Origin of the sequence: Nonomuraea sp. NPDC050404 (assembly GCF_040655495.1) — a bacterium.
Taxonomy (GTDB): domain Bacteria; phylum Actinomycetota; class Actinomycetes; order Streptosporangiales; family Streptosporangiaceae; genus Nonomuraea.
This window is the reverse complement of the sequence record NZ_JBFAKB010000054.1, coordinates 1-45,377: the sequence shown is the minus strand read 5'-3', so window position 1 is coordinate 45,377 and position 45,377 is coordinate 1. Positions and strand designations below refer to the sequence as shown.

The window sequence follows — 45,377 nt, the reverse complement described above, 5'->3', positions numbered from 1 at the left end:
ACGATCCCGGCGAAAGCCAGGACCGCCACGAGCCCGCCAGGCCGCGCCGGCGCGGCCTGGCGGGGATCGGCGGGTCTGGCAAGGGTCTGGGACACGGGAAAGCCTCCATCGAACAACACTGCGTAAACCATGTGATTGAATATATTAAAGCATGCGATTGAAAGTGGGCGCGCCCCTGTGACTCGCCCCTGGTAACCGGTGTCCGGAACAAGACACAGATCGAAGGAAAGGGCCGACATTCATGACGAGCACACTGCACTCAGCGGGCGAGATCCCGGAGTTCCCGATGGCGCGGGAGGCCCGCTGCCCGTTCGATCCCGCGCCCGGCCTGTACGCCCAGCGCGAGCAGGGCCCGCTGACCAGGGTCCGGCTCTGGGACGGCAGCACCCCGTGGCTGGTCACCGGCTTCGCCGAGCAGCGCGCGGTGCTGGCCGACCCGAGGGTGAGCGCCGATCTCAGCCGTCCCGGCTACCCGGCCACCGTGCCCTTGCCGCCCGGCGGCGTGAAGCGCAGCTTCATCGGCATGGACGACCCGGAACACGCCCGGCTGCGCCGGATGGTGACCGCCCCGTTCGCCATCAAGCGCATCGAGGCCATGCGCCCGTCCGTGCAGAAGATCGTGGACGGCCTGATCGACGACCTGCTGGCCGGTCCGAATCCGGTGGATCTGGTCCAGGCGTTCGCCCTGCCGGTGCCGTCGCTGGTGATCTGCGAACTGCTCGGAGTCCCGTACGCCGACCACGATTTCTTCCAGGAGACCAGCAAGACCATCATCACCAGGACCGCGACGGCCGAGCAGCGGCAGGCCGGCCACCAGGCGCTGCACGCCTACCTGGACGACCTGGTCGGCGAGAAGCTCGCCAACCCCGGCGACGACCTGCTGTCCGGGCTGGTGGAGCGGGTCACGGCCGGGGAACTGACCCGGCAGGAGGCCGCCCGGATGGGCGCGTTGATGCTGATCGCCGGGCACGAGACCACCGCCAACATGATCGCCCTGGGCACCCTCACGCTGCTGCGGCATCCCGACCAGCTCGCCCTGCTGCGTGACGCCGACGACCCGAAGCTCATCGCCTCCGCCGTGGAGGAACTGCTGCGCTACCTCAACATCGTGCACAATGGGCGGTTGCGCGTCGCGACCGAGGATCTCGAAGTGGCCGGCCAGGTCGTGCGTGCCGGCGAAGGGCTGATCTTGGTGAACGAGATGGGCAACCGGGACCCGCGGGCCTTCCCCGACCCGGACCGGCTCGACCTCCGGCGCGACGCCCGCCGCCACGTGGCATTCGGCTTCGGCGTGCACCAGTGCCTGGGGCAGCCGCTGGCCCGCATGGAGCTGCAGGTCGTCTACGGCACCCTCTACCGCCGCATCCCGGCCCTGGAGCTGGTCACCAGCCTGGATCAGGTCCCGTTCAAGTTCGACGGAATGGTGTACGGCGTGCACGAACTCCCCGTCACCTGGTGACGAGCTCGCGCTCGACCGGGTCGGTCGGGATTCAACCAAGGAGGGATCATGACCATGAACGAGGTCCGCACCGCCGCCGGCGTGGTACGCGGACGCACCGAGGACGGCCTGACCGTCTTCCGCGGCATCCCGTACGCCGAACCCCCGATCGGCGAGGCCCGCTTCCAGGCACCGCGACCCGTGCGCCGCTGGGACGGGGTCCGGGAGGCGTACGCGTTCGGCCCGCCCGCGCCGCAGGACGCCGCCATGGCCGGCCGAATCGGGGGAGAGCCCTTCAAGGACATGGGCGATGACTGGCTGACGGTCAACGTGTGGACGCCCGAGCCGGACCCGGCCGCTCGCCGCCCGGTCATGGTGTGGATCCACGGCGGCGCCTACAAGCACGGCTTCTCCGGCAGCCCCGGCTACGACGCCCGGCACATCGCCCGCGACGGCGACGTGGTCTTCGTGTCGCTGAACTACCGGCTCGGCGTCGAGGGTTTCGCCCGCATCGAGGGCGCGCCAGCCAACCGGGCCCTGCTCGATCAGGTGGCCGCCCTGGAGTGGGTGCGGGAGAACATCACGGCGTTCGGCGGCGACCCCGGCCGGGTGACCGTGCTCGGCGACTCGGCCGGCGCCGGATCCATCGCGGCGCTGATGGTCATGCCGCGAGCGGCGGGGCTGTTCCGCCGCGCCGTCGGGCAGAGCCTGCCGGGCACGTACCTCTCCGACGCCCTGGCCCGCGACGTCGCCACGGCCATCGCCGCCGAGGCGGGCCTGCGCCTGGCGGCCGCGGACCTGTCCGGCGTGCACCCGCGGGAACTGCCGGAACTCGGGCACGCGATGGAATCGAAGATGAGGCGGTTCGAGGACCGCTGGGGCGCGTTCGCCCACACGCTCACCGCCTTCTCACCCGTCGTGGACGGCGAGGTGCTGCCCCGGGCGCCCTGGCAGGCGCTGGCGGACGGCGCGGGACGGGACGTGGAGCTGATCATCGGCCACACCCGCGACGAGTACCGCTTGTTCCTGCTCTTCGCCGGCGAACTCGGCAAGATCAGCGAGGAGCAGGCCGGGGAGGCGCTGCGCCGGTTCGGCCCCGATGAGCGGGCCTACCGCACGGCGTTCCCCGGCGCGTCCGCCGAGGACCTGTACGAACGCGTGCAGAGCGACTGGCTGTTCCGCATGCCGACGCTGCACCTGGCCGAGGCGCAGGCCGCCGGGGGCGGCCGGGCCCACCTGTACGAGCTGACCTGGCAGTCACCGGGCAGCGGCGGCGCCCTGCGCGCCTGCCACGGACTGGACGGCCCGCTGCTGTTCGGCACCTACGACGCCCACCTCGGCCCGGCCGCCATCGGCGGCGAAGGCGTCGCCGAGGCCCGCGAGCTGACGGCTCAGATCCGCACCGCCTGGACGTCCTTCGCGACCTCGGGAGACCCGGGCTGGCCCGCCTACGACACCCGGCAGCGGCTGACCCGGGTCTTCGACACCTCGCCGTCGATCACCGCCTACCCGGAGGAGACCTCACGCCGCCTGTGGCAGGACCACACCTTCGAGGCGCTTGCCCTGCTGCCCGGCTGAGCGACGAGGCCGGGCGGGAGCAACGGCCCCCGCCCGGCCGGCGGTGCCGGGCGACGTCGCGGGGTGGTCAAGAGGCGACGCCCGCCCGGGAGGGTCAGGCGCGGGGGCGGGCCGGGCCGGTCGTGCCACGGAGTGAGACGGGCGGGGCGAGCAGGAGCCGTCGGTACGGCGTGTCAGGGTCGGCGATGCGCTGGATCAGCAGCTCGACGGCGCGGGCCCCCATCTCGTCGGCCGGGACGTCGGCGGCGGTGAGCGGCGGATGCACACTCTCGGCCCAGTGTCGCGCCGCCACACCGGCGATGGAGAAGTCGCCGGGCACGCTCAGCCCCGCCTCCGCCAGCCCACGGTACAGACCGGCGACGGCGGCCTCGTTGATGGTGGCGATGGCGGTCAGCTCCGGGTGCTCGGCGAGGAGCCGCCGGAGGCAGGACTGCCCCGCCTGGGCGTCGTCGGCGCAGCAGACCCGCACTCCCCGCAGGCCGCGCTCGGCCACGGCGCGGTCGAAACCGGCCTCGGCGCGGTGGCCGGGGCCGTATCCGGCCGCGACCAGTTCGGCGTTGCGGTTGACCAGCGCCAGGTGCCGGTGGCCGAGATCGGCCAGATGGTGCACGCACTTGGCGATGAGCGTCTCGTAGTCGACGTCCACCCAGGACATCTCCTCCGGGCGGCGGGTACGGCCGATGCCGACGAACGGCACGCCGCTGTTCGACAGCCGGGCGACGCGGTCGTCGTCCAGCCGGATCTCCATCAGGATGACGCCGTCCACGCGCCGGCCGGTGACCACCCGTTCGAAGGAGCGGTCGTGCTCCCCGCCCGACGGTGACAGCAGGACGTCCAGGTCGGCGCGGGCGGCGGCGTCGACCACGCTGGCCACGAAGCCGAGCTGCATGTCGGTCAGGCGCCGCGCGGCCGGCGGTATGACCAGGCCGATCGTGCGGGTGCGGCCCTCCTTCAGCGCTCTGGCCGAGGCGTTGGGCCGGTAGTCCAGCTCGTCGATGACCGCCTGGATGCGGCGCTTGGTCTCCTCCGACACCGGGCGCTTGCCGGTGAGGGCGTAGGAGACGGTGCTGCGTGACACGCCCGCCCGCTTGGCGATCTCTCCGATGTTCACCGTGCTCCTCGTCCGTGCTGCCGATCGCGGTCCATCGTAATTCGCATCGGTTCTTGCGGCGGCAGGCAGAGCGGCCAGGGCCGGCGAGGTGCCGCACCGCGCGCAACGGCTCCGCATCCTTGCCCTTCCGTTCATTGACGCGGGCGGGAGAGCGGGCCTATGTTGCGGTCGAACCGATTCGACGAATCGATTCGACAGTGGTGTGACATCGGTGGGAAGCAGCCGCGCAACGCCAGTCAGCGGAGGTCAGCTCAATGAGATCAGCGGCAAGGAGCCGGCGTGCGGCCGGTGCGAGTCTGGCGGCCGTGGCCGCCCTGGGCGGGCTGGTGGCCTGCTCATCGACGTCCGGTGGCGGCGACGCCGGGCGGGGCACGGGTGGTGGAACGTACACGATCTGGGACCCGTACCCGCAGTACGACCGAGCCTCGGACTGGGTGAAGCTGTTGGACAGGTGCGGCGCCGACGCGGGGGTCAAGGTCGAGCGCACCGGTTACGACACCAGCGACCTGACCAACAAGGCGCTGCTGGCGGCGCAGCAGGGCAACTCGCCGGACGTGCTCATCGTGGACAACCCGGTGGTCTCGACGCTGGCCGAGGCCGGCGTGCTGACGACGACCGAGGAGAACAGGCTCGACGTGTCCGCGATCGCGCCGAACCTGCTGGCCGCCGGGCAGAGCGGCGGCAAGACCTACGGCGTGCCGATCGGCGCCAACACCCTGGCCCTGTACTACAACAAGGACGTCCTGAAGCAGGCCGGGGTGGACATCGCCTCGGTCAAGGACTGGACGTCGCTGACGGCGGCGCTGGAGAAGGTGAAGGCGAAGGGGAAGAAGGGCATCACGTTCTCGGCGATCGGCACCGAGGAGGGCAGCTTCCAGTTCCTGCCCTGGTTCTGGGGCTCCGGCGCGAGCCTAACCAAGCTCGACTCCCCGCAGGGCGTCTCCGCGGTGGCGTTGTGGAGCGACTGGCTGAAGAAGGGCTACGCCCCCAACTCCGTCATCAACAACACCCAGACCACGAGCTGGCAGGAGTTCGCCACCGGCGACTTCGCCTTCGCCGAGAACGGCACCTGGCAACTCGCCAACGCCGGGAAGACCGGCTTCGCGTACGGCATCATTCCCGTTCCCGGCAAGAGCGGCGGCACCGCGCCCGCGCCGACCGGCGGCGAGTTCGTCAGCATCCCGGTGCAGTCCGACACCGGCCGCCACGCCACCTCCCGGAAGCTGGTCACCTGTCTGACCAGCACCGGCAACTCGCTCACCACCACCACGACCCTGTCCTACATCGCCCCGACCGAGGCCGTGCAGGCCAAGCAGGTGGCGGCCACCCCCGGCCTGCGGGTGTGGGTGGAGGCGGTCAAGGCGGCCAAGGGCCGCACCAGCGACGACCTGGGCACGAGGTATCCGAGGATCTCCGAGCCGATGTGGGGCGCGGTGCAGGCGGCGCTGAGCGGCTCGAAGTCCCCGCAGGACGCCATGGCCGCGGCGCAGTCCGCCGCGGCCCAGTAACGGCATGAGCGACACCACCCGTAGAGTGGTGCGGTCCGCCACGGCACCGGGCCGTACCCGATCCACGCAGTGGGCGGCCTGGGCGTTCCTCGCCCCCGTCGTGCTCTACCTGCTGCTCTTCTACGCCTACCCGCTGTTCCGCAACGTCGAGCTGAGCCTGCGCACCTACACGGTGCGCTCCTTCGTCCAGGGTGGCGCGCCCTTCGCGGGGTTCGGTAACTACGCCAAGGTCTTCGGCGACGCCACCTTCGGGCCCGCGCTGTGGCACACCGTGGTCTTCACGCTGGTGTCGTTGGTCTTCCAGTTCGGCTTCGGGCTCGCGCTGGCGTTGTTCTTCGTCAGGAACTTCCGGCTGTCGGCCACGTTGCGGGCGCTGTTCCTGGTGCCGTGGCTGCTGCCGCTGATCGTGTCGGGCTCGACCTGGTCGTGGATGTTCAACAGCGACTCCGGCGTGGTCAACGCCGCGCTGAACTGGCTCGGGATCGGGCCGGTGAACTGGCTGACCTCGCCGGACTGGGCGTTGTGGTCGGTGATCATCGCCAACATCTGGATCGGCATCCCGTTCAACCTGGTGGTGCTGTACTCCGGGTTGCGGGCGATCCCCGCGGCCGTGTACGAGGCCGCCGCGCTCGACGGGGCGAACGGCCGGCAGCGGTTCTGGAAGGTGACGTTCCCGCTGCTGCGCCCGGTGTCGGCGATCACGCTGCTGCTCGGCCTCGTCTACACGCTCAAGGTGTTCGACATCATCTGGATCATGACCAAGGGCGGGCCCGGCGGCGCGTCCACGACGTTCGCGACCTGGTCCTACCGGCTCGGGTTCGGCAACCTGGTCCCCTCCTTCGGGCCGGGCGCGGCCGTGGGCAACCTGCTCATCGTGACGGCCCTGGTCTTCGGGCTCATCTACATCCGCAGGCAGGCGGTGTCATGAGGCCGCTCAAGACCGCGATCGGGCTGGTGCTGACCGCCGTCATGTTGTTCCCGGTCTACTGGATGATCAACGTGTCCTTCACCCGGGACACCGACATGCGCAAGAGCCCGCCCAGCTTCTTCCCGGTCAACGCCACCCTGGACGGCTACCGGGCGGTGCTCGACCAGCAGCTCCCTTACCTGGGCGTGAGCCTGGTGGTCGGGCTGGGCACGGTGGCGCTGACCCTGGCGGTCGCGGCGCCGGCCGCGTACTCGCTGGCCAAGCTGCGCCCGCGCGGCGGCGGAGCGCTCAGCTTCGTGCTCCTGGTCGCGCAGATGATCCCCGGGATCATCATGGCGATGGGCTTCTACGCCATCTTCCTCAACCTCGGCCTGCTCAACACCCTGCCCGGCCTCATCGTCGCCGACTCCACGCTCGCCGTGCCGTTCGCGGTGCTCATCCTGACCACGTTCATGTCCGGCATCCCCGAAGAACTGCTGCAGGCCGCCCGCACCGACGGCGCCGGGGTCGTGCGGACGTTCCTGTCGATCGTGCTGCCCGTCTCCCGCAACGCGCTCATCACGGTGTCGTTGTTCGCGTTCCTGTGGGCGTGGTCGGACTTCGTCTTCGCCTCCACCCTCGACCAGGGCGGCGATTATCAGCCGATCACCCTCGGCATCTACCACTACATCGGCAACAACAACCAGGAGTGGAACGCCATCATGGCCACCGCCGTGATCGCCTCCGTCCCCGCCACCGTCCTGCTGGTGATCGCCCAGCGTTACGTCGCCGCCGGCGTCACCGCCGGAGCCGTCAAAGACTGAGAAGGGACCCTCATTTCATGACCGCCGCCGCTTCCGGCCCGGTGTTCTCCCTGCGCGACATCCCGTTCAGCCATCGCGGATCCTGGTTCGGCTTCTCGCCCGTCGTGGCGGAGAAGACCTACGCCGAGCACGTGCACCTGGTCTCCCACCAGAGCGGCATGCACCCGATCCTGCGGCTGATCCCCACGGCCACCGCCGCGATCACGGCCATCCCGCACCGGCTCACCTGGGCGGGCGGGCGCGGCCGCGTCGACCTGGCCTACGAGAACGCCGACACGGTACGCGTGCGCGGCCGCGGCCTCGGGCTCCGCCTGCTGGCCGCCGACGCGGTGCTGACGCCGTTCAGCGGCCCGTACCTCTATGAGGATCCCGTGGACGGATCGTTCGTCTTCACCGTCTACCAGACCGGACGCCGCTACCGGATCACCCTCCTGGCCGGGCGGGCGGAACAACTCGGCACGCAGGCGCTCGGCACGGCCGAACGCGGGCTCGTCCTCGACGGCGACTGGGAGCTCGCCATCGAGGAGTACGAGACCGCCCGCGCCCCCTACCCGCCCACCGGCACCTTCGAGCAGGTGGCCAAGGCCGCGCGGGCGGACTTCGAGGCGTTCACCGAGGCGGTCGCGCCCTGGCGCAGCGAGCGGACGCCCGCCGCCGAACTGGCCGCCTACGTGTTGTGGTCGGCCACCGTGCGCCCGGCGGGGTTCGTCACCCGGCCCGCCGTGCTCATGTCCAAGCACTGGATGGACAAGGTGTGGAGCTGGGACCACTGCTTCAACGCCCTCGCCCTCGCCGACGGCCTGCCCGAGCTGGCCCGGGACCAGTACCGCCTGCCCTTCGACCACCAGGACGCCGCCGGAGCGCTGCCCGACTCGGTCACCCATTCGGAGATCCTGCACAACTTCGTCAAGCCGCCCATCCATGGCTGGGCGCTGCGCGGCCTGCCGCCGGACCCGGACGCGTACCCGCTGCTGGCACGCTGGACCGCCTTCTGGCTGGAGGCCCGCCGCGCCCCCGGCCGCGAGCTGCCGCACTACCAGCACGGCAACGACAGCGGCTGGGACAACGCCACCACCTTCGACCCCGAACGCGTCGTCGAGACCGCCGACCTGGCCGCCTTCCTCATCCTCCAGATGCGCGAACTGGCCCGGCTCGCCCCGGACGCCGGGTGGAGCGAGCGGGCCGACCGGATGCGCGAGGCGCTGCTCGCCGAGTTGTGGGACGGCGAGCGGTTCGTCGCCCGCGGCGTGCTCTCCGGCCGCACCTGGAGCAGCTCCAGCCTGCTCGACCTCATGCCGATCGTGCTGGGGCAGGAGCTGCCTGAGCCGATCCGGGCGGCTCTGGCCGCCCGGATCGAGCGGCACCTGACCGCCTTCGGCCTCGCGACCGAACGGCCCGGCTCACCGCACTACCTCGACGACGGGTACTGGCGCGGCCCCATCTGGGCGCCCTCGACCGTCCTGATCGAGGACGGGCTGCGCCGCGCCGGATACCAGGACCTGGCCGACGAGATCAGCGCCCGCTTCCTCATGTTGTGCGAGAAGTCCGGGTTCGCCGAGAACTTCGACGCACACACCGGAGAGGGGCTGCGCGACCGCGCCTACACCTGGACGGCGAGCGCCTACCTGATCCTCGCCGCCGCCTGCGAACGGCGAACCGTCATCGGCCCCACAACCGCCACGTCTGGTTGAGCGGACTCGCCTGGCCCGCCGGGATGCACGTCCACTGATGGATGGGCGCGCGGGGCGCGGTCGAGATGGTGCTCACGTCAACGCACTTGCCGCTGTGCCGGGCGATGAGCTGGAAGTCATGGGGGTCGTTGCCCCCGTAGGTGACCTTGCGCAGCGCGAACTGCTGGTTCTGCGCCCCGCTGCCACACGTCCACTGGCGCACCGGGGCGCCGTCGGCCGTCGAGCTCCCGCCCACCTCCAGGCACTTCCCGCTCTGCTGGTTGACCAGCGTGTAGGTGCCCGCCACGCCGGCGACCGGCCGGAAGTTCCACAACTGCTGGTCGCCGCCCTCGCACGAGAACTGCTGCTGCACGTTGCCGTCGGCGCTGCTCAGGCCGGTGTTGTCCAGGCACTGCTGGGAGTGCTGGGCGACGGCGACGGACGGGAAACCGCCGTCGGACGGCGGCAGCAGGGTGATGGTGAACGTCTCGTCGGCGTTGCCGTGCGGCAGGTTCAGCGTGGCGCCGTTGCCGGACAGCGTCAGGACCGTGTTCTGGATGGTGACCGGCCCTTGCACCGCCCCGCCCGCGTTGTACGGGATGCGCTGCACGATCGCCCGGACCTGGTTGTTCTGCACGATGCCGCTGGTGGTGTCGAGCCGCCGGAGGCCGACGGCGATGTTTCCCGTCGTCCCGCCGCCGCCCACCAGCACCTTGGCGGTCCCGGTCGTCTTGGTAGCGAAGGCGTCGTACGCCGGGCTCGGGGTCACCGACACGATCTGACCGGTCTGGGAGGCGTAGAAGCGGTAGACCCACCATTCGCCCTTGGGCAGGTGCCGGCCCGCGGAGTTCCGTACGAGCAGGTTGCCCAGGTCGTTGTGCAGGTTGCCGGCGCTGGCCCAGTTCGCGCGCAGCCCGTCGGCGCCGGCCCGCTCCAGCCGGGCGATGTACCAGGCTCCGTCGCCCGGGTTCTGCTCGTTCCCGGCCCCGTACTCGTTGATCTGGTACGGGCGCGGGTGCGGAATGCCGCGCGAGTCGAGCGTGGTGTTCGCGGCGGCCACGTTGGCCACGGGTCGCCGGGCAGGGAGTGCCAGCTGACGATGTCGGGGATCACGTTGTTCGCCCGGGCGAAGTCGAGGTAGGCGTTCCAGAAGGCGTGCGTGGTGGAGGGCACGCAGGCGCAGCTCGGGCCGACGATCAGCTGGCCGGGGAAAGCGGCGCGGATGCGCTGGTAGCTGCGCCGCCACAACTCGAGGTACTGGGCCTGCGGGCGGTTCCAGAACAGGGAGAGGTTCGGCTCGTTCCAGATGTCCCACTGCACCGTGATCCCGGCGGCCCGCACGTCGTTGATCAGGCGGGTGAGGAAGGCGTCGTAGTCGGACCAGTTGCCGTTGTCACCGGGGAAGCGCGAGATCGGGTATCCGTCGGCTCCCCACAGGTCGTGCGGCAGGATGATGAACTGGCCGCCAAGCGCGATCGTCCGGCGGGCCTGGGCCAGCGTCGCGTTCCACCTGCGGTCGTAGGAGCCCGACACCCAGCCGCCGGGCGAGCCGAGCTGCGCGCCGCCGGCCCGCATGTACCGGAACCTCACGTCGCGGAAGAAGTGGTCCGCCGGTCCCGATCCGTTCTCCGTCATGCCGTAGATCCAGCCGGACGCGCGGTAGGTCGGCGCGCCGCCGCTCACTCCACCGAAGTCGACGCTGATGGCTTCGTCCCCGGCCTGTGCCGGCGCCGGAACGGCCGTGAGGAAGATGGCGATGAGCATCGCGGCCAGGACCTGCGCTGATCGTCTGATGGGCGGTCGTTGGGTGATCGTCATCGTGCGTGGCTCCTTGGGGGAGTCGCGGCCCCACGCAGGAGAGATCGCAGTCTCCTGCGAGAGATTGCGCCGATTGGTGACCCAGACATTGGCGAATCGATTCCGCCGATTGGCATGACGTCGTTGTCCCGCCTCGGAAGCCTGGCTGCTGAGCGTGGTCCAAGCTGTCAGCGAATCGATTCGATCGGATCGTAGATCTGCTCCCGCAGGCTGTCAATGGCGGGTGTCCTGCACCGATCAGGTCAGTTCTTCGGGATCGTCGGCGCCGGTGTAGACGAATGAGTGGAGGGCGAGCTCGCCGTCGGAGCAGGAGATGCCGATCACGCGGCCGGTGAAGCCGCCCGCGACCTCGGTGGAGACGTAGCGGCCGTCGAGCCGTCCGAGTTCGGTGAAGCCGCCGGGTCCGGGCCCGCTCCTGCCCGCCGGCGGTGAGCAGCCAGGCGTCGCCGGTCTGGCGCAGCGCCCGGCCGGGCCAGCGACCGGCGCCCACCCAGGACGGCGGCAACGGTCCCGAGGGCGTCACTTCCTCGGTGACGGCGGGGGAGAGCGGGGGCTCGATCGGGTCGGCCGGGTGCGGCCAGCCGCCGGTCCAGGCGATGCGGGAGGCGAAGGTCTCGCGGCCCAGGATGCCACTTGGCGGTGCCGATGCCGCCGAGGGCGCGGACGCCGAGGTAGAGCGCGGCCCAGCCGCCATCGTGGGTCTGGACCAGGTCGGCGTGGCCGACGTTCTGCACGGCGGCGTCGATGCCGCGCGCGGTGAGCAGCGGGTTGTGCGGGCACGGCTCGAACGGGCCGGACGGTGCGGGGCCACGGGCGATGGTGGCTGGGCACGCCGGGGGCGTACTCGAAGCTGGAGCAGGCCAGGTAGTAGGCGTCGCCGGCGCGGCACACGCTGGGGTCGGGGTGGAAACCGGGGATGACCGGGCGGGTCGGCAGTCGCATCGGGTGTCTCCGCAGTTGGTGGTGACCATCGAGAGGGCGGTTAGTCGGCGAGCGCTTGCCCGCGGCGCAGGTCGAGCGTCTCCTCGACCCGCCTGGCGTCGCGCGGATAGGTGCGGTACAGGAACGAGAACACAACGAGGACTGGCAGCACATCCAGGACAACCTGGCCCCGCCCCACCGGCGCGACGGCGTCTACTCCGCCATCGCGACCGAGCCGTACCTGCGCCGCGACGACCACCCCTCGATGTTGTGCGCGCTCGGCGTCGTCCCCGCGACGCCGCTCATCGACCCGGCCGTCATGGCGGCCACGCTGCTGGACGTCCTCGGCGACTGGCAGTGGGAGACCGCCTGGGGCTGGGACTTCCCGGCGATGGCCATGACCGCCACCCGCCTCGGCCGCCCCGGCCTGGCCGTGGACGCCCTGCTGATGGAGACCGGCAAGAACACGTTCCTGCCCACGGGCCAGGTCCCGCAGTTCGGCAGCCTGCTGCCGCTCTACCTGTCCGCGAACGGCGGCCTGCTCGCCGCGGTCTCCCTGATGGTGGCCGGCTGGGACGGCTCGGACACCGACTGCCCGGGGTTCCCGAAGGATGGCAGCTGGGTCGTCCGCCACGAAGGCTTCACACCCTGGCCGTGATCTCGGGAGGTGTCGTGCGGGAAAGGGCCGTCCGATGCCGCGTCCGGGGTAAGGGTGTTACCTGCCTCGCTTCGCCTGTCTTGCATACCCTGAGGTCATGGGCCAGCATGATCACCGCGCGGAGGTCCGCGAGTTTCTCAGCTCGCGGCGGGCGCGCATCACGCCCGAGCAGGCAGGGCTGCTCGCCTACGGCGGCAACCGCCGGGTGAAGGGACTGCGGCGCGAAGAGGTCGCGATGCTCGCCGGCGTCTCCATCGACTACTACGTGCGCATGGAGCGGGGAAACCTGTCCGGCGCCTCCGACAACGTGCTGGACGCCCTGGCGCGCGCTCTGCAGTTGGACGAGGCCGAGCGCGAGCACCTGTTCGCCCTGGCGCGGGCCGCCGGGCCGGGAACGCAGCGTCGCCGCACGCCGACCAGCGTGCGGCCCGCGGTTCAGCAGGTGCTGGACGCGATCGGTGACGCGCCGGCCTGGGTGCGCAACGGACGCCACGACATTGTCGCGATGAACCGTCTGGGGCGTGCCCTGTACGCGCCCGTCCTGGCCGATCCGCGCCGTCCGGCGAACACCACCCGGTTCGTCTATCTGGACCCGGCGGCCCGGGAGTTCTTCGTCGACTGGGACCGCGTCGCCAACGACGCCGCCGCGATGTTGCGGCTGGAGGCGGGCCGCGATCCGCATGACCGGGGGCTGATCGAGCTGGTCGGTGAGTTGTCGACGCGCAGTGAGGTCTTCCGGCAGCGCTGGGCCTCCCACGACGTGCAGTACCACCGCAGCGGCCGCAAACGGCTGCGCCACCCGGTGGTCGGGCAGCTCGATCTGGACTACGAGTCGATGGAGCTGCCGTCCGAGCCCGGCCTGACCCTCAACGTCTACACCGCCGCCCACGGCACTCCTACCGCCGACGCGTTGAAGCTGCTGGCGAGCTGGGCGGCCACCCAGGACTTGGCCGAGGTGCGGCAAGCAGACCCCGATCAGACCTGATCCACGCCCCTGCGTCAGCGCCGATGCCAGTTCGGCCACCCGCTCGACGGGGAGCGGGTGGTGCGGCGGACCCTCCGTGGGGGGTTCTGCCATTACCTGTAACGGCAGGACCTGCCGCACGACCGCGAAAGCTCATTAGATGGAGGTTGACCAGGGAGAACCCTGGCATCAGCGCCAAGCGGCGGGAGATGGCGGCACCACGGATTTACCGGGAATCGACCCGGAGCGGAGATGACGATCGGTTCGCTTCGGGTAGATCCGGCGACGCGTACGACGTCCCTGACACCACCGGGGCCCGAACCGGGGACGCTGGCCCCGGCCGCGCATCGGCACGCGGCCGCCAACGGCCGGGGACCACCATTCCGCAACGACGAAAGACACCATTGTGCGAGCAACTCTGATCTACGGCGCCGGTGACGTACGGGTGGAGCACGTGCCCGACCCGGTGCTGCGCGAGCCCACCGACGCGATCGTGCGCGTGCTGCGCTCATGCGTGTGCGGCAGCGACCTGTGGCCCTACAAGTCCCGCCCGGCCACCGAGCAGGGCGAGCGCATCGGGCACGAGTTCCTCGGCGTCGTCGAGGACACCGGCTCCGAGGCGGGCGGGCTGCGCCGCGGCGACGTCGTGGTGGCGCCGTTCGTGTGGGCGGACAACACCTGCGACTTCTGCCGCGAGGGCCTGCAGACCTCCTGCCGGCACGGCGGCCAGTGGGGCGCGGCAGGCGTGGACGGCGGTCAGGGCGAGGCGGTACGCGTTCCGCAGGCCGCCGGCACGCTGGTCAAGCTTCCGGTGGGGGAGGACCCGGCGTTGCTGGCGTCCCTGCTGACCCTCTCGGACGTGTTCCCGACCGGCCACCACTGCGCGGTCACCGCCGGGGTTGGCCGGGGCAGCAGCGTGACGGTGATCGGTGACGGCGCGGTCGGGCTGATGGCGGTGTTGTCGGCCAGGCGGCTCGGCGCGGAGCAGATCATCCTCATGGGACGGCACAAGGAGCGCACCGAGCTGGGCCGCGCCTTCGGCGCCACCGACGTCGTCGCCGAACGCGGTGACGAGGGCGTCGAACGGGTACGGGAGCTGACCGGCGGCGACGGCACCCGCGCGGTGCTGGAGTGCGTCGGCACCGAGCAGGCCATCGTCACGGCGTTCGCGGTGGCCCGCGACGGCGGCACCGTCAGCCGGGTCGGCGCGCCCCAGTACGAGAAGGTACCGATGGGTTTCGGGGAGTTCTTCCGCAACCTCACCCTGACCGGCGGCGTCGCCCCGGCCCGCGCCTACATCGAGGAACTGCTGCCCGAGATCCTGGACGGCACCCTGGAGCCCGGCCGCGTCTTCGACCGCACCGTCCCCCTGGACGAGGTCCCGGATGGCTATCGAGCGATGAACGACCGTACCGCGCTGAAGGTTCTCATCAACCCCGAAAGGTGATCATGAAGCACATCACGCTGGGCGATCTGGACGTCTCCCGCATCGGGCTGGGCTGCATGGGCATGTCCCACGGCTTCACCGGCTCCGGCAGCGACGACGCCGAGTCCATCCGTACCATCCACCGCGCCCTCGACCTGGGCGTCACCTTCCTGGACACCGCCGAGATCTACGGCCCGTACGTCAACGAGGAACTGCTCGGCAAGGCTCTCAAGGGCCGCCGCGACCAGGCGGTCATCGCCACCAAGTACGGGCTGGTCTCGCACGCCGGCGACGGGCGCTGGAACCTCGACAGCAGCCCCGGCAACATCCGCATCGCCGTCGAGGGCTCGCTCAGGCGCCTGGGCACCGACCACATCGACCTGTACTACCAGCACCGGGTGGACCCGAAGGTGCCGATCGAGGACACCATCGGCGCGGTGGCCGAACTCGTCGAGCAGGGCAAGGTCCGCCACATCGGCCTGTCGGAGGCGTGGCTGGACACCATCCGCCGCGCCCACGCCGTCCATCCGATCGCCGCGCTGCAGTCGGAGTACTCGTTGTGGACCCGCGACCAGGACGAGGCGCTGCCGCTGCTGCGCGAGCTGGGCATCGGCCTGGTCGCCTACTCCCCGCTCGGCAAGGGGTTCCTGACCGGCCAGATCCGCTCGGAGAGCGACTTCGGCCCGGACGACTTCCGGGCCACCAACCCGCGCTTCACCGGTGAGAACTTCCGCCGCAACCTGGCCCTGGCCGACGAGGTGCAGGCCATCGCCGACGAGGCCGGGGTCACACCGGCGCAGGTCGCGATCGCCTGGGTGCTGAGCAAGGGCGACATCGCGCCCATTCCGGGCACCAGGCGCGTCTCGCGGCTGGAGGAGAACGCCGCCGCCGACGCCGTCGAACTGACCGCCGAGCAACTCGCCAAGCTCGACAGCCTGCCCCCGGCCGCCGGTGGGCACCACAACGAAGCCCAGATGCAGATGATCGAACGCTGACCCGCACGACAAGCTCCGCCAGGGCTTGGAATCGGGTGGGCCTCTCTCAGATAAGATCGGGTCTGCCCAAGGCCTCATATATCGGTACGTTCTAGCGAAGGCGGCGCCGTGACCGAGACCGTGCCACTGCGGGGGCGGCGTCGCGAGCAGGCGGAGCTGGACTCGCTGCTGGAACGCGCCCGCGCCGGCCACAGTGGCGCGCTGACGGTCACCGGAGGGGCCGGCGTCGGCAAGACCGCGCTTCTGAACCATATGGCGGCGCGCGCCGCAACGTGTCAGCCCGGTGGCGTCCGGATCGAGCGCATCGTCGCCTCCCAGTCCGAGATGGAGCTGGCCTACGCCGGGCTGCACCAGTTGTGCGGGCACATGATGGGCTCCGCCGGGCACCTGCCCGCCCCACAGCGCGAGGCGATCGAGGCGGCGTTCGGCCTGCGCCAGGATTCCGCGCCCAGCCCGTTCCTCGTCGGGCTCGCCCTGCTCGGATTGCTCACCGAAGCCGCGGGCGACGGGGCGCTCCTGTGCGTCGTCGACGACGCGCAGTGGCTCGATGACGCGTCGGCGCGCGCCGTGGCGTTCGCCGCCCGGCGTCTCGACGCCGAGGGGGTCGCCATCGTGCTCGCCATGCGCACGGTCAGTGAGGCGTTCGCCGGGCTGCGGTCGATGGTCGTCACCGGGCTGGGTCACGACGACTCACGTGAGCTCCTGCGCCTCGCGGCCCCCGGCGGCCTCGACCCGCGGGTTCGCGACCAGCTGATCGCGGAGGCACGCGGCAACCCCCTCGCACTGCGGGAACTGCCCCGGATGCTGAGCCCCGCCGAGATCGCCGGCGGGTTCGCCCTCACCGGCTCCATGTCGCTGGAGAACCGCATCGAGCAGAGCCTGATCGCGCAGCTCGAACCGCTGCCCGCCTCGACACGCCTGCTCCTGCTCCTGGCGGCCGCCGACCCGACGGGCGATCCCGTGTTGTTGTGGCGTGCGAGCGCGGCGCTGGCGCTGGGCCCGGAGGACTTCGACGCCGCCAGGAACGCCGATGCGCTCGCGATCGGGACCCGGGTCGGCTTTCGCCACCCGCTGGTGCGTTCCGCGGTCTACCGGGCGGCGACCGCGGAGGACCGGCGGCGCGTCCACGCGGCGTTGGCCGACGTCACCAGCGCCGACCACGACCCGGATCGCCGGGCCTGGCATCGGGCCAGCGCGACGCTGCACCCGGATGAAGAGGTCGCCGCGGACCTCGAACGGTCCGCGGCGCGTGCCCGGTCGCGTGGCGGCGCGGCCGCGGCGGGCGCGTTCCTGGAGCGGGCGGCGGTGCTGACGCCCATGCCTGCCCGCCGCGGACAGCGCCTGATGGCGGCCGCCGAGGCCAAGCACGACGCGGGTGCGCCCGAGTCCGCCATGCGCCTGCTCGACTCCGTCCACGACCTGCCCCTCACCACGTTGCAGAAGGCTCTCGCCGCCCGGCTACGTGCCCGCGCGCAATACGCGCTCCGGCGTGACAGCGGCGGTCCGCAACTCCTCCTTGCCGCCGCCCAGGGCCTCGACGGGCTCGACCCGGCGCTCGCCAGAGACACCTACATCGAAGCGCTGGCCGCGGCGATCTACGGCGGCCGGCTGGGTGAGACCGGGCAGGTGGCCGAGGTCGCGAACGCGATCCTGGGAGCGACCGCCGCCGAGGAGTCCGGCCGTGCACGGGACCTGATCCTGCGCGGCCAGGCGCTGCTCGCCGCCAAAGGGCAGGAGGCCGCGGTCGCGACCCTCCGCCGGGCGCAGCGCGCGTTTCTGGATCAGGCCCCTGACGCGCTCGAACTGCACTGGATGTGGTTCGCCTCCCGCGCCGCGCAGGACCTGTGGGATGCCGGGGCGCTGCGTGCGCTCGCCGATCGGCAGGTCGAGCTCGCCCGCGCCGCAGGCGTCGTGACGGTGCTGCCGATCGCCCTGAGCCTGCAGATGCTGGCACAGACGATTGAGGGCGACCTGGACGCGGCCGAGGCCTCCTGCGACGAGATCGACGCCATCAAGGAGGTCACCGGCCACCCGCTGCCGCAGTACGGGCGGCTCTTCCTCGCGGCCTACCGGGGGCAGGCCGAGGAGACGGAGCGCTGGGCGACCCGGATTCGAGCCGACGCCCACGCGCGGGGCGAGGGTTACGCGCTGAGCGCGGTCAACTTCTCCGAGGCCATCCTCTACAACGGGCTGGGGCGCTTCGCCGAGGCGGTGGAGTCCGGCCGTCGCGAGCTGCCGTACACGCACGAGCTGAACCATGCGATGCGCACGCTGCTCGAACTCATCGAGGCCGCCACGCACACCGGCGAGCGCGAGCTCGCCGAGCAGGCGTTCGAGCAACTGGCGAGCGTCACGCGGCCGGTGGGGACCAACTGGGCCCTGGCCGTGCTGGCGATGGCGCGGGCGCAGCTGTGTGCGGGCGAGGAGGCTCAGAGCCTGTACCTGGAGGCGATCGAGCGACACCGGGCCGAACGGATCCCGATCTTGGAGGGGCGCTGCCGCCTGCTGTACGGGGAGGAGCTGATCCGCCGGCGCAGGCTCGCCGACGCACGTGAGCAACTCGAAGCCGCGCACTCGATCTTGATGCGCTGTGGCATGAACGGCTTCGCCGGGCGCGCCGCACGCGAGCTGAGGGCGTGCGGTGGGTCCCGCCACGTGCACGCGCACGAGGGTGCCGCGCAGCTGACCAAGCAGGAGTTCAACGTGGCGCACCTGGCGCGCGAAGGACTCACCAACCGCGACATCGGTGCGCGGCTGTTCATCAGCGCGCGCACCGCCGAGTACCACCTGGGCAAGGTCTTCACGAAGCTCGGCATCAAAGGGCGTGCCGAACTGAGGACCGCCCTCGCCGAGATCGATCCGGCGGTACAGGACGGTTAGAGCCGCGCCCGGAAACGCGATCACCGGGCCGGCGCGTCGGATGCCGACACTCCGTCACGCTTCCGTTCGCAGGTGCCGAGGCGGAATGTCACAAAGGGGCCTGCCGTGCTGTCTTGATTCGTGACCGCGTTCGTCGATGAGCTCAGGGAGCACCATGCACACGCCAGAGAACCGGATCGCCACGTCCGTACTGGTCATCGGAACGGGAGGGGCAGGACTGCGAGCGGCCATCGAACTCGCCGAGCACGGCGTGGACGTCCTTGCGGTCGGCAAACGACCCAAAGCGGACCCGCACACCACGCTCGCGGCCGGTGGCATCAACGCGGCGCTCGCCACGATGGATCCGGAGGACACCTGGCAGCAGCACGCGGCCGACACCCTCAAGGAGAGCTATCTGCTGGCCGATCCCGAGATCGTGCGCATCGTCACGGAGGGTGCCGAGCGTGGCATCGCGGACCTCGTACGGTACGGCATGCCGTTCGACCGCGAGCCGGACGGACGGATCTCCCAGCGCTTCTTCGGCGCCCACACCCACCGGCGCACCGCCTACGCCGGTGACTACACCGGGCTGGAGATCCAGCGCACGCTGATCAATCAGGCCGCCCGGCTCGAGGTCCCGATCCTCGACACCGTGTACATCACCCGGATCCTCGTCCATGACAATGCGGTCTTCGGCGCGTACGGGTTCGACCTGGTCGACGGCACCAGCTATGTCATTCACGCGGACGCGGTGATCCTCGCGGCAGGCGGTCACACCCGGATCTGGCGGCGCACCTCGTCCAGGCGTGACGAGAACATCGGCGACTCCTTCCGCCTGGCCACCCTCGCGGGCTGCCGCATACGCGACCCCGAGCTGGTGCAGTTCCACCCCTCCGGCCTCATCGCGCCGGAGAACGCGGCCGGCACGCTCGTCTCCGAGGCGGCCCGGGGCGAGGGAGGCATCCTGCGCAACGGGCTGGGCGAACGCTTCATGGCGCGTTACGACCCGGAGCGGATGGAGCTCTCAACGCGCGATCGGGTCGCGCTGGCCGCCTACACGGAGATCAAGGAGGGGCGGGGAACCCCGAGCGGCGGCGTCTGGCTGGACGTTTCGCATCTGCCCCATGACACGATCATGAAGAAGCTGCCGCGTGTCTATCAGACGCTCATGGAGCTGCAACTGCTCGACATCACCAGGGATCCGATCGAGGTCGCGCCGACGGCGCACTACTCGATGGGCGGCGTCTGGGTGCGGCCCGAGGACCATGGCACGGACGTCGACGGGCTCTACGCCATCGGAGAGGCGTCCAGCGGCCTGCACGGCGCCAATCGCCTGGGTGGCAACTCCCTGATCGAACTCCTCGTCTACGGCCGCATCACCGGGCAGGCGGCGGCGCGGTACTCCGCCGATCTTGGCGCCCAGCGCCGCTCGGCCGAGGCGCTCGACGCGGCACGGATGGAGGTGGAGGAGATCCTCGCCACCGACGGTCGCGAGAACGTGCGGTCGTTGCAGCGGGCCGTCCGCGACATCATGACCGAGCACGCGGGCGTCGTGCGCGACGAGGGCGGCCTGCGTAAGGGGCTGGCCGAGCTGGCCGCGGTCGAGGCGCGTGTCCACGACCTGGGCGTGCACCCGGACATCGCCGGCTTCCAGGACCTGGCGCACGCCTTCGACCTGAAGTCCGCCGTGCTCGCCGGGCGCGCGACGATGGAGGCGGCGCTGGAACGCCGCGAGACCCGGGGTTGCCACAACCGCTCCGACTACCCGCGGCTCGATCCCGCCCTGCGCGTCAACTTCGTGTGGTCAGGACCCGGATCGGTGGAGCGGGAGGACATCCCGCCGATCCCCGCCGAGATCGCGGCGCTCATGCGCGAGGTTTCGGCCGACGGAAAACTCGTCGAGTAGCGAAGTCGCGGTAATTGTCACGCGGCCGGGCGCTGCCTTGTCTTAGCCGGTGAGGGGCCGACGTTTGACGGAAGGGCTTCGAGGACACGTGCCGGGTGCACCAACCCCGATCATGCCGGCTGCCGAGACGATGACGTGGGGAACGGATATGCACACGCAGACCCTGGAAGAGGCGGCGTCCGCCTTCGTCGAGCTACGCCCGCGGCTGTTCGGCATCGCCTACCGGCTGCTCGGCAGCGCCACCGAGGCCGAGGACGTCGTTCAGGAAGTCTGGCTGCGCTGGCAGAAGACCGATCGCGACACGATCGAGAACCCGCCGGCCTTCCTGGCTCTGGTCGCCACCCGGCTGGCCATCAACGTCGCCCAGTCCGCCCGGGTCAGGCGCGAGTCGTACATCGGTCCCTGGCTGCCGGAACCGGTGGACACCAGCCTCGACCCCACCGTGGGCGCCGAACGCGGCGAGGCGCTCGAACTGGCCTTCCTGCTGCTGCTCGAACGCCTCAACCCGACCGAGCGGGCCGCCTACGTGCTGCGCGAAGCCTTCGACTACCCCAATGAGCAGATCGCGCAGATCCTGCGGCTCAGCTCAGCCAACGTCCGTCAGATCGTGTGCCGCGCCCGCAAGCGCCTGACCGGTGTCCGGCGCGAGCCCATCGACAGGGCCGAGCACCGCCGCCTGCTCCAGGTCTTCCTGCACGCCGCCCAGACAGGGAACATCGGCGCGCTGGAAGGTCTCTTCGCGACCGACGTGGTCAGCTCCTCCGACGGCGGCGGACTCAGAGGCGCCGCGCGATACCCCCTGGTGGGGGGCAACCGGGTGGCGAGATTCCTGGCGGCGTTCGCGCCACGGTTCTGGCCGGGCACCGACCTCACCTGGGTCGAGATGAACGGGCTCGCCGGCGTGCTGGTTCCGCGCGGCCGCAGCGGCGTCACGCTGCTCACCGTCGAAGCCTCGCGGGAGGGGATCCATCACGTCATGTGGATCGTCAACCCGGCCAAACTGGCGGCGTTCGAACGGTCCCGCCACCGTCTCTAGCAGCCATTGTCACAACGCCTCCGGCTGGCCGGTCATAACTGCCATCAGTTAAGGAGGCGGGCCATGGCCGAGACGGGTGCCGGATCGTTGGCGGAGATGCTCGACGAGCGGCAACATCTGCTCGAGATCGCCCAGTGGATGTTCGGCTCCGAGCTCGCGGCCGAATACGTGCTGGAGGAGACCTACCGGCGGTGGTACGCCCTGGACGATGCCGAACGCGCCGGGATCGCGGTGCCGCGCGGCTGGCTGACGCGTACCGTGGGGAGCATCTGCCTGGCCCTGCTGGCCGACCCGGAACACGTCCCCAGCCGCCCGAGCCGCCCGCCCGACCCTGTCACCGACCTGCCGGTACGCCCGGCCGGCCCCGGCCGGGAGCTGCTCGACCGGCATGACCGGATCGCCCGGAGATTCGCCGCGGCCTGCCAGTCCGGTGACACGGCGGCGCTGCGGGCGGTCCTGGCCCCCGACGCGATCGTCGTGAGCGACGGCGGCGGAAAGGTGCGCGCCCCCGTACGGCCGGTCCACGGCGCGGACGCCGCCGCCACATTCGTCGCGACGCTGCTGATCGGCCAGCCGGGCGCCGAGGTGGCTCTCGCCTCCGTCAACGGCCGGACCGGCCTGGTGCTGCGCCGGGCGGGCAGGGCCGTGGCCGTGGTCAGCGTGAGCGTCGCCATGGCGGAGGTCACCGCCGTGTGGATCATCCTCAATCCCGACAAACTCCATCGATGGCACTGAAAGGCGTACCGGTGAGCGACCCCATCCTGTCCACGAACCACGACTACAGCGGCACGGTGTTCAAGCCGCTCTACAGCACGAGGGTGACCCTGACGGGCGGCACCGTCTCCCACGGGCGCGCTTCCGGCCTGGCCCGCTCCGCCGACGGCTTCCTGCTGGAGCTGCGGATGCCCGAGGAACTGGGCGGCGACAACGTCAGCCCGAATCCCGAGCAGCTCTTTGCCGCCGGGTACGCCGCGTGCTTCCACGGCGCGCTGAGCCTGCTGGCCAGGCGGCACCTCCTGGACCCGGAGCCGATCTCGGTCGAGGCGACGGTCTCCTTCGGGCGCGATCCCGCTGACGGCGGCTACCAGCTCAGCGCCGACCTCGTGGTGAGCTGGCCGGGAGTGGATCGCCAGGTGGCCGGCCCGCTGCTGGAGCAGGCGACCGCGTTGTGCCCGTACGCGAAGATGACCCGCCAGGGTATTCCGGCCAGCATCGTCCTGGCCGCTGACCCCGGCTGACCCGGGCGGTACGGATCGGAGCACATCGCACGAACGCCCGAGATCGGCGCAGGATCTTCACCGGCGAATTTCATGTATCCGAGTGATGTCCGGCAAGCCCGTTCGGCGTTTGCTGAGGTCTCTTGCTGACGCTCACCTTTCAGTGGAGACACGATGCTGTCCACCTGCGGAACTCTCGTTCACAACCGAGCGGGCGAGTCGGCGTTCGTCACCGTGCGCCCCCGTCTCTTCGCCATCGCCTACCGCTACCTCCAGGATGTGGGCGAGGCGGAGGACGTCGTTCAGGAGACGTGGTTGCGGTGGGACCGCGCCGACCGCTCGGTCGTGGCCAACCCGCCCGCGTTCCTCGCCACGACCGCCACCAGGCTCGCCATCAACGTCGCCCGCTCGGCCTGGCGCCGCCGCGAGACGTCCGTGGGGCCCGTGCTCCTGGAGGAGTTGGGACACGGCGGCGCGGGCCTGGAGACGGCGGCGGAGCGGTACGAGGCGGTCGACCTGACGGTCCGGCTGCTGCTGGAGAAGTTGTCGCCCGCCGAGCGCGCGGCCTACCTGCTCCGCAAGGCCTTCGACTACCCCTACCAGCGCATCTCCGAGCTGCTGGGCCTGGGCGTGGTCCACACGCGGCAGCTCGTACGGCGAGCGCACACCCGCCTGGCGGAGGATCGGTGCAGACCGGTGGACACCATCACACACCAGCGCCTCGTCCGGGCGTTCCTGATCGCGGCGCACACCGGTGAGCTCGACGGGCTCGAAAAGCTCCTGGTCGCCGGCCTCCCCCTGAGGAGGAGCGCGTGACCTGTCAGGCCGTCTGGCGCGCACGCAGGAGGCGGCGCTCCGCGGGCGTGGTGCCACCCCACATGCCGTCCGGTTCCCCCGTCCGCACCGCCCAGTCGAGGCAGGCCGGTCGAACCGGGCATGCCCGGCAGATGCTCCGTGCCTCGTCGTCGGCTCGTCCCGGCCGATCGTCCCAGGTGATCGGGAAGAACAGCTCGGGATCGGCATCCCTGCAGGCGGCGCGGGCCATCCATCGCGAGGGGGATCGCGGACCGCGATGCCGGCGGGTCTGGTGGATCGTCATGCTCGCCGCCTGGAAGGTGTCGCCCGGGGCAGTGACTGCCGAGATACGTCCATGACGCTCACCAACGTCTTTGGCGTCGCCATGCTCAGGAGCCGAGGTGGCATCGACATCTCCCGCCCGGACGAGAACGGGCACGTGTTCCGTGCCGGCGGTTCCCGGCAAACGCATGCTCATGGTGATTTCCTTTGCTCATAGGCCGGACGAACGGTCAGGGGCTTGGCCCGCCAGCTATGACCTGGTAGCCCTGAGGGCTGTGACAGGCCGGGCGCGGTTCACGTGATCCCTGGGGTCGGCCCCCTGCCTGGTTAGGGATCAAGACCAGGTACTCCCCGATGCGACCGCGGACGCCCCCGCGCGAGTGTGTTCCTCATCGGCGACGAACGTCCGCCGGCAGGCCGAACGGAGGAGTCATGGCACTCGAGAAGACGAAGAGCATGCTCTTTGGCGACGAGCGACGCACCCCCGCGCCGCCGCCCGGGGACCTTCCGCTGCGGGGGCGCGAGCCCGAATGGAGGTCGCTGCGGGAGCGGCTGGCCGCGCTGGCCGGCGGAGCAGGCGGTGTGGTGACGGTCGAGGGGCCGCCGGGCTCGGGGAAGACCCGGCTATTGGCGGAGATCCGGGCACACGCCGTCCACGCGGGGCTGGCCTCCAGGCACGGGGCGGGCACCCGCGACGGCCGCACGGTTGCCTTCGGGCCACTGCTGGAGGCGCTGCGCGCGGGTCGCCGTACGGCCGACTTGACGCCCGAGGGGATCCGGGCCGAGTTGGCCCGCAGCGCCGCGAGGGGGCCGTTGGTGATCTGTCTCGACGACGTGCAGTGGTGCGACCCCGAGACGATCGGCGCGCCGGCCATGCTCGCGGACCGCCCGGCGATCACGCCGGTGTTGTGGGTACTGGCGGTGGGGTCCGTCCCCGCGGGCGGGCCCGGCTCGGTGCTGCCGCTGCGGCGGATGCGCGAAGGCGCCGACAGCCGGATCGTCCTGCGCCCGATGCCCGAACACGCCGTCACCGCTCTGGCAGCCGACCTGCTCCAAGCCGAGCCCGGAGAGACGGTGATGCGGCTGGTACGGCGCGCGGAGGGCGTGCCGCGGCTGGTCGTCGAGCTGCTTCGGGGGATGCGGGAAGAGGGGCTCATCACGATCCGGGACGGTGTCGCCTCGACGGCCGCGGAGAGCCTGCCCCGTCGGCTCCTCGCCACGGTCCGGGACGGGCTCGATCAGCTGTCCCCGGCCGCCCGGCGGGGCCTGCAGATCGCCGCCGTACTCGGTCGGGACTTCACCGCCGATGACGTGAGCGGGCTCACCGGAGCCGCGACGGACGAGGTCGCCGCTCTGACGAGGGAGGCGGTCAGCGCCGGAATCCTGTCACGCAGGGGCACCCTCCTGAGCTTCCGGCAGGACCTGGTCCGGCAGGCGATCCGCGAGGCCCTCCCCGCGGCGTTGCGCCGCTACCTGCGGCGGCGGGCGGTCAACGTCCGCCTGGCCCAGGGGGAAAGCGCTGTGGACGTCGCCGCCGTACTCGCCGAGACCGCGTCGCCGGGTGATCTCCAGGCCGCCGGCCTGCTGCGCGAGGCGGCGACGCACCTGGCCGTAACCGCGCCTTCCGTGGCGGTGGCATGGAACCGCCGGGCGCTGGAGCTGGCGAGGCCGGCCGGGTCCCGCACCACCGTGAGCGTCGATGAGACGGTGGACCTCCTGGGCGAGAAGGGCCGGTACGCCGAAGCCAGGGCGCTGGCCGACACGGCGTTGGAAGGGATTCTCACGCCGGAGGCCGAGGGGCGGTTGCGGTTGAGCGTGGCGCGCCTCGCGAGCCATACGTCGTTCGTCGAGGCGGCCCGCGAGTGCCGGATCGGCCTGTCGCTGCCGGATCTCCCGGCCCCGCTGCGCGCCCGGCTGTCGGCCGTTCAAGCACTGCATCTCGCGCAGGCGGGGGATGTTCGAGCACTGCATCTCGCGCAGGCGGGGGATGTTCGAGCACTGCATCTCGCGCAGGCCGGAGATACCGTACAGGCCGCAGCCGCAGCCCGGTCCGTGGAGAACCCCGATGGCGAGGCCGCGGCCACCGCGCTGGCCGCGCTCTCCAGAGCGGAACTGGCCTCGCTGAGCCTGAGCGCCGCCGTCGAACACCAGGACCGGGCCGATTCCCTGGCCGCCCGCTCCCGTACCCGGCACCTGCCGTGGGAGCTGGAGGACTGCGGGCGGGCATTCCTCCTCCTCGCGTCGGGGCAGGTGCGGGCGGCGCTGCGCGACACCGACGAGGCCCTCCGTGCGGCCCGCAGGAACGGACACACCGCCGCGGCACTCCTGTGGTCGATGAGCCGGTCGCGGATCCTGCTCGACGCGGGCCGCCTCGCCGCCGGCCGCGCCGAGGCCGACGCCGCCCTCGCGGCCGGCCTCGGGCCGAGTCAGGGAGACTTCGCCGACCTCACGGCCCGATACGTGCTCGGCCGGGCGGCGATGCACCGGGGGGACCGGGAGGGCATCCGGCGATGCGCGGCCGATGGAGCGCGGATGATGGAGACCGCGGCGCCTTCCGTGCGCCGCACCGGGGCGTGGCTGGCCGCGCTGGCGGCCGACGCCATGGGCGACACCGCCCGCCGCGCCGAACTGATCGAGCGCGTCGGCGACGGCCCACGCCTGCCGGGCCTGCTGCCCGGAGCGCCACCCGACCCCGCCGACCTGGTCGTGCTCGCCCGGCTCGCGCTGCGTGCCGGACATCCGGGACTCGCGGTGGCCGCCGCGGAGCGGGCAGAAGGACTGGGGCTCGGCTCCCCCTTCCTCCGAGGCGTCGCGGCCCACGCACGCGGGATCGTGGACGACGACCCCGACCTCCTGCTGCATGCCGTCAAGCTCTTGGCGGACACCGAACGACCGCTGGTCCACGCCTCGGCGGCCGAGGACGCGGGCCGGGCCCTCGGCGCCTCCGGCGATCCCACCGCGGCGGACCTCCTGGACACCGCGCTCGAACTCTACGAGGGGGCGCACGCATCGCGTGACGCGGGCCGCGTACGCAGACGGCTCCGCCTGCTCGGCGTGCACCGGTCACCGGACAGGGCGAAGAGCGGCCGGTGGGGGTTGACGGCGTCCGAGGTGGAGGTGGCCCTGCTGGTGGCCCAGGGAGGGACCAACCGGCAGGTTGCCGAGCAGCTGTCCCTTTCGAGACACACGGTCAACACGCACCTGAGGCACATCTTCACCAAGTGGGGCATCAGGTCGCGGGTGGACCTGGCCCGCCTCGTGCTGGCGCACGGAGCCGCATGACCTCCTGCCCGCACGCCGGGGGTGTCGCCTAGGGACCGGGGCCAGGCACTCCCTGAAGCGATGAAGGCAGCGCCCCGGTCACAGTGGGGGAGCCGGCGCCTGCTGCGGCGCGGCACGGAATGCCGATGGGAGAGGCGATGCGGCTGAGGAGCGACGCCGGAAGGGAGCCCGGGCTGCGCGGGCGCGATGCGGAGATGGCCGGCCTGACCGGGTGGATATCGCAGGCGCGGGAAGGGCATGGAGGCATCGTCCTCGTCGAGGGGGCGCCCGGAGACGGCAAGAGCCGCCTCGCGCGGGAGGCGCGGGCGATCGCTGAGGCCCGGTCCATCCGCGTGCTCAGCGCGACCGGCGAGCACCACCGGCAGAAGGTTCCGTTCGACGTGCTCCTAAGGGCCCTGAGCTCCGGCGGGCAACCCGTCGCGGAGGCAGCCGATCTCCGTACGCAGGCCATACCAGCAGAACAACGGTTGATCCGGGCGCTGCAGGACCGGATGAGGCCTGCCGCGCGGGACCGGCCGCTGCTCGTCAGCATCGACGACCTGCAGTGGTGCGACAGCGGGACGCTCCTGGCACTGAGCGCCCTGCCGGCCGGATTGTCCGCGCAGGCGATCCTGTGGCTGGTCACCGTCCGCACCGGTTCACCCGCCGCCGAGGTACGGGCCACCGTTTCCAGGCTCGCCGGCATCGGAGCCCGCACGATCCGCCTCGGCCCGCTGCCGGATGACGCGGTCGCCGGGATCGCCGCGGACCTGCTCGGCGCCGAGCCCTGCGCCGACATTCTCCGCCTGCCGGCGCAGGCCGGGGGCCGGCCGCTGCCGGTGACCGAGACCGTCCGCGGGCTGCCGGGCGAGGGCACCGTCATGCGGGTGGACGGCGTCGCGCATCTGGCCGCCCGGCATTCACCGACTCCCTTCTACGGCTCCGCCCAACGCCTCCTGAGGCACCTGTCGCCGGTCGCCCGGGAGGTGCTGCGGCTCGCGTCGGTGCTCGGCCGCGAACTGGACGCCGCCCGGCTCGCCGACCTCAGCGGGCGGCACCCGGCCGAACTCGTCGGGGCCCTCCAGGAAGCCGTCGATGCCGGTCTCGTCGAGCCGACCGACCCCCTCACCTTCGGGCACGACAACATCCGCGAAGCCATCCGGGCATCGGTGCCCGAGCCGCACCGCCAGGCGACGCGCAAGCGGGCCGCCGCGCTGAGCCTGGCGCAGGGTACGCCGATCGCCCAGGTGGCCATGGAAATGGCGGAGGGCGCCGAGCCCGGCGACCACGAGCTCGTCGCGCTGCTGCGCAGGACCCTGCCCGAACTCGCCCATGTCGCACCCGACACAGCTGTGGCGGTCGCACGCAAGACCGTGGCCCTTGCCGTCCCGGCCGGCTCCGAAGCACGCGCGGAAGCGGTCGCGGACGCCCTCCCTCTGCTCGCGCGTGTCGGCCGCGGCGCAGAGGGCCGGGTGCTCGCCGAATCGGTCCTGGAAGAACCGTTGCCCGCGGTCGTGGAAGCGCGGGTACGGCTGGGCGCGGCGCTGTCGGCGCAGCAAGGCTCCTTCACCGAAGTGTTGCGGCACAGCAGCGCCGGAACCGGGCTGGACGGCGTGCCGGACGGCCTGCGCGCTCCGCTGCTCGCCCTGCGATGCCTCGCCACCCTGCTGACCGGCGACGCCCCCGAGGCCGAGCGGCTGCTCACGCCCACCACCGAGGCCGTTCTGCGGGCCGGGAACCGGACGGCCCTGGCGCTGCTTCGCACCGCCGAGTCCGTGGCCCGGGTCCACCGGTTCGATTTCACCACGGCAGAGCACCTGGCCGCCGAGGCCGTCACCACCGTGCAGGACCCCTCCGCGCTGTACGTCCCCGCCGTTTGGCAGGCGTCGCTGTACGGTCTGACCGGCAAGGTGCGGGAAGGGTTGCGGGCGACGGCCGACGGCGTGGCGGCGGCGCGGCGCCCCGGCCATGCCCAGGGCCTGAACCTCTGGCTGGCCGTCCGCGCTCGCCTGCTCCTGGCCGCGGGACGGCTGGCCGAGGCCCGGGAGGAAGCCGAGGCCGCGCTCCTGATGGTGGGGGAGTCGGGCGCCGGCGATACCGTTTCCTTTGAGGCGATTTCCGTGATCGGGCGCGTCGGGGTGCTGACGGCTGATCCCGTGGCCCGGCGGCGCGCGGCCGTACACGCCGAGCGCCTGCCGGCGACGGAGATCGGGCCGATGCGTGCGGCGAGCGCGCGCCTGGCGGCGCGGATCGCCGACGGAGCGGGTGACCTGCGCCGGGTTCGAGCCCTGCTGGAGGACGGCGCGCTCGTCCGGGGAACGCCGACATGGTCCGCGGACCCGGCGGAGGACCCGGCCCTCGTACGCATGGCGCTGCGATGCGGCGCGGGACATTTCGCCGCGAGCGTGGTCGGCCAGGCCGAGCGGAGGGCCGCGCTCAACCCCGGTTTCCCGTTCTTCGCGGCGGTCGCCGAGCACGCACGCGGGCTGCTGGACGGCGACCTCCGGGCGGTCCGGCGGGCGGTCGGGATTCTCCGCCGGCTCGCCCTGCCTCTGCAACTGGCCTCCGCCCTGGAGGACACGGGCAGGTTGCTCCAGAAGGTCGATCGTGACGCCGCCACCGGGCCCCTCGTCCACGCCGGGCGCATCTACACACGAACGGCCGCCGAGAACGAGGCCGGCAGGGTTGGGCGCATCTCAGGGACCACCGGGGGCCGGGCACAACGGCACCCAACGGCACACGGCTGGGACGCGCTCACCCCCGCCGAGCGTCGGGTCGCCACACTCGTCGCCGAGGGAGCGTCCCACCGAGAGGCCGCGGACATGCTCTTCCTGTCGCCTTCCACCGTCGGAACACACATCACGCGCGTATTCCGCAAACTGGGCCTGAAATCGCGGGTGGAACTGGCCCGCTCCTACCTGGAACGCGACCGCCGGCTGACCGGCTGAGGCGGTTACGGCCCCAGGTGGCGCCCATGCCGACACTCTCGGGAGGCAGGCCCAACCGAAGCGGTCAAGCACTGAGGAACGGATGCGCGGGCGGGAGGCGACTCCTCCGCCCGCACGGTCAACGGGAGGATTCATGATCATCGTTGGTGTCGACGGCTCGTCCGCCGGCTTGCAGGCCGCCGGCTGGGCGGCGAAGGAGGCATCGCTGCGCGGCGTGTCACTGACCGTGGCGCACGCGATGCCGCGCTGGGCGAACGAGACCGACGGCGGCCGCTATGCGACCATCGCCGCGTGGATGCGCGACAGCGCCGCCGAAGTGGCCGATGCCGCGGTGGAGCGCGCCAGGCAGATAAGCGCGGATCTCCCGATCGAGAAGCGCTATCTGTCAGGAGACCCGCGTACGGCACTGCTGAGCACCGCGGCCGAGGCGGAGCTGCTGGTCATCGGCGACCACCACGAGGGGGCCTTTATCCGGCTGCTGGAAGGTTCTGTCAAGTACGGCGTCGCCGGCCATGCCGACTGCCCCGTGGTCGTGGCGGGGACCCTCCCGTCGCCGTCTTCACGCGAGATCGTGCTCGGGGTCGCCGGGGACACCCCGGCCCGCGTGCTGGACTTCGCCTTCGCCGAGGCGGCGCTGTGGGGGTCGCGGCTGCTCGCCGTGCACGCCGGACCGGACGGGGCGGCACTGGACGCGCTGGCTCCGCACCGCGCGCGCCATCAGGACGTGCACGTCGTCGAGCGGGTCGATGAGGGTGCGCCCGCCAAGATCCTCCGTGAGGCGTCCAGAGACGCGGGCCTGCTGGTCATCGGCTCGCACGGGTACGGAACGGCGAAGGGGATGTTGCTCGGCTCGGTCAGCCGGCATCTGCTGCACAGCGCGATGTGCCCGGTGGCCGTGGTGGGGCCCTGAGCGTCCTGGCCGAGGACCCCGGCGGCGCCACGCACCCGCACGGCCCACAACTCCGGCCCGCCGCCCCGGGGTACGTGCCCCACCTGCCGGGTCTTGATCGCGACCGGGCGGGAGTGACATCCTGACGAGGCGCCCGACAGGTTCTGATCCGGCCGCGTGACGGATGTGACTCCGAACAGGGGGCGTAAGAGGGCATGGGGTCGCTGGCCGAGTTCAGGCGGCCGCTGTTGAACCGGCAGCGGGAGCGTGCTGAGCTCGACGGCCTGCTGGGGGACGTTCGGTCGGGACGTGGGCGGGCCGTGATGCTGCGGGGCGAGGCGGGGGCGGGCAAGTCGGCCCTGCTGGACCATGTGGCCGAGGCCGCGTCGGACATGCGGGTGGTTCGTGCGGCAGGGGCGGAATCGGAGATGGAGCTGGCGTTCGCCGGCCTGCACCTGCTGTTCCGGCCGCTGCTGGACCGGCTGGAGGGACTGCCCGGCCCGCAGCGCGACGCGTTGGCGGTCGCGGTCGGGCTACGGACGGGGGATGCGCCGGACCGGTTCCTGGTCGGGCTGGCCACGCTGACCCTGCTGGCCGAGGCGGCCGAGGAACGCCCGCTCCTGTGCGTGGTCGATGACGCGCAGTGGCTGGACACCTCCTCGGCGCAGGTGCTGGCGTTCGTGGCACGGCGCCTGCTGGCGGAGCCGGTGGGGATCATCTTCGCGGCGCGCGAGCCGGACAAGCGGTTCCAGGGCCTGAACCACCTGGAAGTGCGCGGCCTGCCCGAGCGCGATGCCAAAACGCTGCTGCGTTCGGTGGTCCCGTTCCGGCTGGACAAACGGGTCAGGGACCGGATCCTGGCCGAGACGAACTGCAACCCCCTGGCACTGCTGGAGCTGCCGCGGGGACTGAGTCCCGCGCAGCTCGCCGGCGGGTTCGGGCTGATGGAGGCGCAGGCGGTGCCGGCGCGGATCGAGGAGGGCTTCCGGCGCAGGCTGGCGGCGCTCCCGGCGGAGACGCGGTCGCTGATGCTGGTCGCCGCGGCCGAGCCGACCGGCGATCCGGTGCTCATCTGGCGGGCGGCCGAGCAACTCGGCATTCCCGCCTCCGCCGTGGATCCCGCGCAGGCGGACGGGTTGCTGGAGGTCGGGATGTGGGCGCGGTTCCGGCACCCACTGGTACGGTCGGCGGTCTACTCGGCGGCGCCGCCACCGGAGCGGCGGTCGGCGCACGGGGCACTGGCCGAGGCGATCGATCCCGAATCCGACCCCGACCGCCGGGCCTGGCATCGCGCGCACGCGGCGGTCGAGCCCGACGAGGCCGTGGCCGGCGAGCTGGAACGCCTGGCCGGCCGGGCCCAGGCGCGCGGCGGTCTGGCGGCCGCGGCGGCCTTTCTCAAGCGTGCCGCCGAATTGACGCCCGATCCGGCAGGACGCGGGGCCAGGGCGCTGGCCGCGGCGCGGGCCGCCTTCGAGGCCGGGGCCCCGGACATGGCGCTCGAACTGCTCGTCTCCGCTGAGCTGAGTGTGCTGAACGAGCTCCAGACCGGACGGCTGGCCCGGCTCCGCGCCCAGATCGTCTTCGCGCGCAGGCGCGGCGGTGAGGCTCTGACGCCGCTCCTGGAGGCGGCCGATCGGCTGGCGCCCGTCGATGCGGGACAGGCGCGTGAAACGTACCTGGACGCCATCGGGTCGGCGATCTTCGCCGGCCGGCTCGGCCACCCCGACGCGATCAGGGACGCGGCACTGGCCGCCCGCGCCGCACCAGCGGGGCCGTGCCCGGAACGGCTGGTCGACGCGCTTCTCGACGGCCTGGTGACACGGTTCACCGAGGGCTACGTCGCGAGTGCGCCGCGGTTGAAGCGCGTTCTGCATGCGTTCCGGCGGGACGCGGCGGGCAGCCCGGACGACAACATGCGCTGGCTCTGGCTGACCTACCTGGTCGCCGCGGACCTGTGGGACAACGAGACATGGCATGACCTGACCACGCGTGCGGTCCAGACGGCCCGCGAGACCGGTGCGCTCAACTTCCTGCCCCTGGCCCTCACCTACCGCGCCGTGGTCCACGTGTACGCCGGCGAGTTCGACGCGGCCGCCGCCCTGGTCAACGAGTCCCACGCGATCCTGAACGTCACCGGCAACTCGCCCCTTGGTTTCGCCGAAACGCTGCTCATCGCCTGGCGCGGCGAGGAGCGGGCGACGGAGCAACTCGACGCCGCCGCCGAGTGGGCGAGCACCTGGTACGAGGGCCGGGCGATCGGTGCGGTCCACTACATGCACGCGGTGGTGTGCAACGGTTCCGGCCGGTACCAGGAGGCCCTGGCCCATGCGCAGCGGGCCGGCGAGCATGACGATCTGGGGGTCTTCGGGTTCGCTCTCCTCGAACTGGTCGAGGCGGCCGCCCACGGCAACGACCCCGAAGCGGCCATGGCCGCGCTGCGCCGGATCGAGGAACGAGCCATCGCCGGCGGCACGGACTGGGCGCTCGGCCTGCTGGCCCGCTCGAAGGCCCTGTTGTCCGACGGCCAGGCCGCCGACCTGCTCTACCGCGAGGCCATCGAGCACCTGCGGCGCTGCCGGGCCGCCGTGCACCTGGCGCGCACCCATCTGGTGTACGGCGAATGGCTGCGCCAGGAGAACCGGCGCGCCGAGGCACGCGAGCACCTGCGCACCGCCTACGAAATGCTGGAGGGTTCGGGCGCCAAGGCGTTCGCCGAGCGCGCCCGCCGCGGACTCCTGGCGACCGGCGTGACCGTCCCCAGGCGCACGGACGGCACGCCCAACGGGCTCACCCCGCAGGAGGGCCAGATCGCCCGCCTGGCCAGGGACGGCCTGTCGAACGCGCAGATCGGCGCCCAGTTGTTCCTCAGCCCGCGCACGGTCGAATACCACCTGGGCAAGGTGTTCGCCAAACTCTTCATCACCTCCCGCCGCCAGCTTGACCAGGCGCTGCCCGACCAGGGTCACGATCCTCCGATCAGGAATTGACCAGAGCGGCCCGCCTGACGGCGTGGCGCCGATCGGGCGCGGTGCGGCGGGCCAGCGCGAGCACGCAGCCGAGCGTGAGAACGAGCAGGGCGACGTAGTGCCCCACGACCGGCCAGTGGCTGCCGCCCGAGCCGGTCAGCAGCCACTGGGCGACCAGCGGGGTGGAACCGCCGATGATCGTGCTGCAGAGCTGGTAGGCGAGCGAGATGCCGGTGTAACGCACCTTCACCGGGAAGACCTGGGCCAGGAACCCGGCGAGCAACGCGTAGTACGAGGCCCCGGTGACCACGCTGAGGGCCAGGGCGATGGTGATCATGAGTCCGTCCCCGGTCGTGATGAGCAGGAACATCGGGACGGCGACCACGATGTTCCCGACCAGGGCGCCCGTCATGACCCGCAGGGCCCCGATCCGGTGGGCGATGAGAGCGGCGACGGGCTGCCAGAGGAACTGCACGAGGGAGGTGACCAGCAGGACGTCCAGCATCGTCTGGCGGGAGACACCGAGCGCGGTGGTGGCCCACGACACCAGGAACGTGTTCGTGAAGTAGGCCGCGGAGATCCCCAGCGCGCTCGCCCCGACACCGAGGGCGACCAGCCGCCACGCCGTACGCAACACCGTCACGAGAGGCAGTCTGACGGCCGGTTCCGTGTCACGCGCCGCGCTGAACTCGGCGGACTCCTCCACCGCGAGCCGGACCACCAGCCCCACCACCACCAGGATCGCCGACAGCAGGAACGGCACCCGCCAGCCCCACTGCAGGAAGACATCGTCGGGCAGCCGCCCCACCACCACGAAGACCAGGGTCGCCAGGAGGGCCCCGGCGGGCGAGCCCTGCTGCACCCACATGCCCGCCATGCCGCGCCGTTTGCCGTCGGCGCTCTCGGTGGCCATCAGCACGGCCCCGCCCCACTCACCGCCCACCGCGAGGCCCTGCAGGGCGCGCAGCAGCACGAGCAACACCGGCGCCGCGTACCCGATGGAGGAGTACGTGGGCAGGACGCCGATCAGCGTGGTGGCCGTCCCCATCAGGATCAGGGTGATGACCAGCACGTTCTTGCGCCCGACGCGGTCACCGATGTGCCCGAACAGGATGCCGCCGAGCGGCCGGGCCAGGAAACCGACCCAGAACGTGGCGAACGCCGCCAGCGTGCCGGTCGCGGTGTCCGACTCCGGGAAGAACAGGGTGCCGAAGACCAAGGCCGCGGCGGTGCCGTAGATGAAGAAGTCATACCATTCCAGCGCCGTGCCGATGAACGAGGCGATCGTCGCGCGTCTGCTCTGGCGTGAGGCGGGGGTGGCGTCGGGCATGGGGGTCCTTTGCGACGAGGGGCGGCGAGCCGGTCCCCCACACTGTGGCCGGGCGGAGGCCGTGGTCGCATCAGGGTGGCCCCGGGCCGGGTCCCCAGTACGCCATCCGAAGCGCACACGCAGTGCATAATAGGGCGATCCAAATGATCAGGACCGGCGCGGTGGTGGTGGATGTCGAGCGGTGCTCCGCGTCGCGAGCTGCAGGGCAGGCGTGAGGAGTGCCGCGCGCTGGAGCGGTTGCTCGAGAACGCCAAGGCGGGTCGGAGCCAGGCGGTGGTACTGCGTGGCGAGGCAGGGGTCGGCAAGTCGGCCCTGGTGGACCACCTGGTGGCGAACGCGAGAGGGTGCCGGACCCTCAGGGTGGCCGGCACCGAGTCGGAGATGGAGCTGGCGTTCGCCGGGCTGCACCAGCTCTGCCTGCCGATGATTGAGCGGATCGCTCACCTCCCCGGCCCGCAGCGCGATGCCCTGGCCGTCGCGCTCGGCCTCAGCGAGGGCAGGGCGCCGGACCGGTTCCTGGTCGGGCTGGCGGTGCTCAGCCTGCTGGCGGGGGCGGCCGAGGAGCGGCCGCTGGTCTGCGTCGTGGACGACGCCCAGTGGCTCGACCAGGTCTCACTCCAGACGCTGGCGTTCGTCGCGCGCCGGCTGCTCGCCGAGCGGGTGGCACTGGTGTTCGCGGTGCGTACCTCGGCACAGGGGACCGCCGACGACGACCTGCGCGGGCTGCGCGAACTCGTGATCCGGGGCCTGCGCGACGACGACGCGCGGGCGCTGCTGGATTCGGTGGTGCCCGGGCGGCTGGATGAGCGGGTCAGGGATCAGCTCGTCGCCGAGACCGACGGAAACCCGCTGGCCCTGCTGGAGCTGCCGCGCGGGCTGAGCGTGGCCGAACTGGCCGGCGGGTTCGGACGCCCTGACGCGCGGCCGCTGGCGAGTCAGATCGAGCAGAGTTTCCTGCGGCGGATCGAGCAGCTTCCCGACGCCACGCAACGGCTGCTGCTGGTGGCCTCCGCCGAGCCGGTGGGGAACGTCTCGCTGGTGAGGCGGGCCGCCGGGCGGCTCGGCATCGGGGCGGAGGCCGCGGCGGCGGCCGAGGCCGCGGGCCTGATCGAGTTCGGCCCGTGGACACGATTCCGCCATCCGCTGGTGCGCTCGGCGGCATACCGCGCGGCGGATCGAAGGGAACGCCGGGACGTGCACCGCGCGCTGGCCGAGGTGACCGACCCCCGGTCCGACCCCGATCGCCGGGCCTGGCATCGCGCGCACGCGGCGGTCGAGCCCGACGAGGCCGTGGCCGGCGAGCTGGAACGATCCGCCGGCCGGGCCCAGGCGCGCGGCGGCCTGGCCGCGGCGGCGGCGTTCCTCAGGCGTGCGGCCGAGCTGACGCCCGACCCGGCCGGACGCGGGGCCAGGGCGCTGGCCGCGGCGCGGGCCACCTTCGAGGCCGGGGATCCGGACGCGGCGCTCGATCTCCTCACCGCCGCGCAACTGGTCCCCATGGACGATCTCCGGCGTGGACGGGTGGCCAGGCTGCGCGGCCAGATCGTCTTCGCCCGGAGCCGTGGGGGCGAGGCCGTGCCGCTGCTGCTCGACGCGGCCGGCGAGCTGAAGCCCGCCGACCCCGGGCAGGCACGCGAGGCCTATCTCGAAGCCATCGGATCGGCGGTCCACTCCGGCAGGCTGGGCGCACCCGGTGCGCTGCGGAAGGTGGCGGCCGAGGCCGCCCGCGCCGCGCCGCCGGGACCGTGGCCGCCCCGGCTGGCCGACATGCTCCTCGACGGCATGGTGAAACGGTTCGCCGAGGGTTACGTCGCGGGCGCGCCGCGGTTGAAGCGCGCGTTGCGGGCGTTCCGGCAGGAGGCCGGCGCGAACGGGGACGACAACATGCGCTGGTTGTGGATGACCTGGCTGACCGCCGCGGACCAGTGGGACGACGCGACGTGGCACGAGCTGACCACGCCCGCGATCCGGGAGGCCCGCGAGACCGGTGCGCTCAACTTTCTTCCGCTGGCCCTCACCTACCGTGCCGCCGAGCACGTCTATGCCGGCGAGTTCGACGCGGCCGTCGCCTACATCGAGGAATCCAACGCGATCCTGAAGGTGACCGGCAACACCCTCCTCCTCTACGCCACGCTGCTCCACCTCGTCTGGTCCGGCGAGGTCAAGGCGCTGGCGATCCTCGAAACCGGCGATGAGATGGCGCGCAGCTGGGGTGAGGGGCGGGCGATCGGTGTGCGCAACTACATGGAAGCGGTGCTGTACAACGGTCTCGGCCAGCACCAGAATGCCCGGGCCAGCGCCGAACGGGCGTGCGAGCACGACGATCTGGGCGTCTACGGTCTGTCCCTCTACGAACTCATCGAGGCCGCGGTCCGCTGTGACGCTCCGGAGGCGGCCACGGCCGCGCTGCGGCAGATCGAGGAGCGGGCCACCGCCAGCGGCACCGACTGGGCGCTCGGCCTGCTGGCCTGTTCAAGGGCCTTGTTGTCGTACGGCGAGGCCGCCGACGTGCTGTACCGGGAGGCCATCGAGCACCTCCGGCGTTGCCGGGTCGCCGTGCATCTCGCGCGTGCCCACCTGGTGTACGGCGAGTGGCTGCGTCGTGAGAACCGGCGCGCCGACGCGCGTGAGCACCTGCGCACCGCGTACGAGATGTTGCAGGGCTTCGGCGCCAAGGCGTTCGCCGAGCGTGCCCGCCGCGAACTGCAGGCCACCGGCGAGACCGTCCGCGGGCGCGGCGCCGCCACCTCTGACGGGCTCACCCCCCAGGAGGGCCAGATCGCCCGCCTGGCCAGGGACGGCCTGTCGAACCCGGAGATCGGCGCGCAGGTGTTCCTCAGCCCGCGCACGGTCGAGTACCACCTGGGCAAGGTGTTCACCAAGCTCGCCATCACCTCCCGCCACGAGCTCGCGCAGGCGCTGACCGATCAGGGCCACGACTGTTCGTGAGCCCGGAGCGTCACGGGGCGAATCGCTGTCCGGTCCTACATGTGGGCCGACATCTCACGCCCGGCTCCGGCTCCGGACGTGCGCGCCATCGGAGCCGCCCTTCACGTGGACAGGACAGCCTCATGAACACACCCTCCACCCCCGCGGCCCGCTTAACCAGGAGACGGCCCTTCGCGGTGACGGCCCTGCTCGCCGCCGTCACCCTCAGCCTGGTGACCCTCTTCCCCGCGGGCGGCGCCGTCGCCCAGGAAGCGGGCGCGAAACCGGCCGTCGTCCTCGTGCACGGAGCCTGGGCGGACGCCTCAAGCTGGACCGGAGTCATCAGGAAGCTCCACTACGACGGGTACACGGTCAGAGCCATCCCCAACCACCTGCGGTCGTTGTCGGGCGACGCCGCGTCCGTGAAGGACTTCCTGGAAACGCTGACAGGACCGATCGTCCTCGTCGGTCACTCCTACGGTGGCGCCGTGATCACCAACGCGGCCACCGGGAACCCGAATGTCAAGGCGCTCGTTTACGTCAACGCCTTCGCGCCCGACGCGGGCGAGTCCGCCCTGCGGCTCGCGGGGCCGGATTCCGCCCTCGCCGGGGACCCGGCCACCGTGTTCGACTTCGTGCCCGCCGCCCTTCCGCCCACCCTGAAGACGGACCTCTATCTCAAGAAGGCGGCCGTCTTCAGCTCGTTCGGGGCAGGGCTGAGTGCCGCTGACAAGGCGGTCGTCTGGGCCACCCAGCGACCGGCCACGCTCGCGATCGACGAGCCGTCCGGAACCCCTGCCTGGCGGACGATCCCGTCCTGGGCCCTCATCGGCACCAGGGATCAGATCATCCCGCCCGCCGCCCAGCGGGCCATGGCCACGAGGGCCGGCGCCACCATCACCGAGTTCGACGCCGGACATGTCGGCATGATGACGGACCCCAGGGCGGTCACCCGGGTGATCGAGCGGGCCGCGAAGGCAGGTGCTCACTAGCACGACGACATTCCCGGGGCATCGGGCCGGCGCGGCTCGGTGCCCGGGCGCAGGTCAGAGAAAATCGTCTCGTTCCGGCCCTGCTTTTCCCCCGGGCTTCCCGGAACCGGGCATGTCGCGCGCAAGGGCGTCCCCGAGCTGCTTTCTGGAGCCGATACCGAGCTTGGCGAAGACCTTGCCGAGGTGGAACTCGACCGTCCGCGGGCTCAGGAACAGACGGGCCGCGATCTCCGGGTTGGTCAGGCCCTCTGCGGCCTGCAGGGCGATCTGGCTTTCCTGCGCCGTCAATTCCTGATGCGCCGCGTCCGTGTTCGTGCGCTTTCGGACGGTCTCGCCCGTGGCGAGTAACTCACGGCGGGAACGTTCGGCGAACGCCTTCATGCCGATCGACTCGAACATCTCGTGGGCGGTCCGGAGGTGGACCCGCGCCTCGGCTCGCCGGCGTTCCCGGCGCAGCCACTCGCCGTACAGCAGGTGGGCGCGCGCCAGCTCGGGACGCAGAATCGTACGGCCCAGCCGCTCGATCGCCTCACTGTAGGAACGATCCGCGGCGTCGTCCTGGTGCAGCAACGCCCGGCAGCGGGCCAGGATCCCCTGGGCCCAGTCGGTGTCGCACGACTCCGTGACCCGTGCCAGATCCTCGAACGCGTCACGCGCGGCTGCGCCGTCCCCGACGCGGGTCGCCGCCTCCACCAGCTCGGGTAGCGCCCATTGGGACAGGACGAGGTCGGCGCCCCGGGCGGTCGTCTGCGCCGCCCGCAGCGCTTGGTGATACCGCGCCAGGCCGTTGTAGAGGAGCGCGGCCGCCCAGTGGGCCGACTGGACGCCGGTCATCCGGCCGCCGGCACCGTCCTGCGCCATCGTGGCGGTGAAGAGGTTCGACGCCTCGTCTTCCGCGCCCTCCATCGCCTTCAGCAGCAGCTTGGTGTGCCGCGTCATGGCCACGCCGGTCGAAGGGGCGGCCACCTCGGATTCGGCCACGATCGCCGACCCGGTGGCGAAGTCGCCGCTCAGCAGGGTCACCATTCCCCACGAGTGAAGGTTGACGGGCAGCTTGGGCGGGCCGCCGGCCGTACCCGCCTCCTCGGCCGCGGTGGTGTGAATCTCGCTCATGAGCCGGTCCTCCCAGAGGAGCGCGGCCGAACCGCCGGCGGCCCAGAGCCAGTTCATGATCTCCCGCGGGGGAGCGTCGGCGATGATGGTGGCCGCCCTGCGCAGCTTGGGGAGCGCGGCGCCGCGGCCTTCGGTGATGAGCAGTGAGTAGCCCTCGATCAGCAGATCGATGGCGCGCGGGCTCCCCTCCGGAGGTGGAAGCCGCCGCATCGCCTGCGAGATCGCCATGACGCTGTCCTGGTCGGCGGCCCCGTTCGACGCGCTGACCCAGGCGATGAGGTAGGTCTCCCGCGCCAGGTCCATGTCGAAGGGTTCGAGCCGCCGCGCCGCGCCCAGCAACATCGCCGACGCTTCATGGTTGAAGCCTGCCGCGAACATGATGTGAGCGCTCATCAGATCGGCTCGTACGACCTGCCACTCGCTCTGGGCCTCCCTGGCGGCCAGGTCGACGAATCGGCGGGCGACTTCGAGGTGACCCGCCCGCAGGGTGGCGTCGGCGGCGGCCAGGGCACGTTCGACGCGCCGGGAGTCGTCGATGGTCAGCGCCACGGACCGCCGCAGGAACGCCGCCATGGCGGTGAGCCCGCCACGTGCCCGTGCCCGGTCGGCGGATCGTTCGAGTTCGGCCGCGACCGCCTCGTCGGGTGCGGTCGTCGCCGACGCGAGGTGCCAGGCGCGCCGGTCCTGGCCGGCCTGCGCATCGGTGACCTCCGCCAGCGCGAGGTGAACCGCTCGGCGATCCTCCTCCTTGGCCGAGCGATATACCGCCGACCGGATGAGAGGATGACGGAAGATCGCCCGTTCGCCGAAATCCAGCAGCCCGTCGGTGCCGTTCTCCAGAACGGTCGACGGGGTGATGCCGAGCCGCTGCGCCGCCTGCCGTACCAGGGCGGGATCTCCGACCGGCTCGGCCGCGACGACCAGCAGGAACAGGCGGGTCTGTGCGGGCAGCCGCTCGATTCTGGCCTGGAAGCTGCGCTCGATCTCGCTGGGCGGCGTATCGACGTTCGGGAGGCCGAGCCCGCCCGCGACCCTGGTCTCGGCCAGTTCGCGCGGTAACTCCAGCAGGGCGAGTGGGTTGCCCCGGGTCTCGGCCACGAACCGATCGCGGACCTCCCCATCGATCCGCCCGCGCGCCACCGAGCTCAACAGCGCCCGCGCGTCCTCGGTACGGAGCCCGCCGACCGCCATCTCCGGTTGCCCGAGCAGGTCCTGTGAACGCTCACGGGAGCCGAAGAGGAGAGCGACCGACTCGGCCCGCAGCCGCCGGGCGACGAAACCGAGGACCTGGGCCGAGGCCACGTCCATCCACTGAGCGTTGTCGACCACACAGAGCAGTGGGGCCTTCGCCGATGCCTCCGAAAGCAGGTTCAGCACGGCCAGGCCGACCACCAAGCGCTCGGGCGGCGTTCCGTCTCGCATGCCGAACACCGTCTCGACCGCATGGCGCTGCGGTGCCGGAAGGTTTCCACGTCCATCCATCAAGGACGCGCAGAACTGATGCAGGGTGGCGAACGGCAATTCCATCTCGGACTCGACACCCGCCGCGTACACCTTCCGCATATCGGTCGCCGAGTTCGCGAGATGGTCCAGGAGCGCCGACTTCCCAATTCCAGGCGGGCCGTGCACCACGAGTACGCGGCTTTCGCCCGAGCGGACGGCTGTGATCATCTGGTCGAGGCGCGCGCACTCCTGCTCCCGCCCGAACAGCCCCGCGTTCCCGCCGTGCCCGGAATTCCACCCAGGTTGGTTCACCGTCCTGCTGTCCCTTCAACCTCGGATGAGAAACATTCGAATCGTATGTCGTCCTTTCGGGCGGGTGACGGGTCTCGCGACGCGTTCGAGCTGGAAGGGCAGACGCCCCGGGCGCGCTCAGGGACGGTGACACCCTGATCGAACCAGGCGTCGCGACTGTCACAAGTCCGGAGGCCATCTTGTCTTAGCTGGCGACAGGGCCACCCCCGGCGGGCGTGCTCGCCGCACTCCTCCGGGCGGTGCGTGCGCGGGTCGTGGGGGAGCCCATGACGCGGCTGCCCGGTCCTGGGAGATGACCACACCAACCACCTTTCCGTCACGCGGCCAACTGAGGATGACAGCATGATCGAACCGGATCGGATGCCATGGCACGCGTTGCCGGTCGGCGAGGTCGCCGCCAGGCTGAGCGCGGACCCGGCGCGGGGCCTGTCGGCCACCGAGGCCGCGCAGCGTCTCGAACGCCACGGCCCCAACCAACTGCGGGAGGTGACCCGGGATCCGCGCTGGCGGGCGTTCCTCCGCCAGTTCCAGGACCTGATGATCCTGATCTTGCTGGTCGCCGCCGTGGTCAGCCTGCTGATCTCGCGCGAGTGGGAGACCCCGCTCGCGATCGCCGTGGTCGTTCTGCTGAACGCCACCATCGGCTTCGTCCAGGAGTCGCGCGCCGAAGCCTCGCTGGAGGCGCTGCGGAGGATGACCCACACCACGGCGACCGTCCGCCGGGACGGTCGGCTCACGCGTCTGGACGCCACGGAACTCGTACCGGGAGATGTCGTGGAGGTCGAAGCCGGAGACCGGGTGCCGGCGGACGGGCGGCTGCTGTCCGCGGCCTCTCTGGAGGTGCAGGAGTCCGAACTGACCGGAGAGGCGCAGCCGGCGGCCAAGTCCGCGGCAGCCCAGGTCGAGGAGGAGGCGCCACTGGCCGACCGGGCCAACGCCCTGTTCATGAACACCTCGGTCACCCGCGGCAGGGGTGAGATGCTGGTCATCGCCACCGGCATGGCGACCGAGACCGGCCGGATCGCCGACCTGCTCGCCGCGGCCAAGCCCGCCTCGACGCCGCTCCAGCGGCAGATCAACGTGCTCAGCCGTACGCTGGCGCTCATCTCCGCCGTCGTGGTGGCCGTGGTGATCGTGCTCGGGCTCCTCCGCGGGCAGGAGGTCAGCGTGCTGTTCGTCACCGCCGCCTCGCTGGCCGTGGCCGCCATCCCCGAGGGACTTCCCGCGGTGGTGGCCTTCACCCTGGCCATGGGCACCGACCGGCTCGCCCGTCGCGGAGCCATCGTCAAACGGCTGTCGTCGGTGGAGACCCTTGGCAGCACCTCGCAGATCTGCACCGACAAGACCGGCACGCTGACCTTGAACCAGATGACCGCCCGGGAGCTCATGCTCGCGCAGCGGCGCTTCACCATCACCGGGTACGGCTACGTCGCCACCGGGCGGATCCTCTCCACCGACGGCCGCCCGCCCCCCGAAGCCCTGGACCAGGCGTTGACCGCCATGGCGCTGTGCACCGATGCCGTGCTCCGCGACGAGAAGCTGCTCGGCGACCCCACCGAGGGCGCCCTGATCGTGCTCGCCGAGAAGGGCGGCATCGACGTTGAGGCACTGCGGGAACAGCGCCCGCGCCTGGCCGAGATCCCGTTCGACGCCGACCACAAGTTCATGGCCACGTTCCACCACTGGACCGGCCACCACTCGACCGACAACGCCGACAAGCCGATCGTGCGCTGCTTCATCAAGGGCGCGCCTGACGTGCTGGTCACGAGGGCGACTCACTACCTCAGCCCGGACGGCGTCACCGAGATCACCCCCGAGGCCCGGCGAAGCTACGAAGAGACGAACTCGGGGCTGGCCGAACAGGGCCGCCGCGTGCTCGCCATCGCACGCCAGGACTTCCCCGCAGATGGCTTCGAGGCCACCGACGACATGAAGCCACTGCTGGACGGGATCGTCCTGATCGCTCTGGTCGGTATCGTCGACCCGCCGAGGCCCGAGGCGCGCCAGGCCATCGCACAGTGCCACGACGCGGGCATCCGCGTCCGCATGATCACCGGTGACCACGCGGTGACGGCCGCGGCCATCGCCCGCGACCTCGGCATCCCCGGCCGGACCAGCACCGGCGCGGAACTCGACGAGATCGCCGACGACGCCGAACTCGCCCGCCGCCTGGACGACATCGGCGTCATCGCCCGGGTCTCACCCGAGCACAAGCTCCGCATCGTCGGAGCGCTGCAGGCCCGCGGGGACGTCGTCGCGATGACCGGCGACGGTGTCAACGACGCCCCCGCACTCCGCAAGGCGGACATCGGCGTGGCCATGGGCATGACCGGGACAGAGGTCACCAAGGAAGCGGCGACCATGGTGCTCACCGACGACAACTTCGCCACGATCGTGCGAGCCGTACAGGAAGGGCGGGGCGTCTACGACAACATCGTCAAGTTCACCCGCTTCCAGGTCTCCACCGCGCTCGGCTTCGTACTCACATTTCTGATCACCTCGGTCACCGGTGTAGCCGGCGGAGCGCCGTTCACGGCCTTGCAGATTCTGTTCGTGAACCTCGTCATGGACGGCCCGCCCGCGATGTCGCTCGGCGTCGATCCGGTCAGCCCGGACGCGATGAGCCGCCCGCCGCGACCCGTCCGAGAGCCCATCCTCACGCGGGAGCGCCTCATCCGCATCGTGCTGACGAGTGCCCTCATGGCGACCGGCACCTTCGCGGTTCTCGTCTGGGCGCCCAGCGGCGCGGGCCAGTCCGGCGTGGCGGGTACGATGGCGCTCGTCACGTTCGTCTTCTTCCAGGCGTTCAACCTGCTCACCGTCCGCCACCCCACCCGCAGCCTGTTCCACCGCGAGACCCTGCGCAACGCCCACCCGCTGCTCGCCGTCGGCGCGGTTCTCGCCCTGCTTGTGCTCATCGTCGAACTGGACGCGCTGCACGGCTTCTTCACCACCACCGACCTGTCCTTCGCACAGTGGCTGACCTGCTTGGGTGTCGGCTCGGTCGTCCTGTGGATCGGCGAGTTCGTCAAGGCCCTCCTCCGTGCCCGCGACCGGCGTCGATCCGCAGGAGGTGTCACGCCTTCGCGGATCACCCCGTCATAGCTGCCGAACGCATACGTCGCGGGCCGCGTCCTGGACCCGCCACCGCCGACGCTCTCGAGACCTACCTGCGTGGCTATTGGCTGTCGATGAAGGTGACGGTTTCGTGGAGGGGGGCTCGGCCGGTGCGGGGGTGGTGCACGGTTTCGTCTTCGTAGCCGATGGACATGCCGCAGAAGA

30 protein-coding genes and 1 pseudogene are annotated in these 45,377 nt (G+C 71.6%); 23 read left to right on the top strand and 8 right to left on the bottom strand.

Features of this window, described 5'->3' with window-relative positions; genetic code table 11:
• Positions 1-241 precede the first annotated feature (241 nt).
• Both AB0I81_RS62010 and AB0I81_RS62005 read left to right on the top strand, forming a co-directional pair.
• Positions 242-1,459: a cytochrome P450 gene (locus AB0I81_RS62010; RefSeq protein WP_360679687.1), complete on the top strand. Its 1,218-nt coding sequence runs from the start codon at positions 242-244 to the stop codon at positions 1,457-1,459.
• Positions 1,460-1,507: 48 nt separating this feature from the next.
• A complete protein-coding gene (locus AB0I81_RS62005) occupies positions 1,508-3,016 on the top strand; it encodes a carboxylesterase family protein (RefSeq protein WP_360679684.1) in 1,509 nt (502 codons plus the stop codon).
• A gap of 94 nt (positions 3,017-3,110) precedes the next feature.
• Here AB0I81_RS62005 and AB0I81_RS62000 read toward each other — a convergent pair whose 3' ends face one another.
• The gene (locus AB0I81_RS62000) at positions 3,111-4,127 is read right to left on the bottom strand and encodes a LacI family DNA-binding transcriptional regulator (RefSeq protein ID WP_360679682.1); all 1,017 of its coding nucleotides are present in this window, start codon (positions 4,125-4,127) and stop codon (positions 3,111-3,113) included.
• 254 nt (positions 4,128-4,381) lie between these two features.
• Between AB0I81_RS62000 and AB0I81_RS61995 the strand changes: the two genes are divergently transcribed.
• Genes AB0I81_RS61995 through AB0I81_RS61980 form a run of 4 tightly spaced genes read left to right on the top strand, consistent with a single transcriptional unit; the run spans position 4,382 to position 9,057 of the window.
• On the top strand, positions 4,382-5,635 hold the full coding sequence (locus AB0I81_RS61995; RefSeq protein WP_360679679.1) for an extracellular solute-binding protein: 1,254 nt from the start codon (positions 4,382-4,384) through the stop codon (positions 5,633-5,635).
• 4 nt (positions 5,636-5,639) lie between these two features.
• Positions 5,640-6,563 carry a sugar ABC transporter permease gene (locus tag AB0I81_RS61990; protein WP_360679676.1) on the top strand — a complete coding sequence of 308 codons (924 nt, stop codon included), beginning with the start codon at positions 5,640-5,642 and terminating at the stop codon, positions 6,561-6,563.
• Complete coding sequence (locus AB0I81_RS61985; RefSeq protein WP_360679674.1) at positions 6,560-7,366, top strand: carbohydrate ABC transporter permease; 807 nt, start codon at positions 6,560-6,562, stop codon at positions 7,364-7,366. The genes AB0I81_RS61990 and AB0I81_RS61985 overlap by 4 nt, the downstream gene beginning before the upstream one ends.
• A gap of 17 nt (positions 7,367-7,383) precedes the next feature.
• A complete protein-coding gene (locus tag AB0I81_RS61980) occupies positions 7,384-9,057 on the top strand; it encodes a trehalase family glycosidase (protein WP_360679671.1) in 1,674 nt (557 codons plus the stop codon).
• Here the strand turns inward: AB0I81_RS61980 and AB0I81_RS61975 are convergent.
• The 4 genes and pseudogenes from AB0I81_RS61975 to AB0I81_RS61960 form a co-directional block, all read right to left on the bottom strand.
• Positions 9,026-9,613: an RICIN domain-containing protein gene (locus AB0I81_RS61975; RefSeq protein ID WP_360679692.1), complete on the bottom strand. Its 588-nt coding sequence runs from the start codon at positions 9,611-9,613 to the stop codon at positions 9,026-9,028. The two genes, AB0I81_RS61980 and AB0I81_RS61975, sit on opposite strands and share 32 nt — an antisense overlap.
• 188 nt (positions 9,614-9,801) lie before the next feature.
• Entirely contained in the window at positions 9,802-10,854 is a 1,053-nt protein-coding gene (locus tag AB0I81_RS61970; protein WP_360679668.1) for a hypothetical protein, read from the bottom strand.
• Positions 10,855-11,174: 320 nt separating this feature from the next.
• Entirely contained in the window at positions 11,175-11,825 is a 651-nt protein-coding gene (locus AB0I81_RS61965) for a family 43 glycosylhydrolase (RefSeq protein WP_360679665.1), read from the bottom strand.
• A pseudogene (locus AB0I81_RS61960) lies at positions 11,739-11,949 on the bottom strand (hypothetical protein); the annotation flags it as partial. The pseudogene AB0I81_RS61960 and the gene AB0I81_RS61965, both read right to left, overlap by 87 nt.
• On the opposite strand from AB0I81_RS61960, the gene AB0I81_RS61955 reads away from it, so the two are divergent.
• The 10 genes from AB0I81_RS61955 (at position 11,852) to AB0I81_RS61910 (ending at position 23,652) form a co-directional block, all read left to right on the top strand.
• Positions 11,852-12,433: a hypothetical protein gene (locus AB0I81_RS61955; protein WP_360679661.1), complete on the top strand. Its 582-nt coding sequence runs from the start codon at positions 11,852-11,854 to the stop codon at positions 12,431-12,433. The pseudogene AB0I81_RS61960 and the gene AB0I81_RS61955 overlap by 98 nt on opposite strands.
• A gap of 97 nt (positions 12,434-12,530) precedes the next feature.
• Positions 12,531-13,418 (top strand): helix-turn-helix transcriptional regulator, encoded by an 888-nt coding sequence (locus AB0I81_RS61950; protein ID WP_360679658.1) that lies wholly within the window; start codon positions 12,531-12,533, stop codon positions 13,416-13,418.
• 385 nt (positions 13,419-13,803) lie between these two features.
• Positions 13,804-14,844 (top strand): alcohol dehydrogenase catalytic domain-containing protein, encoded by a 1,041-nt coding sequence (locus AB0I81_RS61945; protein WP_360679655.1) that lies wholly within the window; start codon positions 13,804-13,806, stop codon positions 14,842-14,844.
• Between the two features lie 2 nt (positions 14,845-14,846).
• Positions 14,847-15,818: an aldo/keto reductase gene (locus AB0I81_RS61940; RefSeq protein WP_360679652.1), complete on the top strand. Its 972-nt coding sequence runs from the start codon at positions 14,847-14,849 to the stop codon at positions 15,816-15,818.
• Positions 15,819-15,926: 108 nt separating this feature from the next.
• Positions 15,927-18,698: an AAA family ATPase gene (locus AB0I81_RS61935; RefSeq protein WP_360679650.1), complete on the top strand. Its 2,772-nt coding sequence runs from the start codon at positions 15,927-15,929 to the stop codon at positions 18,696-18,698.
• Between the two features lie 154 nt (positions 18,699-18,852).
• Positions 18,853-20,583, top strand: coding sequence for an FAD-binding protein (locus AB0I81_RS61930; protein WP_360679647.1), 1,731 nt, complete (start codon positions 18,853-18,855; stop codon positions 20,581-20,583).
• A 148-nt stretch (positions 20,584-20,731) separates the two neighbouring features.
• On the top strand, positions 20,732-21,619 hold the full coding sequence (locus tag AB0I81_RS61925; protein WP_360679644.1) for an RNA polymerase sigma-70 factor: 888 nt from the start codon (positions 20,732-20,734) through the stop codon (positions 21,617-21,619).
• Positions 21,620-21,682: 63 nt separating this feature from the next.
• Entirely contained in the window at positions 21,683-22,354 is a 672-nt protein-coding gene (locus AB0I81_RS61920; RefSeq protein ID WP_360679641.1) for a hypothetical protein, read from the top strand.
• A gap of 11 nt (positions 22,355-22,365) precedes the next feature.
• The gene (locus AB0I81_RS61915; RefSeq protein ID WP_360679638.1) at positions 22,366-22,857 is read left to right on the top strand and encodes an Ohr family peroxiredoxin; all 492 of its coding nucleotides are present in this window, start codon (positions 22,366-22,368) and stop codon (positions 22,855-22,857) included.
• A gap of 153 nt (positions 22,858-23,010) precedes the next feature.
• A complete protein-coding gene (locus tag AB0I81_RS61910) occupies positions 23,011-23,652 on the top strand; it encodes a sigma-70 family RNA polymerase sigma factor (protein WP_360679636.1) in 642 nt (213 codons plus the stop codon).
• Positions 23,653-23,656: 4 nt separating this feature from the next.
• Here AB0I81_RS61910 and AB0I81_RS61905 read toward each other — a convergent pair whose 3' ends face one another.
• On the bottom strand, positions 23,657-23,881 hold the full coding sequence (locus tag AB0I81_RS61905) for a WhiB family transcriptional regulator (RefSeq protein ID WP_360679690.1): 225 nt from the start codon (positions 23,879-23,881) through the stop codon (positions 23,657-23,659).
• Between the two features lie 464 nt (positions 23,882-24,345).
• On the opposite strand from AB0I81_RS61905, the gene AB0I81_RS61900 reads away from it, so the two are divergent.
• From AB0I81_RS61900 to AB0I81_RS61885, 4 genes are all read left to right on the top strand, one after another.
• Positions 24,346-27,195, top strand: coding sequence for a LuxR C-terminal-related transcriptional regulator (locus AB0I81_RS61900; protein ID WP_360679633.1), 2,850 nt, complete (start codon positions 24,346-24,348; stop codon positions 27,193-27,195).
• 137 nt (positions 27,196-27,332) lie between these two features.
• The gene (locus AB0I81_RS61895) at positions 27,333-30,122 is read left to right on the top strand and encodes an AAA family ATPase (protein ID WP_360679631.1); all 2,790 of its coding nucleotides are present in this window, start codon (positions 27,333-27,335) and stop codon (positions 30,120-30,122) included.
• A 133-nt stretch (positions 30,123-30,255) separates the two neighbouring features.
• A complete protein-coding gene (locus AB0I81_RS61890; RefSeq protein ID WP_360679628.1) occupies positions 30,256-31,032 on the top strand; it encodes a universal stress protein in 777 nt (258 codons plus the stop codon).
• Positions 31,033-31,226: 194 nt separating this feature from the next.
• On the top strand, positions 31,227-33,998 hold the full coding sequence (locus tag AB0I81_RS61885) for an AAA family ATPase (protein WP_360679625.1): 2,772 nt from the start codon (positions 31,227-31,229) through the stop codon (positions 33,996-33,998).
• On the opposite strand, the gene AB0I81_RS61880 is transcribed toward AB0I81_RS61885, so the two are convergent.
• Positions 33,988-35,307, bottom strand: a complete 1,320-nt coding sequence (locus tag AB0I81_RS61880) for an MFS transporter (RefSeq protein ID WP_360679622.1) — start codon at positions 35,305-35,307, stop codon at positions 33,988-33,990. The two genes, AB0I81_RS61885 and AB0I81_RS61880, sit on opposite strands and share 11 nt — an antisense overlap.
• A gap of 171 nt (positions 35,308-35,478) precedes the next feature.
• Here AB0I81_RS61880 and AB0I81_RS61875 point away from each other — a divergent pair, with 171 nt between their 5' ends.
• A complete protein-coding gene (locus AB0I81_RS61875) occupies positions 35,479-38,256 on the top strand; it encodes an AAA family ATPase (protein ID WP_360679619.1) in 2,778 nt (925 codons plus the stop codon).
• 122 nt (positions 38,257-38,378) lie between these two features.
• A complete protein-coding gene (locus tag AB0I81_RS61870) occupies positions 38,379-39,227 on the top strand; it encodes an alpha/beta hydrolase (RefSeq protein WP_360679617.1) in 849 nt (282 codons plus the stop codon).
• A gap of 54 nt (positions 39,228-39,281) precedes the next feature.
• Here AB0I81_RS61870 and AB0I81_RS61865 read toward each other — a convergent pair whose 3' ends face one another.
• The gene (locus AB0I81_RS61865; protein WP_360679614.1) at positions 39,282-42,095 is read right to left on the bottom strand and encodes an AAA family ATPase; all 2,814 of its coding nucleotides are present in this window, start codon (positions 42,093-42,095) and stop codon (positions 39,282-39,284) included.
• Positions 42,096-42,437: 342 nt separating this feature from the next.
• On the opposite strand from AB0I81_RS61865, the gene AB0I81_RS61860 reads away from it, so the two are divergent.
• Positions 42,438-45,200: an HAD-IC family P-type ATPase gene (locus AB0I81_RS61860; RefSeq protein ID WP_360679611.1), complete on the top strand. Its 2,763-nt coding sequence runs from the start codon at positions 42,438-42,440 to the stop codon at positions 45,198-45,200.
• Positions 45,201-45,377: the final 177 nt, after the last annotated feature.

What these genes read in the sequence shown, in the direction of transcription:
- AB0I81_RS62010 (WP_360679687.1), top strand. Translation starts at nt 242, where the DNA reads ATGACGAGCACACTGCACTCAGCGGGCGAGATCCCGGAGTTCCCGATG.
- AB0I81_RS62005 (WP_360679684.1), top strand. Translation starts at nt 1,508, where the DNA reads ATGACCATGAACGAGGTCCGCACCGCCGCCGGCGTGGTACGCGGACGC.
- AB0I81_RS61995 (WP_360679679.1), top strand. Translation starts at nt 4,382, where the DNA reads ATGAGATCAGCGGCAAGGAGCCGGCGTGCGGCCGGTGCGAGTCTGGCG.
- AB0I81_RS61990 (WP_360679676.1), top strand. Translation starts at nt 5,640, where the DNA reads ATGAGCGACACCACCCGTAGAGTGGTGCGGTCCGCCACGGCACCGGGC.
- AB0I81_RS61985 (WP_360679674.1), top strand. Translation starts at nt 6,560, where the DNA reads ATGAGGCCGCTCAAGACCGCGATCGGGCTGGTGCTGACCGCCGTCATG.
- AB0I81_RS61980 (WP_360679671.1), top strand. Translation starts at nt 7,384, where the DNA reads ATGACCGCCGCCGCTTCCGGCCCGGTGTTCTCCCTGCGCGACATCCCG.
- AB0I81_RS61970 (WP_360679668.1), bottom strand. Translation starts at nt 10,854, where the DNA reads ATGACGATCACCCAACGACCGCCCATCAGACGATCAGCGCAGGTCCTG.
- AB0I81_RS61965 (WP_360679665.1), bottom strand. Translation starts at nt 11,825, where the DNA reads ATGGTCACCACCAACTGCGGAGACACCCGATGCGACTGCCGACCCGCC.
- AB0I81_RS61950 (WP_360679658.1), top strand. Translation starts at nt 12,531, where the DNA reads ATGGGCCAGCATGATCACCGCGCGGAGGTCCGCGAGTTTCTCAGCTCG.
- AB0I81_RS61940 (WP_360679652.1), top strand. Translation starts at nt 14,847, where the DNA reads ATGAAGCACATCACGCTGGGCGATCTGGACGTCTCCCGCATCGGGCTG.
- AB0I81_RS61930 (WP_360679647.1), top strand. Translation starts at nt 18,853, where the DNA reads ATGCACACGCCAGAGAACCGGATCGCCACGTCCGTACTGGTCATCGGA.
- AB0I81_RS61925 (WP_360679644.1), top strand. Translation starts at nt 20,732, where the DNA reads ATGCACACGCAGACCCTGGAAGAGGCGGCGTCCGCCTTCGTCGAGCTA.
- AB0I81_RS61920 (WP_360679641.1), top strand. Translation starts at nt 21,683, where the DNA reads ATGGCCGAGACGGGTGCCGGATCGTTGGCGGAGATGCTCGACGAGCGG.
- AB0I81_RS61910 (WP_360679636.1), top strand. Translation starts at nt 23,011, where the DNA reads ATGCTGTCCACCTGCGGAACTCTCGTTCACAACCGAGCGGGCGAGTCG.
- AB0I81_RS61905 (WP_360679690.1), bottom strand. Translation starts at nt 23,881, where the DNA reads ATGGCCCGCGCCGCCTGCAGGGATGCCGATCCCGAGCTGTTCTTCCCG.
- AB0I81_RS61900 (WP_360679633.1), top strand. Translation starts at nt 24,346, where the DNA reads ATGGCACTCGAGAAGACGAAGAGCATGCTCTTTGGCGACGAGCGACGC.
- AB0I81_RS61895 (WP_360679631.1), top strand. Translation starts at nt 27,333, where the DNA reads ATGCGGCTGAGGAGCGACGCCGGAAGGGAGCCCGGGCTGCGCGGGCGC.
- AB0I81_RS61890 (WP_360679628.1), top strand. Translation starts at nt 30,256, where the DNA reads ATGATCATCGTTGGTGTCGACGGCTCGTCCGCCGGCTTGCAGGCCGCC.
- AB0I81_RS61885 (WP_360679625.1), top strand. Translation starts at nt 31,227, where the DNA reads ATGGGGTCGCTGGCCGAGTTCAGGCGGCCGCTGTTGAACCGGCAGCGG.
- AB0I81_RS61880 (WP_360679622.1), bottom strand. Translation starts at nt 35,307, where the DNA reads ATGCCCGACGCCACCCCCGCCTCACGCCAGAGCAGACGCGCGACGATC.
- AB0I81_RS61875 (WP_360679619.1), top strand. Translation starts at nt 35,479, where the DNA reads ATGTCGAGCGGTGCTCCGCGTCGCGAGCTGCAGGGCAGGCGTGAGGAG.
- AB0I81_RS61870 (WP_360679617.1), top strand. Translation starts at nt 38,379, where the DNA reads ATGAACACACCCTCCACCCCCGCGGCCCGCTTAACCAGGAGACGGCCC.
- AB0I81_RS61860 (WP_360679611.1), top strand. Translation starts at nt 42,438, where the DNA reads ATGATCGAACCGGATCGGATGCCATGGCACGCGTTGCCGGTCGGCGAG.